The sequence below is a fragment of the Pseudomonas sp. ERMR1:02 genome (assembly GCF_002277815.1).
Lineage (GTDB): Bacteria > Pseudomonadota > Gammaproteobacteria > Pseudomonadales > Pseudomonadaceae > Aquipseudomonas.
In genome coordinates this window covers 1-57671 of record NZ_NKJI01000020.1, presented here as the reverse complement: position 1 = coordinate 57671, position 57671 = coordinate 1, and the positions used below count along the sequence as shown (strand labels likewise).

The following is a 57671-nucleotide window of genomic DNA, read 5'->3' as shown; positions in this document are numbered from 1 at the left end:
CAACAGGCGGGCGATGTACCAGCGCGGTCACTGCTACTGACTTCCCGCTCCATCATGTTCAGGGATTCGAACACCGACGTTGCGTCGTCGGCGAGCTGCGGATAATTCAGGCGGTGGGTGATGTCCAGCAGCGACCGACCGGTGTCCAGCGGCAGCATGCTAAAGATGTCGGTGGCTCGTGGGGTGAACCAGCGGATATGCATGTTGCGGTCGACGAACACCGTGGCGATATCGGTGGAGGCGATCAGGTTGGCGAGGTAATCGTTGATCTTGTCGGTTTCCTCGACCTTGGTTTGAGCTCGTAGTTAACGGTCAGCAACTCTTCGTTGATTGACTGCAACTCTTCCTTGCTGGTTTCGAGCTCTTCAGAGGCTGAACGCAGTTCCTCGTTAATGGCCTGCATTTCTTCATTTGAAGCTTTCAGCTCCTCACTTGAAATTTCCGAGTGCTCGATAGTCTCCTGAAGATGCAGTTTGGTGCGCTGCAACTCGTTTTCCAGGCTATCGAGCACCTGGTTCTCTGTCTGGAAGTTCAGGCCGTTGAGGGACGCGTCTGGATCAAAATGCGAAACCTCGAACACAATCAGGCGCACATCCTGCTCGGTCGCTTCGTCCTTGTACGGTTGAGCCATGATATCCACTAGGTAATCACCCGCGGGGTCTTGCACCCGTATCTTCCTGGACATGATTGCCTTACCGCTCTGCTGCGCCTGGAACAATGTAGTGCGCAGCTCCAACCGCAATTGCGGCATTACCAACGTCAGCAAGTTGCGGCTCATCTCGCCGGCTACATACCGCAGGAAGCGGCCCGCACCTTCATTCATGTGCAGGATGTCAGCATTGGCATCAACAATCATGCTCGGCGGCAAGCGGTGCTCAAGTGCGCGCTGATGAATATCGGCGTAAGCGATTTTGTGCTGCACTTGGGCCAGCGGAGGCGGGATCGACATATTGTACGAGTTGAAACCGACACGCGGCATGGTGGGCGCACGACGACCAACGCCTCCAGTCTTGGCGCGGAAAATACGGTTGCGCTTGTCCACAGGGGTGAACAGCTCAGGGCAGGCGTCAGCGGACTCGGAGGAGCCCATGAACAGGTAGCCACCGGACGCAGGGCGAAGTGGAACATCTGCAGGATCTCGCGCTGGATATCGCGCTCCAGATAGATGAGCAAGTTGCGGCAGACGATCAGGTCGATCTGAGAAAATGGCGGATCGGACAGCAGGCTGTGCTTGGCAAAGAGGATTTTTCGCGAATCTCCTTACGAACCTTATATTGCTGGGCGTCTTTAACGAAGTACTGGCGCAGCCGGGTCGGTGGCACATCGGTGAGGATGGCCTCGGGATATTGCCCGGCGCGCCCGGTGGCAATCGCTCGCTCGTCGATGTCGGTGGCGAACACCTGCACCTTGACGGGGTTGGTTTCGAGTTTCTGATGTTCGGTGCACAGGATGGCCAGGCTGTAGGCTTCTTCGCCTGTGGAACAGCCGGCAGACCAGATGCGCACTTCGTCACGCTTGGGCTTTTCCAGCCCACTGCCCATCAAAGCTGACAGGACGTGACGTTCCAGCGCCTCGAACGCTTCGCGGTCGCGAAAAAAGTTGGTCACGCCGATCAGCATATCGCCAAGCAGGTCGTTGGCCTCTTCGGATGGTTTCAAGGTAGTTGAAGTAAGCCGGCAGATCCGATTGCGCGGTCACTTGCATGCGACGTTCGATACGCCGCAGCACGGTGGCGCGCTTGTAATGCTTGAAGTCATGACCCGTACGGGTTCTCAGCAGCAGCAAGATATCCTGCAGGGTCTGCTCGGCAGCCAACCGCTCGCGCTCTGGAGCGTTGGCAGCCAATTGCATGTCGTGGGCGGGCGGCAGTTTATTTTTTGGGAATTGCGCCACAATTCAATCAACTTCAAGGGAATCTCGGCGACCGGCAGTACAACATCCACCAAATGCGTTGCAATGGCAGCCTGAGGCATGCCATCGAATTCGGCATCGGAGGGCGCCTGTACAATGGTTACCCCGCCCTGCTCCTTGATTCGCGACAGGCCTACCGCGCCATCACTGCCAGTGCCGGAGAGCACGATGCAGAACGCGTATTCCTTGTGCACGTCCGCCAGGTCCCGGAAGAACAAGTCGATGGCTATATGATTTCCCAGCGGTCTAGGGGTATTGATGACCCGCAAGTAACCATCATTCATGGATAATTGGCTGGCAGGCGATATCACATAAACATTATTTCTCTCGATGGCGCAGGTTTCGTTGACCTGGTGCACCGGCATCGGCGTAGAGTCCTGAATGATCTGGTCAGCCACGCTTTCGTGGTTGGGTGAAAGATGCAAAACAATGACGAACGCCATGCCACTATCGCCGGGCATTTGCTCGAAAAACGACTTGAGTGCACCTATGCCGCCAGCGGATGCACCGATTCCCACCACGGGAAAAGGAAGGTGGCTAGGTATCACGCCTTCGCGCTCGGGGAGCGAGGATGGGCGTTTCAAAGTCGTTTTCATCGTAGATTCTCGTACGGCACTGGCTGCGAACCACCCTTGCGAAAGTTATTCTTCAGTATAGGGCCGTCGGGATGCCTATGGGCGATATCAAAAATCGAAAACGCGCTCATTCGCTTTACTTATAAGGCAGGTCAAGCGGTGAGTAAGTTGCCGAGGAACGTTTCGGAAGCGGAGGAAAGTGCTCATTCAATAGAGAGAAATGATCCAGTGCCTCACGAAACAAGACCTCAGCTTTTGCGCGAAGCTGCAAATATTGGTGAAATTTTTCGCTGTCAAAGTCGGGTTGATCGAGCATGTCAAACGCGCAGCGACTGATTGCATTGGCTTCTTCGAATAGTCTTTGTTCTGGTCTATCGCAATGCAGCGACAGGCCATCAACTGGGCAGAAGAATATTGAGAATACATGGAGCGCTTCCTCGTCATAGCTCCTATTGATAGCAATGGCACAGGGGGAGCCGAACCTGGTGCCGGATTGTCGATAAGCTTTTAGCCTGCCGATGACCTTGTGACCGTCCGGATTCGAATTGATATCAAAAAATCACAGTCCCAGAGAAAGGGTACTGTTGAATCAAGCCCCGATAGAGTCGGGGCTTGATGAGAATCACACCACATCAGGATTTGCGTCCTCCACCACCGCTCATCCCATCATCCTTACCTCCCATTTCAGAGGACTTATTACGCTCATCGGCAACATTGGTGCTGCGGCCACTTCCTTGTCCGCCGCTGGTAGATTGATCGGACTTATTGGGTTGCTGCCCGCCTGAAGCCTGACCGCCTTTTTGACCTGGTTTAGAGGTATCTTCTTTATCCTCGGCGAATTCGCCGCCGCGATTACCCTGCCCACCGCCGGCCATGCGATCAGAACCCTGGGATTGTTGTCCACCCGAAGCCTGACCACCTTTTTTGCCTGCCTCAGAGGCTCGTTGTGGATCGTTGGCAAAGTTTCCACCCGATGCTTCTCCTCCTTTCTTGCCTGCTTCGGATGCCTTGTCCCGATCATTAGCAAAATTGCCTGGATTGTTGGTTCCTTTATTGTCCATTTCTCTTCACCTCTACATGGTTAGCACGAGCACTGGGCTCGTCTAATTCGGAGGACGTAGAAAATAGAAAGTTTGAAAGAATGCATCGAGCTTGCGACGAGCGGATTTTGATAATTGGTTCCGTGGAAAACATGGGCATTCGACTAGCGGCTTTTCCGCCCACCAATGGCACCTTACACCGGTTTTTTTCAGATCCAATGGGCGATATTTACTAGACTGAACAATTCATGAGCCCTCCACGCATCACCCTCAGGAGGTCAGTCGATGACTGAACACATCGTGCATTTTCACTGCCAAATCGACCAGGCAACGACTGAGCGCTTTAGGGATTGCTGTCTTGAGGCAATTGATCAAGGCGCCACGTCACTGCTCCTGAACCTCTCCACCTCTGGAGGTAGCACCAGTTTTGGCTTCACGCTGTACACCTTTCTGAAGTCATTGCCAGTACCGCTTTGTGCTATCAATGCCGGCAATATCGAGTCGATGGGGGTCATCATGTTTCTGGCAGCAGGTCGACGAATTACTTCACCACATGCCAGATTTTTGATTCATCCGATGAACTGGTACTTCAGCCAGAAATCGGTCGACCATCAACGGCTTCGAGAATACCTTTCCAGTCTCGACAATGACCTTGCGCGCTATGTACAAATCTTCACGGTGGAAACCGCTGACGCAGTGACTAAACTCGATATTTTCCACTGCCTGTCTGCGGAGGAAAAAGTCATCGCTGCACATGAGTCCTTGGCTTATGGCATTGCTCATGAAATGAAACAGATGGTGTTCGCCGATGATGTCAAACACTGGAAAGTCAGTGGGGGGTGATATGCGGTCAACCACCATTAAGAAGGAGCCGTGAGGACGCAATACAGCGTATCCGTGTTCTACTTCACCATTGCGGCTTCCGTTTCTTTCCTGTTTGGAATTCGCCTTCATGATCAGGAATACCGGCATGCGACTGTCAGACTTCATCACCAACAACGTTGAACCAATCTTGCAGGCCTGGGAAGATTTTGCCCGAACGATTGATACACCTGGCGCACCGCTGGATGCCGAAGCTCTACGTGATCATGCCGAACAAATGCTTCATGCCATCGTGCTCGATTTACGAACGAAACAATCGGCGCAAGAGCAGCTGGCGAAGGCACAGGGCAATGCCCCTGCGAGCGTTTCAGAAACGCCTGCAGAAACCCACGCGGTTACCCGACTTATGGCAGGTTTCACCATAGATCAAATGGTTTCCGAATATCGTGCCCTCAGAACAAGTGTCCTCAGTCAGTGGTCGAAACATGTCACTGGCACTCCACTTGAATTGGATGACATGACTCGATTTCATGAAGCGATTGACCAAGCGTTAGCAGAATCCATCGCTAGCTACTCGCGCGCAGTCGAGGCATCACGCAACATTTTTCTAGGTATTCTGGGCCATGATTTACGTACCCCGCTGGGCGCAATTTTGCTCGGCGCAGACGTGTTACGACGCTCGGAAGGGATTGGCACCAAGGCAACTAGAATCTCCTCCCAAATTTATACCAGCGTTAAGCGCGCTAGCCAGATTGTCGGTGACCTGTTGGATCTCACACGATGCCAAATGGGCCCGGGCATCCCAATAAAAAGAGAGCGCCTGGATTTGTTGCCTCTGTGCGAGCACATCACAGAGGAGATCCGGGCGTTTCATCCCAGTACCGATATTCTCTTCGAGAAAAAACGCCGGTAAGCGGTGAATTTGACGGTGCACGAATGGAGCAGGTGTTCTCTAATATCATTAGCAACGCGGTGCAACACGGCGATACCCAGCACCCTATCGTGGTGAAACTGGAAATTTCACAGGAGGCCGCTATTTCTCTGTCCATAACAGCGGGAAGCCTATCCCGACCGACGTCTTGCCTTTCATTTTTAATCCAATGGGTCGATTTTCCCAACACTCGATTGTCGACCGTGGGCCGAGTGAAGGATTAGGCCTTGGTCTATTCATCGCTTCAGAGATCGTTGCATCGCACGGTGGCGTCATTGAAGTGATTTCGAACCAAGGACACGGCACAACCTTTATTGTACGAGTACCTAAACTTGAGCTTTTTGAATGAGTATCTAAATTCTCAGCAAGTCTTCGCTTGAGATAGGGGTTCGAGCGCCTCCGTCGACGTCTGAACATGACTCTCATACTGCGAGTGACCGGATGTACTTGCGCGATGCGTATCCGCTGTTTCCCTCAGTAAATGATCAACCACTTGTGAGAGTGCTGCATGGACGCTCCGTCCGCTGCCTATGGCTTCGTCGAAGACATAACGTTGTCGCTCTGCACTGGAGCCCTCGCGGACAATTCGCCGAAGCTGAGAAAATACACTCTCTACACCCAGTGCTTGAGCGGTTTCCCCCAAGATCTGCTCTGCCATGAAAAGCCATTGTTCAATCGTAAATGGCCGGTCGAAACCTTCAACGAGGAACGCGGCGCAGACTCCAGACCTTTTTGCTCTCCAACGATTTTCCATGAGTATCCATCTGGATTTCTGCGAGTAGGCCGCGCCAGGACGACGTTGCTCGATAGCGTAGGCAATCATCAATCGGAAAAAAGAGGCAATGCTTAAAGCGTCATCTACACGCGGACATGCGTCCGTCATTCGCAATTCCAGGGTCGGGTACCTGGCAGAGGGCCTTACCCCCCACCAGCAGTCGCTTGGCGTTTTCATCGAGCCCGTTGAAATCAAAAACGCGACGTAGGCGTCATAGGCGCGTTGATTCTCAAGAAATTCCGGAACGCCCATCCGAGGCCATTCATCACAGGCTGTCTGGCGATAGCTCGCAAATCCGCTATCACCACCATCCCAAAATGGTGACGAGCTACTTAAGGCCAATAGTAAGGGTGTCCACGCGAGCACCTCGTTCATGACCTGAATGCGATCCACGTGATGGGGTATCTCCACGTGCACGTGCAGCCCTGATAGCAGACTCCGTCGAGCCACGCGCTGGTAATCTGTGAACAGCTGCTGAAAATGATTCTGCTCTGTGGCGTGTTGCATACGCCAGTCCGCCAAGGGATGACTGCCGGCGCAAAGCAAACCCAATCCAAAAGACTGAAGAGCGCGCTGCAATGTGCCACGCGCGTTAGCAAGATAATCCGCTGCTTGCGCAGGACTCATAAAAACAGGCGAAGCGACTTCGATCTGACTCTGGAACATCTCGTACGCAAAGCTTTGGCCCAATGCAGCTTTACACTTGTCACTGACCGCGCAGGGTAGCTTGCCTGGCATCTGTCGGGTGACAAGGTTAGTGATGAAATACTCTTCTTCTATACCGAACCTCAGCTGGTCGTTCATTGCTCCTCCGTGCGCGCTAAATAATGTTCGAATCAGCCGATAGAATCGACGTTTCGCACATCGTTTTACGAGGTTCAACGGTGTGGTAGTCCTCTCCCGCAACGGCACGCAAGTAAGCCTGATCCGCCTCGACTCTCAGGTCTCTCCACTCCTCCCAATCAACAATACCTCGACGATCCATCTCGTCCGCCTGGCGAAGCAGCTCCTCATGATAGGTATCTGGGCAGCTCATGCGCAGAGCCCTGTTCTCGAATGCGCGATGCCACGATTGCAGGGCAAGAAGTCTTCGCTCTTGAGCGGGCGTCAGCAGGTTTTTGAAAGAGTTCATGACTGCCTGATCGTGTAGGTATTTCTGAGTGGATAAGGCGGATTCACCACGCGTTCAAGAAAGCCGACCAGAGGCGCCGATTTCACGGATTTACTCGCTCCACTGTAGGAGCGAGCCGGCTCCGGGCGGCGTTCCGACGAAAAACGTTTGGGCAACGCGATCATTCAGACAGGGCGCGTTATCGTTGACGTCCATCGCGAGCAAGCATCGCTCCTACAGGGAAATGCGTTCATTTGAAATCAGGTCGGCGATTACGCGCTAGTACCGCTCCCGCGTCACTCACGCGTGGCCCGAACCTTTCCGCTGAAGACACTGAAGCCGTAGGTGTTGTAAATGAGCGTTACCGGAATCAGAACGGCGAAACCGACCAACATAAACTCCTGGCTGGTCGGACTGGAGGCGGCAGCCTGCAAGGTCAAATGTGGCGGAACAATCAGTGGATAGAGCGCCGCGATCATCAATCCAAACGCCAATACGAAAACGCCCAATGCAGCGAACAGTGGCAGTGAATGACGACGGCTTCGAAACCCCAGAACAAAGCCGGCCACAAGCACAATGAGCAGCGTCACTGCCGGCATCCACACCAGCCGATCTGAAAGCCGTTGCGCATATCGGCTGTCCAGTGTCGCTGTCCAGGCAACCAACACGATCAACAACACCAGCGTTACGAAAGCCAGCGCCTTCGCCTGAAGACTGGATCGCCGCTGGAGTTCGCCGTCCGTGCGCCAATAGAGCCAGCACGCCCCCAGCCATGTGTAGCCCACCACGAGCACGGCACCACAAAATAGCGGGAACACTTGCAGCCACTCCATGCCATTCCCGTTGTATTGCCCGGCTTCATCAGGTACGCCTTGTACAAGTGTGCCCAATACGATTCCCTGCGTTGCGCCAGCGAGCAGTGAACCGCACAGCAGCAACCCATCGACCGCGCGCTTGATTCCATCGCTGGGCGAGTAGTCACGGAACTCCAGTGCAACTGCTCGAAGAATCAACGCCAAAAACATCAGGATAAAAGGCAAATAAAGGGCAGGCAGCAGGATGGCGTAAGCCAACGGAAACAGCGCCAGCAGCCCGCCACCTCCCAGCACGAGCCATGTTTCATTGGCGTCCCAGATCGGCAAGATCGTCACCGCCATGGTACGGCGATGCTGACTACACCGAGTAATGCCCATCAGTACCCCAACGCCGAGATCAGTGCCATCGAGCAGTACATAGTTCATCACCGAGAACGCCAGGGCTCCGGCAGAGAGCAGAATTATCCAGTCAATGTCCAACATGGAGTCAACTCCTCATGACTTGCCTGTCTCATCCGCCAGCGTCGGCTGCGGCCCGGTCTCGTCCTTGTGTGGTGGCTCACGTAATATTCGCAGCAGCACCCCGAGGCCAACGCCGAATATCAGCAGGTAAAACACCAGGATCATCCAGGTTGATCCGAGCACCTGCTGTCGCGACACCGACGACAAACTTTCAGCTGTGCGCAGCACCCCGTAGACGGTAAAGGGTTGGCGACCCACTTCGGTCACGACCCAACCATTGACCATCGCGAGAAATCCAGCTGGGGCCATCAGCACACACCCTCGGAGCATCCAACGCGCTGTGTACAATCGCAGGCGCCATCGCAACACCAGACTGGTCAGCCCCTGCCCGATCATCAACAGGCCCAAACCGACCATGAAACGAAAAGCGAAAAACACCACCGGCACCGGCGGGATGTCCTCGGCAGGAAACTCATCAAGCGCGGCGATGGTGCCGCTCAGGTCGTGGCGCAGGTACAGCGAACCAACGCGCGGAATCGCCACTTCCCAATGATTGCGACGTTCGGCCATGTCGGGAATGGCAAACAAGCGCAGCGGTTCCCCCGCACCTTCAACGGGTCGCGTCCACGAGGCCTCGATGGCAGCGACCTTCTGTGGCTGAAACTTGAGGCTGTGCTGACCGTGAAGGTCACCCACCACGATTTGCAGGGGTGAGAAAACTGCAATCGTCCACAGCGCCATGGAAAACTGAAGGCGTGCTCGCGGGTTCTGTGGCGCCTTCAACAGTTGCCAGGCACTGAAACCGGCCACCAGGGTGGCCGAGCCGAGCAACGCGGCGAACGTCATATGGGCCAGCCGATACGGAAACGACGGGTTGAAAATGATCGCCCACCAATTCTCGGCAATGAGGCGGCCATCTGCGCCTATGACGTAACCGGCGGGAGTCTGCATCCAGGAATTGGCCGACAGAATCCAGAATGCACTGATCAACGAGCCGAGTGCTACCGCGCAGGTAGCGAAGAAATGAATACGGGGACCGACCTTCTTCAGGCCAAACAGCATGATGCCCAGGAAGCCAGCCTCCAGAAAAAAAGCGGCGAGTACTTCGTAAAACATTAACGGGCCCAGGATATCGCCAGCCTGGGTCGACAGCCGCGACCAGTTGAGCCCGAACTGGTACTCCAGAATCAGACCAGAAGCCGTGCCCACCGCCACGTTGAGGGCGAACACTTTAAGCCAGTAAAGGTAAACATCCAGATAGATTTTTTGGCCGCGCCATAGCCAGAGACCTTCCAGGACCATCAGAAAATTGGCCAACCCGAGGGTGAATGCGGCCAGCACAATATGAAAACTGATGGTGATCGCGAACTGCGCTCGTGCCGCCATCAGCGCTGAATCCAGCACATCCATCCTAGTGACCCCCATCGTTCGAATCGCCAGACTTTGACCTGATGCGTCATATCTTCACGAACCGGATATTCGCGGCTCTGGTAATCGGTCTGACGAGAGTTGTCGGTCATGGGGTGTCTATCCTCGCTCGCGGGCCAACGCGCGTGGATGAAAATGCGCAAGTAACTTTAATGAGGCAATAGACATAACAATTGTCCGAGAGGGTCATAGCCATTGACCCCCGCGGAACGCGTTCATTCCGTGAATCTCGTCGGCGGTGAATTCACCCACAGAGAATGGGAAATAAGCCCGGACATCAAGCTCAACTCCAACCTGCTGATCGGAATGGAACTAACGAAAAGGCCCAAGCCACTTATATCGACACTGTGATCGGGCACATCAGCAATCAATGACTATGCTTTGGCGTGTGCGCAAAGCGCGCTGACCCGAGATCCGGCGCACTGTTCTGTCAGCCATCACATGGAAAGCAGGCCTATGAAACCGATCCGTTCCCTTACCTGTATCGTTGCCCTTGCCTCGTTCCTGTCCACCGCCGGCTTTACCGCCCGTGCAGCCGATGTGCCATTAGGTAGTCATTCTATGGAAGGTCACGTCGTTTCGCGGGTAGTGGCCGTTGATCCGGCGAATTATCAGGTCACCATAGAAGGCCCCGATAAAAGTCCGGTGTCCATCCAACTCACGGACAAAGCCAAAGCCCTGCACAATTTGAAAGTCGGCGACACGGTCGATATTCACGTTATTCGCTCAGTCGCCTACGTGCTCGACACCGATGTCGACGGTGCGCCAGGCGTCAGCAACGAATCAATGACCATCCGCGCCAACAAGAACAATCCTAATCCGGGCGGCGAGGCGGTTCGCCGGGTCAAGGTCACTTCGAAGATCACTCACATTGACTTGAAAAAGCACGAAGTAACCTTGCTTCCGCCAGAAGGAGAAGTGACAGTCCTGAAGGTCGAGGACCCCAAGCTCCAGGCCCGAATGAAGAAGCTCCAGGTGGGTCAGACGATCAACGCCATTTACACCGAAGTAATGAATGTCAAAACCTCACGTTGACAATTCAGGCTGACAAGCACAGGCCTCGAATTGATGTGATATCGAAACCGAGGCCCATTCAAGCAATCCAAAGCTGACACTTGAATGGAGAGTACCGATAAACATTCAGGACGTTTCGCCATGACGGATTTATTTAACGCTATCGCACTTGGATTGTTGGCTTTGCTGCCATTGACCAACCCTCCTACGACCGTGGCGCTGTTTCTCGCCTTGAGCAAAGGGCTTAGTCAAAAGGAAAAAAACAAACAAGCATTTTGACATCATTCTATGTCTTTCTTGTTATGACGATTACCTATTACATCGGTGAGTTGGTCATGGATGCTTTTAATATTTCCATACCGGGCTTGCGTATGGCAGGTGGCGGGATTCTTATTATAATGGGTTTGAAGATGCTCTTTCCGCCGCCTCTTGCGCCCTCCTCTTCCAGCAACATAAAAGAACAAACCAGTTTTGCCTTCATCCCGTTAGCCATGCCCAGTACTGCTGGGCCAGGAACAATCGCGATGATTATAAGTTCCGCCGCGACTATTAAAAACAGTACGTTATTTCCAGCCTGGGTGTTATTGACAGCCCCTCCGTTAATTTTCTTGTTGACGTCCATTATTCTTTGGGCATGTTTACGCGGTTCAGGAATAATCATGAGACTGACAGGGCAGTCAGGGATTGATGCGATATCACGCCTGATGGGGTTCCTGCTCGTGTGCATGGGCGCTCAATTCGCTATCAATGGGTCGCTGGAAATAATACAAACCATCATCGACGCCAACTTCTCCCACCTTCGGTAATTCGAGACCAGGCCCCCTGCCGTCACATTGGTTTGCCAAGGGTCGTCCCAGTGCTGACCACTCGAAAAATGCTGCTTAATTCATAGCGACAAAATATGTTTGCTACCATGAGTAGATGGCATCGAGGTTGTCTGCGCTCGATTCCTGACATTGATCCAGTCATTCCAGACCTGCCTGACCACACGGGGGTGAGGCGATGCGTATTTCATTTTTTACGCGGTGTCGGCTGTACTGTTGCTAAGTGGATTTTCAGGCTTGGCGCAGCCGTTGGATGCGCCTGCAAATGCTGCCGCGACAGCGCCCGTGACGGCGGCTGTCGCGGGCAAAGATGCCGTGTTTACTCAGGAGCAGCTGGATCAAATGCTCGCTCCCATTGCGCTTTACCCGGACCCACTGCTGGCACAGGTACTGATGGCCACCACGTACCCGGGGGAAATCGCCGAGGCGGTAACCTGGTCGAAAGCGCATCCGGATGCCAAGGGCGATGATGCGGTCAAACAAGTGGCGAGCCAGACTTGGGATCCGAGCGTCCAGGCGCTGGTCGCCTTCCCGCAGGTCCTGGCAACGTTGGGACAGGATCCCGTATGGGTACAGCGCCTGGGCGATGCCTTCCTGGCGCAACCCGACGATGTCATGGTGGGCGTGCAACGCTTGCGTCGTCAGGCGCAAGCAGCCGGCAACCTCCAGAGCAACCAATATCAGAACGTGACGGTTCAGAACGTGACGGCACCGGCACCTAAAGCTTCCGCAGCTCCCGCAACTGCCCCTGCTCCTGCCAGCAGCTCCACCATCATCATTCAACCCTCCGATCCGCAGGTCGTGTACGTACCCAGTTATAACCCGACAACAACCTACGGCACCTGGCCCTATCCTGCGTCGCCGCCCATGTACTATCCACCGCCGCCAGCCTATTACCCCGGCTCGGCATTGATGGCCGGGCTGGCGTTTGGTACCGGTGTGGCTGTCGTCGCCTCGTTGTGGGGTAATTGTGACTGGGGCAATAACGATGTCGACATCGACGTCAACCGCTACAACAACATCAATCGCAACAACCAAATCACCAATAATCAGAACAAGTGGCAGCACAACGCCGCTCATCGTGATGGCGTTCCCTACCGTGACAACAGGAGCCGTGAACAGTACGGCCGTCAACTGAACGGTGCCAATCAGCGTGAGGCCTTTCGAGGTGACAATGCCCAACGAGCCCAGGCTCGAGAAAAAGCCCGTGGTTCCATGGACAGGGCCGGTATTGAACGACCCGCCACCACCAATCGCCAGGCCCGTGATCAAGCGCGCAAGGCGCAGTCCGGAGCCACGACCGGTAATCGGATGCAAGCAGGTGCGGACAGACCGAAGGCGTCTGACAGGAGCCAGGGCACTGCCAGAAACACTCGGGACAATCAGCAGCCCGGGAAACAGACCGCTCAGACCAATCAGCGCAGACCGGAGTCCTCGCAGGCGCGCCAGGGCACACAAACACGACCGTCCGCCAGTCCGGGCAGTGCCCGCAACAACGCCTTCGCCGGCGCGCGCTCACCGTCCCAGACCAACGCACAAGCCGACCGTGGTCGGGCCAGCCAGGCATCCGCCCTGCGCCCCAGTGCCGCGCGATCTGCCGGCCAGCAAATCAGCAGGCCGTCCAGTCCACCCATGCGACAAAGAGGGGGCCGTCGGTGAAAAACCATCTTCGAGTGAAGCCGCTCATGGACTTGCTCCCTCATGTCCTGGCGATCGCTGCCGGCTTGGCATGGTCATGCATTGCTACGGCACAGCAGGCATTTCCAACGCCCGAAAAGGCCGCTCAAGCGTTCGTCCAGGCACTGGGTACGGAACACGCCGACCAGGCACGCCTGACAGAGCTGTTGGGTGATGACTGGCGCAACTTCATCCCCCGAGGTGGCGTGCAGCGCAGTGATGTGGATGCGTTTTTGAAGCTCTACCGCGAGCAACACAGCATCGAAAAACCCAGCGACCGCAAGGCGGTCCTGTCAGTCGGCAGTGAGCATTGGACACTGCCGATCCCCATGATAAAAGCCGCGAACGGTTGGCGCTTCGACATCAAGGCCGGTAGCGCCGAAGTCCGCGCACGTCGAATTGGCAGCAACGAACTCGCCACGGTGCAATCGGTGTTGGCCTACCACGACGCCCAGATGGACTATGCGTCAGTGGATCGTGACGGTGACGGCGCACTCGAATATGCGCAAAAAATCTTCAGCACACCCGGTCAGCACGACGGGCTCTATTGGGCGGACGACGATAGCGGCCAAATCAGCCCGTTAGGTCCCCTGTTCGGCAAAACCAAAGCCGGTGACGATTGGCATGGCTACCACTTCCGCATCCTTGAGGGTCAAGGGCCCTCTGCACCTGGCGGCGCCTATAGCTACCTCATCGGTGACAAAATGAGCCGTGGCTTTGCACTGATCGCCTGGCCAGCAAAATACGACGACACCGGGGTGATGAGCTTCATGATCAGTCATGACGGACAAGTGTTTGAAAAAGACCTGGGACCTGACGGTGAAAAACTGGCGCAGTCGATGAAGCGTTTTGATCCGGATGACAGTTGGAAGGAGATGACCGTAGATCAGAAGCAGTGATATTTACCTCGCCTTTCTTCTCGACAGGCAGCAGTCGGCCGATTCTGTTGAAAAAGTAGCTCCCCTGGCCGACCTCCGGCAAAATCTCTTCATTGGCCGGAGGGGGATCACACAGCATGATGGGACAGTTATCGAGTGGGCAGGAGCGACTGTTTTACTCCTTCAACCTTGAAGATCACATCCCAGCCAATCACCTTCTGCGCAGCATTGATCGGTGTCTCGATCTGAGCGACCGGCGCCATTACCTCGCTGATTTCTATAGCCCGATTGGGCGCCCTTCAATTGATCCTGAACTGATGATCCGCATGCTGGTCGTGGGCTACTGCTATGGCATCCGCTCCGAGCGGCGGTTGTGCGAAGAGGCCCATTTGAACCTGGCGTATCGCTGGTTCTGCCGGTTGAGCCTTGAAGATGAAGTACCCAATCACTCGACGTTTTCCAAAAATCGACACGGCCGTTTTCGGGACAGTGATCTGTTTCGCTGGTTGTTCAATGAAGTGCTGCGTCGCTGCATGGACGCAGGTCTGGTCAAAGGCGAAGGCTTTGCCGTGGACGCCAGCATCATCAAAGCGGATGCCAGCCGGCAGCGCGGTGTACCGGGCGATGAACAGGTCAACTGGAGCGATCCGGCCCTGAGCACCCGCGCCGTGCGTGAGTATCTTGAGGCACTCGATGAAGAGGCTCTGGCCGAAACGCTACCGAAGCGCCTGTCGCTGACTGATCCTCAAGCCCGCTGGACCGCAGCTCCAGGTGGCCCAGCGTTCTACGCTTACTCCACGAATTATCTGATCGATACCGAGCACGGTGTCATCGTGGATGTGGAACCCACACCGGCTCATCGCACGGCCGAGGTCGAGAGCACCAAGATCATGATCGACCGGGTCGAGGCGCAGTTCGACATCAAGCCGGAACGCCTTATTGGCGACACCGCTTACGGAACCGCGCCGATGCTGGCCTGGATGGTGGAGGAAAAGACATCGAGCCGCATGTGCCGGTATGGGACAAAACGGAGCGCAAGAACGACAGTTTATCGAGCAACGATTTCCACTGGAATGAGGAAACTGAGGAATACCGCTGCCCAGCCGGCAATGCCTTGCGCAGCGAATGGCGCGCCTTCAAGAATTAGCGTTCGCACGTCACCAAAGCCAACACCATCATCTTCCGATCCCGGCAGACCGACTGCGTTTCCTGTCCGATGAAAGCCAAGTGCTGCCCGAACACTGCGTTCCGCAAGATCGCTCGCAGCGTCCATGAAGCCGCTCGTGATGTGGCTCGGCGCATTGCAGCAACGCCGGCGTATCAGCGCTCTCGCCACGAACGTAAAAAGGTCGAAATGTTGTTTGCCCACCTCAAGCGCATCCTGAAATTGGATCGCTTGCGACTACGTGGCATGAGTGGCGCGACCGATGAGTTCACGCTGGCCGCCGCGGTGCAGAACCTGCAACGGCTGGCCAAAGTTACATCTCAAGGGCCACCGGTCACGGGATAGGTGCGCCTGCACTAAGCAAAAACCCTCAAACTAACCCAATAACAGAGCAGCAAAGGTCAGCGAAGGGCCGAGAAACCACTCAATGTGGTGAGTAGGTTCTCCGGGGGTAGCCGTGCCTGAGTTCAGGCGAACTGAAAATCCGACTTTTTCAACAGAATCGGCCAATTGCAGCCCTTGACGACAGGCAGAAATCGGCCAATTGCAGCCTGTCGAGAAAAGTCGCTTTCGACCAAAAGCGGTCCTTACAGGCGCCGATTTACCTCTTAAAAAGGATTACTCTCTGCGCGCAAGTCATTTTGCTTGACTAAAGTACAGCTAGTCCCTTTAACGCTCGCGCGTAATCCAAGTGCTAATCTGATCTCAAGACAACATTCCTGTACTGGTTCCCTGCGCCATCCACGACACTTGGTGACGCACACAGTAGGAAGTTGACCATGGCAGATCTCAGCCATTCACCGACTTGGAAAAGTGTCAATTATAAGGATCACGGAGTCAAAATGTTAGATAAAAGCGACCAAATAGATAGCAATCAACCTTGGTACGCTCGACACGAAAAACTCGTTCAATGGATTACCTTGCTTTCAGTAGTTATCGGTACATCAATGCACTACATCCTAGTAGATAGGCCAGCAGTAAATATACAAGAAGAATCGCGCCAACTTACACTTCAATTAATCGAGGAAAGCAAGCGAAATCAGCGACTTCTTGAGAAAAAGCTTTTGGAGACACAAGCCAACACTTCCGCTCTTAGCGCGAACCTGGATCAAATAAAGTCTCAAATAAAACTTTCAAATGCGACAATAGAAAAAATCCAAGACCCTACACGAAAAATGACCGAAAGCCTTCAACTCGAGCGCCAAAGTTTAGAGCGAGTGATACTTATGGATGAGTTAGTCGACACGTTGGCTCCTAATCTACAAGTGAAAATGCTACCTGATGTTTCATGGCAGGATCGATATATATGGGCAAATTTTTCTCTTACAAACTCCGGAAAGCGAGCTATACGGGTGGCGCAACCGACACTGTCTGTTTCGCTAATACCTGTACAGAATTTCGGGCCTTCGAAACCACTCCAAAAATCTTCGAATTTGAAAAGTGAGATATGTTCTGTAGGCTTCATCAGCCCGGGAGAAACAATTACCTGCGCAATTTTCGTTCGATCCAGCACCTCACTCTCATCATCTTCAGGAATTTCGTATAGAGCTGAGTTTATCGCGAAAACTGATCTTCCAGAGGAGAGCGAGACATCTAAGAGAGTTCGGACTGCTTACAACGAGGATTATTTGAAACTGCGGATGACAAAGAGCATTACGTTCGACGGCGACATCCATCGTGAATGAACCATCCATAGTGACGGTCGATGTTTGCCGTCGCTATCCGACCCAAAGCTGCCGGTGTGAACTGGCAGAAACCGGCCAGAAGCAGCCGATCGAACCAGGGTAAGAAACTGGAGTCGATTTAGCTCCACAAACTCTATATTTCCGACCCTACGACGATCACCTGCAGTTAGAGGTGGTTGCTGCCGGTAGTGAGGACCGCAAAGCGGTCGACTGGCTGTAGAAACTAGATCCGCCTCGTTGCGCTGCCGGATCCCCTACTATGCTATCTGCTTAGCCCCTCTGCTAATGGAGCTAGTGCTATGGCCAATTTTCATGACTTTCTGATTGTTTGGAAAGGTTCGAATGGTAAGGTCAAAGGGATACTCTGCACTCTCTCTGAAGTTAATGACGACTATACTGTGGTAATAAGAGGAGGTAAGGAAGGGGTAATGAAACGTATAGCGATCCCTTTCATGCTATCTCAAGTCTCGAAGAGGCTAGTAATTAGGGGAAGCAGCGGCGAACCAAATATAACTAAAACCATCGTTTTACTCGCGCATGAATAGCTTGGCAACATATCTAACAAACTAAAGACCAACCCTTCGCGCCTATCCGCAGGGCGCGGAACTCAAATGTTGGTTAATGACTGTTTCGGGTCGTTCTCTACCGGTCGTTACCCGAATGAGCCGTCGCATAACTTATAAGTTATGCGACAGTTTTTTTCAAAGCCGTCACACCAGTATCCAAGCGCAAGGTCAATCGTAAAAAGTGAACTCCCTCATCTGAACGCTGCGTCCACGGCCATCCCTAAATTCATAAGTTCGTTAGTCATCATCAGCCATATGACCATATGAGGGGTGTATTGCCGCTTACCTCACGTAAATCCCCGGGACGGCTCCCGATTACTATGTATGGTTTGAGTAAGGCAGTAGCCGCGATTTCTGACTGCGCGAAAGAGATGCCTTCCTCCAGCGCTTTTCTTGAATTTTATTTGCAGTCTACTCAAACTCATCTGCAGGCCGCGATAGAGGTCTGGATTTCTCCCAATACTACTAATCAGCTCTGCTTTACTGATTACACGCTCCTCCTTGAGGAGCATGCTTTTTACAATTACGCTCTCGATATTTGTCAAGTGTATTTGATTGGCGCCATCGAACAGGATTCGATTATTTATATCGAGCTTCCAGCATTGAGGGTATTGAAGTGATATCTCTGCAAAGTTTGTCATGGTTTTTTGATTATAAAATTCATAAATGCAACAAAAAACAAATCGCAAAAAATATTACTTATTTTTGTCTTCCGCAATGTAGTTCCAGGAGCGTATTTTTTAAATGCCAGCTTTATTAGAGCGACTGCATAGCAGGTCGTGGGAAAAGAACTGCGTTATCGACCGCTCACTCATTGTCTCTTCTCCATTCGTGGGAAATGCGCAGACTTCTCCAAAGATCTTTCGCGCCCGTGAGAGCCAACAGCCAAATAGCTGGGCTTGCTGCGCAAGCTTGGGGAGGAGTTTATAGACGGGGCGTGCGCCAGCCTTTCATTTGGCGACAGCGCTTTTTCATTTCATGACAACCCATAACCTTTGATTGACCTGGCATTGCACTTAGCGTTGTTTGAGTCAGTTTTTGCGTGGTGGTCATGCCCCTCTCCAGACGTACCAATATGTCGTCAGTGGTGTGCAAATTCGCAGACAGGGTTTGAGAGTACTGAATCCTGAGGGTCAGCTTTGGGTCGACTGCTGCCCTTCGCGACAGGCACCAATCGGCCAGAAGCGGACATTGACCAAGGGCTGCTTCAGGTTCCCGTGTCGTAGATTGGATTACACATCGAACGCTATCTCGTGAGGTACCGTCACTTCGTAAATCTCTCTCCCCTACCCTCACCACAAGAAAAAACGCCATTGATTACGACGTTGAAAGGTCATGAAGGGCTTTCGGATTCACCGTCGTTCTCATCCAGGGGGATGATTGACGCGCGCATTCTCGTAGCCAGTTCATGAAAACCAGTAATCGCTTGGGAACAGTACCGAGCGGTGGGTGAACCAGATAATAATCGTAGTGGCCCGAGCGGCTGAATCCAGCGAAAGGCAGAACGAGCTCGCCGCAATCGACTCGCTTCTGCACAAGCTGCTGACGGCCAATCGCAATGCCGGCGTGGTTCATGGCTGCCGTCACACTTAAATCAGAGCGATCGAAGGTCAAGCTACGTTTGGGAAGTGCCGCGAGCAGGTTGTGTTGCTCTGCCCAAAGCGTCCACTCAGCATCATAGGCCGCATGGTCCCAGGCCAGGGAGTCATGCAAGGTTGTGCAGTACCTTAAGTTGTCCGGGTTCTCTTCCAACTGATGGCGTCGCGCATAGTCAGGACTGCACACGGGGGCCAGCCGCTCTCGCATAAACCGATAGCTCGTCAGCCCTGGAAACTCGCCATTGGCATAGTACAGGGCCAGGTCAATTTTACGGGTTCGAAAATCGACATTGTCGTTGCCTGTCCGCAGATCCAGTGACACCAAAGGATAACGCTCAATAAAGTCAGCCAGCCTCGGAACCAGCCAGCATTGGGCGATGGACGGCCTTACATAGAGCGCGATCGAGCCGGCAATTTCCGCCTGTGACGATTGCTCAAGTGCCTCGGACAATTCTCCCATCGTATTCTGGAGTATTTCGAAAATACGCTCGCCTTCGTCGGTCAGGCTGACCTGCCGGGTCAGGCGCTGGAACAGTTTCATGGCTAACGCGGTTTCCAGCCGACTTATCCGGTGGCTCACGGCGCTTGCAGTCAAGCACAGTTCCTGCGCCGCACGGGCGAAGCTCAGATGACGAGCGGCAACCAAAAAGGTGTGAAGGTTCGCGAACTGGCTGCTGTTGAGCCTGGAGCTGATACGAGGAGGAAGGTTGAGCACGACAGTTTTCCCTCAAACCCAAAAGCCGCTTTGCGTTGTACGCATTTCCAACGGTCAAACGTACCGAATGCGGCAAGACGTTCATCTTGCCACATTCGGTTTACGCTTAAATCAGCGAGAGCTCTGTCGAGATCAGGCAATTGCGGTCCATTCAGGCCCGATCAACCTTTGGCGAGCAATTCACGGCCCTTGGCCAGATAAGCGTCCATCTCGTCGCCAGGCACCATATTGCCGCCCGTTGCCCAAACCAGATGGGTGGCTTGCGTCATGGCCTGGCTGTCCAGGCCCATGCGAGCCAGGTAGCTTTGCTGGTCGGCCTGAACCCTGGCTATGCCGGGCACGCCGGCGAGCGCAGATGGCTCAAGACGCACACCTTCGCTGCGCTCCATCAGGGCCAGCAAACTGTACATTTCCTCGTCACTGACCGTGTAGAAACCATCAAGCAAGCGCTGCATGGCCTTGCCGACAAAACCTGACGCGCGTCCGACGGCGAGGCCATCGGCAGCCGTCACGTTGTCAATGCCGAAGTCTTGCACACTCACTTCGTCGTGCAGACCGGTATAGACGCCCAGCATCATGCATGGCGAGTGTGTGGGCTCGGCGAAGATGCAATGGACAGCGTCGCCGAAGGCCAGCTTCAGGCCGAAGGCCACGCCGCCAGGCGCGCCACCCACCCCGCAGGGCAGATAAACAAACAATGGATGTTGCGCATCCACGGTGATGTCAGCCGCTGCCAATTGCTTTTTCAGGCGCTCGGCAGCCACCGAGTAGCCCAGGAACAAGTTGACCGAGTTCTCATCGTCCACAAAATGGCAGGCTGGATCGGACTCCGCTTGTTGGCGGCCTTGCGCAACGGCCACGCTGTAATCGGAGGAGTACTCAATAACGGTAACGCCGTGTGAGCGTAACTTGTCTTTCTTCCATTGCCGCGCATCCGCCGACATATGCACGGTCACCTGGAAACCCAACGCCGCCCCCATGATGCCGATGGACATGCCAAGGTTGCCGGTCGAGCCAACGGCTATTTTGTATTGACCGAAAAAGGCACGCGCTTTATCGCTGTCCAGCACGGCGTAGTCGTCGTCAAGCGTCAACAGATTCGCGGCCAACGCCAGGTCTTCGGCATGCTTGAGCACTTCATAGATACCACCGCGCGCCTTGATGGAGCCCGAAATCGGGAGGTGGCTGTCCCGCTTGAGCCACAGCGCCCCTTCCAACGCCAGACCGTAGCGCTCGCCAAGCAACTGCTGCAAGTGAGGCACGGGCACAATATCCGATTCGATAATGCCGCCACTGCATTGCGTTTCCGGAAACGCCCGCCGCAGGTAAGAAGCAAAACGCGTCAGTCGCGCGCTGGCATCGGCGACGTCTTCAGCCGTCAACCCCACATCGCCAATCGATTCCGCGACCGGCGCCACGGCAGGGTTAAACCAGGTGGTTTCTTGCAGCGCGACCAGATCGCGAATCAACGGATAACTGGCGTACCAGCTTTCAAGGGGTCTTCCCAAAATCATGACGTGGTCCCTTTAAATAATCAGGATGAAAATACGGGTGAGATCAAACAAATTGCGCCAGCAGCAGGGTCAGCCCCAGCGCGATCAATGAAGCCAGTACGGTGGCCGAGGTGAACTTCTTCAACGCTTCGGCTAGCGAGACCCCCAGATACTCCTTGACCACCCAGAAAGCGGAGTCCGTCACATGGGTCCAGCCTATGGCGCCGGCACCGATGGCAATGCAGATAATTTCCTTACTCACGGTTGGATGAGCGCTTAGCATCGGCATCACCATGCCGGCGGCGCTCATCATTGCCACCGTCGCTGAACCGACGGCGAAGTGCATCAACCCTGCCACCAACCATGCCAGGACGATGGGATTCATATTCAATTGCGTCAACGAGCCAGAGAGTGCGTTACCCACGCCACTGTCAACCAGGATGCCGTTGAATGCCCCCCCGGCACCGATAATCAGCAGAATACTGGCCAGCGGAGGAAAGCTCTTCTGAGTGTGCGCGAGCAAGTCAGGCATTGATAAGCCGCGGCGCAAACCCAGCGCCCAGTAAGCGAAGACCACCGCAATGGACAGTGCGATCAGCGGCGTCCCCAGGAACGAAACGATGCTGAAGAGCCCGGAGTCATGGGGCAATCCGGCCGCAAAGCTTTTGCCGACCATCAGCAGAAGTGGCAACAGGATGGTCAGCAGCGTCAAGCCAAGGCCTGGCAAGTCCCGGGTCGCGCTGTCATCGCAATGCTCGTCCAGAAAAGCTTCTTGAGTGTCAGGCGCTTCACTCTTGCAGACCAGTTTGATCCACAGCGGCCCGGCAATGATGGCAGTAGGTAGCGCGATAATGAGGCCATACACAATCACCTTGCCGACATCGGCGCCCAGCAGCCCGGTGATGGCCATAGCGGCAGGGTGCGGGGGCAACATGCAATGAACCGCCATTAGCGACACGGCCAAAGGCACGCCCAGGTACAGAAGGTTGATCCGGGTCTCTTTGGCGACCACATAGATCAGGGGAATCAGCAGAACGAATCCAACCTCGAAGAACACAGGTATTCCCGCGATAAACCCGACAAGCATCATGGCCCATGAGGCACGCTCTTTACCCAGGGCGCTCAATAGCGTCTGGGCGATGCGCTCCGCGCCACCGGACTCTTCAAGCATCTTGCCGAGTATGCCGCCAAGGCCAATGATCGTTGCCAGGAACCCAAGTGTTCCACCGACACCTTTTTCATATGAAGAGGCTATTTGCGCCAGCGGCATGCCTGAACCGATGCCTACCACGAAGCTCGCTGCGGTCAAGGCCAGGAAGGCGTGGACACGCACTTTGACGATTAGAAAAACAATCAGAATGATGGCGCAGAACAACACCAGCAATAGAGTGGGACCACTGTGCATACAATCTCCTGAAAGAGCTTTTATTGTTGAAATGAGTGATCGGGGTCACTCAGCTTTTCGGCATTAGAGAGCGCCACACAGAGACCTGACAAAGGATGGATTTTCAAGGGATGGATGACATGAAGTCATCTATGGTGAGTGCATAGAGTGAATTGATGAAAGTTCGAGCCGGCGGCTCCATCACGCATCAAGCCAGGCATCACCCTTTACCCATTCTTTACCTGTCCTTACACCTCATTTTCCAGCGGTGCGGTTACGCTGCTAGCCAACTTGATCTGGACGAGTTTGTGAATCGAATGAACTTTCAACCTCGGTACTGGCTAGCGGTGGGCACCTTAGTGGGCAGTCTGGGATTGATCTCTGGTTGTGCGGGCGATCCGCCAAACCCACGGATCAAATTTACCGAGCGGGTCAATGAACACCTGGCCACCGCCTATCAACCGGCTCACAACGAAACATCTGGCTGGGACGCTATGTGGCAACTCGATCAGCATTCGGTTGATGTGGTGTGGTTGGCACCGGCTACCCATGCGCGCTTGCCGCTGATTATTTACTTGCCGGGATTGGGTGAGTCGGCCTCGGGCGGCGTGGTGTGGCGCAACGCTTGGGCACAAGCCGGTTATGCGGTGCTGTCTGTTCAAGGGCACGCCTACGATAAGTCGATTTTTTCGTCGAAGCAGGCGTTGGATGGCGACTTCCGTGCAGTGGCAAGCAGTCACTACACTGCCGCCGCCTTGCGCGACAGGTTGTCTACTTTGCAGGAAGTCCTGACCGAAGTTCGGACACGGGCCGCGAAAGGAGACGCGCAACTGGCTGCCATCGACTGGAACCAGGTCGTGGTGGCCGGCTTTGATCTCGGGGCGCAGACCGCTGAGGCTTTGGCCGGGGCGCTGGAACCTGGCGCTACGTCGGGCGTCGCGATTCAGCCCAAAGCCGTGTTGCTGCTCAGCCCTTATGCGGACGCCGACGCCCGCAGAGAAGTGTTCGCCCAGATGTCGGCGCCCGTGCTGTCGATGACCGGTCAGGAAGATGAAGATCCGTTCAACTGGGTCAGTTCCTACCGCCAGCGACAAGTGTTGGGCGAGTCGGTGACGGTGGCTGGCAGCGTTCAGCTGGAGCTGGACAAAGCGACGCACAAGACCTTGTCCGGTACCGAGTTGTTCAACCGGCCGGGGAAAAAGGCCGACAAGGGCAGCGATGCGTCCGGCGGTGCCTCCAAAGGCAGAGGGCACAAGCACGGCGCAAAATCCGGCGGCGGTTTCCATGGTCCGATGGGCGAGCCTGCCCCGGATCCCAAGCAAGTTGCTGCGATTCAGGCAATTGGTGTGGCGTTTCTGGATAGCCGCATCAGACACAATTCCGCAGCCACTGAATGGTTGCAGAAAGGCGCGCCAGGTTGGCTGGGTGGTGCGGGGCACTTGAAGTAGTTTTGGGCGGGGCAAACTGCTGTCGCCGGTGGCCTGTATCGAACCGTGCGTGGGTGGTGTGAGAGGAGACCCACTGTAGTTTCTTCTCAAGCATATGCTCCTCGTCCACAGTGACTCCTCAGCATCACCACTCAACGGTTTTTTTTGGTTTGCCACCCCTTGGTTTTGGTGAACTGAGTCGTCCCTGATTTCGTCGACGATGGATGACCGTAATTGGTCGATTGTGAGCCTTCGTGAGAGGCTGCTTTCGGCAAAAATCAGTCAATCCCTATTAAGCCGGCCCCCGTTTACCCAGCAGCAGTCCGTTCACTAAGTACGACCACAATTCTTTTTCTGCGCTTCTCCATCCCCCCCGTCAAGAGCGGGTGCAAATCTACAAAGCAGGAGCAGTATTCAGACCGGGCACGCACACGATTGCTCGCACGAGCGACGCCCTCCATATCGCGTAACTCTGGCTGTATACGACCCATGAAATAGATCGAGGTGGCGTCATGAAAAATTACAAGGCCCGCGTGGCGGTGATCACCTCTATATCTACTCGCATCCCCAGGCCAGGAACTACGCGCGCGAGCGTTTCGACGCAATCGTTGAGCAACGCAACCCGCCCGATCCTTACGCAGGCAAACCCGAACTGCGTGAACAGTTGATCGAGTCGTTGCGCGCCTGACTTCCCTGGACCGACATCCATCTCTGCGATGGGAGTCCTTCTCTACAAGGATCGATAAACCATGAAACCCTTCACCGCGTCTTGCCACGCCTTTCGCCGTTTCCTGCTGATGTTCGAGGTGCATTGATGGACTTTCTGCAAAGTTTTTCCCTGACGGGTAAGACCGTGTTGGTCACCGGTGCCTCCAGCGGCATTGGCGCCCATCTCGCCCGCGTAGCGGCTAACGCCGGTGCGCGAGTGGTACTGGCCGCGCGTCGCCTGGAGCGTCTTGAACAATTGTCCAGCGACATCCAGCAGGGCGGTGGCCAAGCCCTGGCAGTGAGCCTGGACGTCACCGACCGAGCCAGCGTGGAGGCCGCCTTTGATGCCGCCGAAGCGGCGTTCGGCGTGGTCGATGTCGTGCTCAACAATGCCGGGATCGGCAACAGTCAGCCAGTGCTGGAAATCAGTGAGGAAGATTGGAGCCACATGCTATCCACCAACCTCGATGGCGTCTGGCGCGTGGCCCAGTGCGCAGCCCAGCGCATGGCCAAGGACGCAAGAGGCGGCAGCATTGTCAATATCGCCTCGATGCTCGGTTTGCGCGTGATAACCGGTGGCAGCCATTACTGTGCAGCCAAAGCCGGTGTGGTGCAGCTGACCAAGTCGCTGGCATTGGAATTGGCACGCCACAAAATTCGCGTCAACGCCATCGCTCCGGGCTGTTTCAAGACGGAGATTAACGACGACTTTATGGATAGCGAAAAAGGACAGGCCTATATCCGTGGTGCAGTGCCTATGGGTCGCTTGGGACAGTTGAGCGAACTGGAAGGCCCTTTTCTGCTTCTCGCCAGTGACGCTGGCAGCTACATGAGCGGTGCGGTGCTGTCGGTAGACGGGGCGCAACTGGTCAGCAGCCTGTAAGTAAAAAAAAGCGGGCTGACCGTTGGAAGCTGGATCAGCCTCGCCTTTGATAAACCCGGGCGCAAAGTCCCATCGCGACAGGCAGAAATCAGCCGAATAGTTGCAACCCATGAATGTCTCCCTTGGGTCGATCTCTGCCGGTCATAGTTTCATTGGTAACTTCGTTAGCTGATGTCATAACTGAACCAATCTCAATTATTTTGGCTAGCGCCCCCATGCACCCATTTCAGGTCGCCCCCCAAGAGGTAACCTTCCACATTTTCTATGGAAAGGGCTTCGAGCAGCACCTGCTCCAGGATGGCAAAAAAACATTTAATGTGAGCCTGTTTCAATGCCTGAGGCCGGGTCACCAGATAGACTTCCATATCTGGAAGTTGAAGATCCGGGAACAACTCGATCAGGTCCTTCGCCAGAATACGGGGCAGTACGGCCACACCCATTCCTCGCCTAACCGATTCAAGCTGAACCGCGAACGAGTTCACGCTGATCTGCGCGCGTTCCAGACCCGCGGCCTTTGCCGCACGCATTTGCGGCAACATGTCCAGCGGAGGAAGCAAGGCAATATTGACCGCAGTGGCCGGAGTCACCCCTGGGTACCGTTTCAGATAACCTGCATCGGCGAAGACACCGTAAGCGAGCCAGCCTATTGGTCGATAAATCAGCGACGGTTCGCCTAGATGAGCTGTGCGTACAGCAATGTCTGCCACGCCGCGGACGATCTTGTGAAAGTCGGCTGTTGCCATCAACTCCACCGAGCAACGCGGGTGAAGAGAGGTGAAGCGACTCGCAGCCTCCAGCACGCAAGACGAAAATCCCTCTCCTGCACTGACCAGGACACTGCCAAATAGCTCTGTGTGTAGCCCGGACATGCCAGCAACGGTTTGACGCCTCAAGCCCGCCTCCGCCGCTAGGGCAACTTCCACGAGGGATTGGCCGCGTGAGGTCAACCAGCATCCTTCAACGCCCCGCTCGACGAGTAGCTCGCCCAGGGCGCTCTCAAGTTGGGTCAACCGGCGGGACACAGTAGACGCCGCAATACCCAGCATCTGGCCAGCTTGAAGAAAGCTGCCACGCCGCGAGACTGCCAACAACAGACGAAGATCGTCCCAATTTGCTTGCAACGCCATGCTTCATATCCTCCCTGGTCTGCATATGTGCAAATCCATTATGCAGTAGTCGCTGTTTTTCGGGAGAGGCCTCAAAGGTATATCTACAAGCCCTCGAAGACGAATGGAATGGAATGGAATGGACTGTATGACTACTGGCCCCAACGACTATGCGGAACGCGCCGCCAGTGCCTTCAATCGCCGTGATGTGGAGGCGATGCTTGCGCTGGTTTGCGAAGACTTCATCTACCTCGATAGCATGGGGATACAAACCGGTCGCGAAGCCATGCGAAAACGAGAGATCGCATTGCTCGAAGCGCTCCCCGATGCCCAAGTGATTTTCAGCCCATTCGCCGTCGGTAACGATCGTTTGGCGCTGACTGCCTTCCTGACCGGCACATTCGCCGCACCCTTGGTGCTGCCAGGCCGGGTGATTCCACCTCATGGGCGCCATATTACCGCGTACTACGCCGCACACTTCACCTTCAGAGACGGGCTGGCCATCCGTGAAGAGGCCTTCTTCGACAGTGCGGTGCTGATGCCGCTAGCCTATCCAGCTGAGGGTTGAGCCATGCACAGCGCATTCGTTACTGGCGCAACCGGCTTGTTGGGCAACAACCTGGTGCGTGAATTGGTCGCTCGTGGTTACGCGGTCAAAGCCCTGGTCCGTTCAAGAGCCAAAGGTGAACAGCAGTTCAACAATTTGCCGGACGTGGAACTGGTCGTTGGGGACATGGCCGATGTCGACGCATTCGCAGCGTCGCTGCAAGGCTGCGATACGGTGTTTCACACCGCGGCGTTCTTTCGCGACAACTACAAGGGCGGCAGCCACTGGAAGGAACTCGAAAAGATTAATGTGTCTGGTACGCGGCGCCTGCTAAACCAGTCCTACCGCGCCGGTATACGACGGTTCATCCATACGTCTTCCATTGCCGTGCTCGACGGCGCACCTGGCACGTCCATCGATGAGACATGTCTGCGGGCCGACGCCGATGCGGATGACTACTACCGTAGCAAGATTCTCGCCGACCGTGTCGTCTTGTCGTTCCTGGAGGTCCATCCCGAGATGCATGCCTGCATGGTCCTGCCTGGCTGGATGTGGGGCCCAGCCGACCTGGGCCCCACATCCTCGGGACAGTTGGTTAACGATGTCGTGCTCGGCAAACTGCCCGGACTGATCCCCGGTAGTTTCTCCGTTGTCGATGCCCGCGATGTGGCATTGGCGCAGATTGCCGCAGCCAAACATGGGCGGCGAGGTGAGCGCTATCTCGCGGCGGGCCGGCATATGACAATGCGTGAGCTGGTGCCTATGCTTGGACGTATAGCAGGCGTCAAGACACCCGTTCGACAACTACCGCTCCCCTTTCTATACACCTTGGCGGCTGTGCAGGAGATGTATGCGCGTATTACCAGCAAGCCCATTCTGCTGAGCATGGCCACGTTGCGCCTGTTGGTACGAGAGAAGGACCGCACCTGTTTCAACCACAGCAAGAGTGAAAAAGAGCTTGGCCTGAGTTTCCGGCCACTAGAGCTGACAATCACCGACACGGTGGCGTGGTACCGCGATCACGATTGGTTTGAGAATCAAACCTTAAGTTCCCGGAACCGCACTTCTTCCACATTGACCGCACACCTGAACAAGGACGTAAACATACAGTGAGTAGGGAAATAATCCTGATGCGTCACGGCCAGCCAAAACTGGTCGCAACCGACAAAATTTCAGCGCTCGATATGAAAGACTGGATCGAGCAATACAACCGGTCCGAAATTACCAACCAACCAGTCCCGGATGCCAGCATGCAGCTCGCCGCAACCGCCAAGGTGATTGTCTCAAGCAGCGCGCCTCGTGCGCTGACCTCCGTCCTGGCTCTTGGCCTGAAGCCCGCCCTTGTCGACGCGCTTTTCTGTGAAGCGCAACTGCCTTATGGTCACTGGAAACTGCCACGGCTATCGCCGTTTACCTGGGCATTTATCCTTCGAGTCTTATGGTTGTGCGGTTACTCACGCAGCGTCGAATCCGACGAAACTGCGAGGATGCGCGCCAGCACGGCAGCCCGACGACTTCAGTCCCTTGCCAACGAAGGACCGGTTCTGCTGCTCGGTCATGGCTTTATGAATCGAATGATCGCCAAACAACTGGTGGCCGATGGATGGGTTCGCCAAAAACGTAACGGCAGCCAGTATTGGAGTGCGACGGTGTATCAATATAGCGGTGTTTAAAAGTGCCATCTGGCGCGGAGATTAAACGAAGGGAAAGTTCAGGTTGGTCGTTCATTTGTAGAGACCTCTTTGGGACGCGAAAACCACGTTTTTCTACTCGCTCGGCCCCGTACAAAGGTGGGGGTTGGAGTGTAGGTTGGCGGTTTGTCTCGCTGGACAGATACCTATTGCTGCTGGTGGCGACAGGCAGAAAACGGCCAGAAGCGGACATGGGGGTAGAAATATGCAACCTATTTAGGATGTCCAGCCCTCAGTACCTATCGGGGCATCACCCAAAACCTGGCTCGACGCATCAAAAAAATTTGAACCGCTTTTAGACGCGCTCGCCTAATGATCAGCTAGTGGGTAATCCCACAGGCAATTTGCCAATACCGGCATACTCCGAGAGGTGGTCAACGTGGCTAAAGACGAGAAGAAAAGCAAAGGTGAAGCTTCGAACGTCAACAAGGAATTGAAAGACAAAAAGGCATCACCGGCAAAGAAATCAGCTGCGGCCTCGGCTCTTTCGAAATCTTCCGATAAGAAAGACAAGAAAAAAGATGCCGAACCAAAGAAATCTGCAAAAAAAGCTGATAGCAAGCCAGAAAAGGCTAAGAAATCAGAGAAGGCAGAAAAGCCGGCGAAAAAGAAATAGTGACATCTGCTATCTGCTAGGGCTTTACGCCCTAGCTTCCTCAGGCCGTGTTGCCTCATGAACACAGCCGATATTGGATTTCACGAGGGTATACAGCCTGATAGCACATCCTCTCTACGACTAACGATCGCTTCCGGCCAAAGCAGTCGTTTGGGAGGGAATAATAAATCTGAGAATCATCTGGCCTGCCTCGCCTATGTTTTTCACCAGCCTGCTAATGGGCTTGCACGACCTTGGGCAAGCCCATTAGCAAGCATCAGCGATCAATTCCGCTCGGATTGCAGCAGACGTGGCTTGAACATGCCCTTGGCGATCATCAGCACGGGCTCTTCATCCCCGAATTGCTGGCAGAGGAATTCGCGTATCGCTTCGGCGGTTCGCCTGGCGCTGGTCACCACGAAAAAATGCCCCTCCCCCTGTAGGACGCGCAGTTCGGCACGGCGAATGGTGCTGCGCAGGATGTGCGCGTTGTACAGCCGCACCAGGGGATCGCGTTCGCCGGTGAGGATCAGCGTGCGCTGGCGCAGACGGAACAACCGCAGCAAGCTGGTCCAGCCGACCAAGGCGGTGAGCTGGTAGTAATAGGTTCGCGGGTTGGCCGTGAGCATGCCGTTCACCACACCGAAGCGCAGCAGCGTCCCTATCGAGTTGCGCGAGCCTTCTTGCTTGCGCAGTTTGGCGCCTTCGCTCCTGCCAAAAAAATCCAGTATGTCGGCGGGCTTCACCAGCATCGCCGGGCCGGCCGAGGTCGCCGCGAGGATCAGCCGGCGCACCATCCTCGGGTAACGCAGGGTGAATTCTTGCGCCAATGCACCGCCCCAACTCACGCCGAACACATCGACCTGGTCGAATCCCAATTGCTTGAGCATCTCGGCGATCAGGTCGGCATGGCGCGGCAGACGCATCGGCCAGCGGGGCGTTTGCGATTTGCCGACCCCGGGCACGTCCAACGTAATGGTCGTGTAGCCCGCTAGTTCATAGCGCAGGGGATCGAAAGTACGTATCAAACCACCCAGGCCGTTGAGCAAGAGCAGCGGTGAGCCTTGACCACGGATCGAAACGTTCAACTGCAAGTTTTTAATGGTTAATGTGTGTGTTGTCATGGTTTCACCCCTTGGCCTACCCGCTGCCAAGACAGCGTCTTGGCGTGCATAATCCCCGGCAACTTAGACCCGGAAAAATATCGCTGAGCTCCTAACTTGTATGAGCATGCCGTGCATTCGATAGTGCAAGCAAAGGCCGAGTGGCGACCTACACTCCACAGTACCCCGCCCACACGGAGCTGCCTCTATGGAAATGCACGAAGCCTATTAAGTGATCGAGGTGTTTGGCGCACAGGAAGCCAATACCGCCATTCAAAAAGACGGCTGGAAACTGCTGGCGATCACTTCCGCCACCAGCCCACAGGCACCGACATTCATTACCATCTGCTACGTTTTGGGCAAGCGCAAACCGGTCAGCGAATCCAGTATTAATTAGGCACATCACGCGCCTGGGCACGGGACATTACTCAGGTAAATACGTCCTAACCGCGTGATGCAACAAATCGGTTGTCCACGGCTTACTCAGAAACATTGCGTTAGTCGGTAGCCCGTCGAGTACTGACCTATGACCGGAGGTGACGATAACCGGCAGGTCTGGCCAACGCGCCCAAATCATTTTTGCCAATTCCAGTCCATTCATACTGCCCGGCATGAAGATATCGGTTATCACTAGAACTATGGAAGCCGGGCCTTCCAGAATGGGGATAGCTTCATCGGCCGTGGCGCATTCCGTCACACTGACACCCAGCAGCGAAATCGCGTCAGCCATCAGAGAACGCATTATTTCATCATCTTCTACGACCAACACTGATGGTGACATGGGCATAGCTCCCCTTTGTCTCACTTAGTGGTATCGACGATAGTATGCGTTCCAAACAACTGACCAACGGTCAGTGGTCGGTTGCCGATTTTTGGCGTTCCGCTAATCTGGTTTTATCGACTGAATTTGTCTGACTGGTAACGTCATAATCAGGACGCTAGTAGGGTTTTCCATGCGACTTTCAGATTTCATCCTCAAAAACCTTGAGCCTATTTTGCAAGCATGGGAAGAATTTGCCAGGTCTGTGGATACCCCGCTGCCTCCTCTGGATCAACCAGGTTTGAGGAACCACGCTGAGTATATTTTGCGGACTGTTGCCCTGGATATGCTTAGCTCTCAAACCTCTCAAGAGCAGATCGATAAGTCCCTCGGACTCGGCCCTGTAAAAAAGGAAGAATCAGCCGCACAAAGTCACGCCATTACACGCCTGGTGGCAGGTTTCACGATGGACCAAATGGTCTCCGAATACCGCGCCCTCAGGTCGAGTGTCCTCAGGCTATGGTTAGCCCAAGGATACGCAGGGGAAGACCATCAAATTTTGGACATGATTCGCTTCAACGAGGCCATCGATCAGGCGCTTGTCGAGTCGATAGCAGCGTATGGGCGAGCGGTGGAAACCACTCGAAAAACAGTCTTGGGCGTGTTAGGCCACGACCTTCGCACACCCTTGGGTGCCGTGACGCTCGGCGCGGATTTGTTGAGACAAACTGAAGAACTGGGCGCCCGCGGAAAAAAAATAATTTCGCAGATTTCTACAAGTGTTCAAAACGCAAACCAGATAGTGAACGACCTGCTTGACCTGGCGCGCTGTAACTTGGGCACTGGTATCCCGGTGCGACCGGAAAACACTGACCTGACTCCTGTGTGCAGGGCAGTCGTTGAAGAACTCACGATCGCCCATCCCAGAGCGCAAATCGTATTCACCGATACGGAATCGGTAGCGGGCCTGTACGACCCATCACGCATGGCACAAGTTTTCTCGAATCTTGTTGGTAACGCGGTGCGACACGGAAACGCACATCTTCCAATTTATGTATCGTTGGACGGGGATGGCACCACTGCGCGCTTTTGCGTGCAAAATTACGGAAAGCCTATTCCTCCCAGCGAACTGCCTTCTCTGTTCAATCCAGAAGGTCGTTATTCCAAGTATTCTGAGGGAGCGCAAGGAGCATCGTCTGGTCTCGGGCTGGGATTATTCATAGCCGCTCAGATCGTAGAGGGCCATGGTGGGACAATAGAGGTCGAGTCGACGCTGGAGCAGGGCACGATTTTTCGTGTGATTTTACCGGTGTTCAAATAGATGAGAGCCAGGGTGGACAGCTGCTGTTCATTTTTTACGCACAAAGCGCGCGCATTACTTTTTCCAGCGCTAGGTGCCTTCGCCTACACCCGCAACAGATTGCGCGTAGAAAACCGTTGCCTTCTCGATGAGCGCTCTTCGTTCTTCAGGGCTGATAATTCCGTCTTCTTCAAAATCATCCGCCAGCCGCAGCAGCGCCTCATACTGCTCTTCGGCGTCCATCCGAATTTCGGGTTGGTTGAACAATCTTTCCCACGCCGTCAATGCTTGGCTTTTACGATGGTCGTTCATGACAAAGGCCACTGAAGTGTATGCCTTGATAGATACCTGCAGATTCTGTGAAGTTCGAAGAAGAGGATAATCGGTAAAGGAGGTGTTTAAGAGGTGATTACTTTTCATCTATGCCTTTGTGCAGTGCCGCCTCGGTTGCCACACGACGAGCGCGCCCAACTCCCCAAGCGAGGGCCCGAGTCATTGATTCGCCAGGGCGGCAATCACAGATTTCTTCAAAAATGTGCATGCCGCTGGTTGCGTAAACTCCGATGAACATTTGAGTGCTACCCGCGCTGGAAAGCCTTACTTGTACATCTATGGTCGTTCCATCATCGAGCGTTTCATCATGCGTTCTGCAGTGCAGCGCCGGATCTGCCCATGCCCAATATCGTTCGCCCCGTTGTCTCATGCGCGCCTCTACATTTTTGTTCGTCGCTTGAATATAGCTGCGCGAACACTCTTTAGCCGGCCGCCCATTGATCGCTACCACCGTTACTGACGAAGGTTTGCAGTGCAGCTATCTCGACCAAGCAGGCGCTGCAATCAGCACGCGCCCACATCGACGCGGCGAACGATGCCGTTGGTTGCGCGATTTGCTTGACCGTCGCGCCTCTGAAAAGCCGAGCCTCGATGCTTAAACCCTCCCCGCCGGCAACTGGGGGCAACGCAAGAGCCGGATCATTGCCGCCGCCGCTAATGCTGCCAGTGTTCGAACGCGCCCAAGAGCTGGTGAACGGCATTCGCTATGTCGTCGCGCAACATGACCCGGACGATAGTTTTGAACATCCAGCCATCACCCGAGCCCGGTGGGAACTGCCAAGCTAAACGGCTTGAACCCACAGGCGTACCTGACCTACGTGCTTGAGCACGTTGCCGAGCACCCGATCAATCGGGTGAGCGAGTTGCTGCCATGGAACATTTCTTTGAACCACACTGAACACTGCGAGGCCACCTGATCCATGGTTAAAACTGTCCGTTTACCGGCGGCGAGCGAGGAGAGAGCTTTAAACGTCTTCTCGCGAACAATAAAAAGGCCAGCGCTAAGCGTTGGCCTTTTTCTCATCTTTGCAGGTTGTTCTGGGTGTAGGGTCTCAAAACAGAGACCCATTCATAAGAAGCAAAATTGAACCTAGCTACCAATCTGGTGGCTTACCGCATTTTCTTGCTGGTTAAGCCGCTTTTGCTCCTGCTTGGTGATGTGCCCGCCATTCTTGCTAGCCATGCTCCGTTCTTCCTGACGAATCTGGTGGTCTTCCTTATGCAGATTGGCCGCCTGTGCCTTGGTAATTTCACCCTCTTTGACTTCGTTATGGATACGCTTGTTCTGGTTGGCCAGACGACTATTTACTTCAGCTCGACGTGGGTGATCTTTTTTCCACTGGCCATCAGCAGCCATTGCATTACCGGCAACCATACCAACAACGGCGGACAACAAAATAGCAACAAGCGTCTTAGACATGTTTGATTCCTACTGAGTGCTTTAAGGGCTGGCCCGGTTGATTTGATCAGCACCGCCGGCCATGTTGTTACTGAATCTTCCATGTGTCGTAGACCCGATTCAGTTCCGACAGTTCACTATTCCCGATAAGAAGCCAGAAGGTGTAAACCCTATTCAGGACGAGTCAGTACCACGATCTTCGATGTGCCACCGAGAAAAGCGAAACAGCGGGCGTCACAGGGTGTCGATGCATTGCAGGTCGAGTTTGCCGAACATGGTGGTCTCCTGGATCGACAGATGCAGTACCACGTAGAAGATGCTCTACATCGCAATGAAGCCCCAGAACATAGCGATCACAACCAGTTGTGCCGGACACTGCATAAGCGGCCGAGCCGGCCAGCACAGGGACCGCTAACATGCCGGTGCCAATGATGCCCCCACTGAACAACCAAAAAGCGAACTCCCCCGCAATCGGTCGCAAGGCACTGGCCGCCTGGGAGGATGATTGAATGTCTGTGACACCATGCATATTGAGTGTGACGGCCGTGGTCAACATGATAAAAAAAGCAATGATGTTAGAGAATCCCATGCCCACGATCGTATCCGCTTGAATGCGGCTAAAGCTGCTTCGTGCCTGGTCGGGCGCATCAATCAGTGGCCGGGCATCGGGGGCGGCGGCCATGTCTTCAACTTCCTGCGATGCCTGCCAGAAAAAAAGATAGGGCTGATGGTGGTGCCAAAAATGGCCACCAGCATTGTTATGTATTCCGGCTTCCTTTCGCCGGGGTGTAAACGTTGGCAGCAATATCCAGTCCATCAAGTTTGTAGGTGACCAAGATGGCCGGCCCGGTCTTTTCCAACAGAGCGCAAACGCCATTGGATGCGACGTCAATGTCGTAAGGCCCGGTATTGGGCGTCATCGACTGAAAGAACTGCTCCAATGCCGCCTGCCCACGAGGAAACTGGCTGCCCTTGAAGCTTTCGGGCCACAGGCCGATGCGGAATTGGTTGAACCACAGTTGCTCGTTCGGCACCGGTTTGATCGTCGTTTCAACCAGGCTGCGTCCCGCATCGCCACGGCGCGGCTGGTCGATCAGGTACGTGGAGAATCCTCGCCGCAGGAGAATGTTCTGGAACCCTTTACGGCCGTCGGCCTTTCATCCATTAATCGATAAACCGCGCCAATCACATCGCACTAATACCAGATTCACATAAGTTCGATGAATAAAACGAAAAAATCGCCTCTTGCAGAGGTGGCAGCGTTGGGTCGGGTACTGACATTCTTGACAGGAAGCAATCGGCCACTAGCGCACCTTCGCAAATCTCCTACAATCGATGACGTGGCATTTTGAATTCGGGTTCTTACCGGTTTTTGCTCGGCGGATATTCGAGCATGGAGCCGCAATTTTAGGAGTACCGCCATGCAGGAGCGTCTGATGTCTGTCCCGTTCTACGAGGACACGGTAGTTCTGGTAGGTCGGGATATTGATCCGTTCGTTGCTATGAAGCCGATCGTCACAAATATGGGACTGGACTGGAAAACGCAGCTCCAAAAACTGGGGGAGAGATTTAACTCCGTCATGGTTGAAATAACCACAACTGGAGGGGATGGCAAGCAATTCGGGTTGACCTGCCTCCCCCTGCGCAAGCTTCCGGCCTGGCTCTACTCAATCAGCCAGAACGACGTAAAACCTGAATTTCGCGCCAAGATCATTCGTTATCAGGAAGAATGCGACGACGTGTTGTGGGACCATTGGACCAAGGACAGCACTTCTCGCTCTGAATCGCCAAATGTTGCTCAACTTATAGCGCTCTCACGCCACCGGGTTGCACTGCTCAGAGAATTGAGTCGTACCTGCGACAACGCCATCCGCACCGCGATCCATGAGCAACTTGCGCTCGCCTCCCACCAGTTAGGATTGTCAGTCCCCGACCTGACCAGCATTGGCGCCAGGACACCGGCACCCGCCGACATATTGATCGAGTTCTGGAGTGCGCTTGAGATCCTTGACCGCAAGGGTGTGCCCTACAACCACTGCACCCCATCGAAGGGTTTTCTCTACTTGCAGCTTCCCCACCTCGCACAACTTTTCAAAAAACACAACATTCAGCTCAAGTTCACACGCGAACTACGCCAAGCGATGAAAGAATCAAAGCAGCCACGTTATGTGAGTAACACGACTCAACACAGCGTAATGGAACGTATCTCATTGAAATGCTGGGTATTCGAGAAGCCCCTTCGCCGCGAGCAGGAGGTTTTTCAAGCCATCCAGAAAGATTCAGTCAGGCGTAACACAGCCTGACTAAACGTACAGCAGCCGAACGACCCGGCGACCTGCTCAATAGTGTCAGGCGGCGCTGCCAGGGACATTTGTTCCCGTGCCCGACGGCAGGAACGGTCGAATTTCGTCGATTTCCGCGGCGCTAATGCGTAACTCCGAGGCTGCAATCAGCCCGTCTACTTGTGCGGGACGGCGGGTACCGACAATGGCGCCCGTCACTACCGGTTTGCGAAGAACCCAGGCGATCGCGACCGCAGCAGCGCTCACGCCGTGCCTTTCTCCGATGCGTGCCATGACGTCAACCAATGCCAGGTTGGCACTCAAACGGGGCTCCTGGAAGTCAGCGCTTCGGGTCTTGCGCCAATCGTCTTCGGGCAGTTGCGAGATGCGTTGGCGCGTCATGCTGCCGGAAAGTAGCCCCGATTGAAGCGTGGAATAGGCAAGGACACCCATCCCCGCCTGCTCACAGAATGACAGGACGTCCTTCTCGATGTCCCGCATCAAGGCGGAGTACCGGCATTGGCCAGGTTAGACAATCGCAGGCGTTTTCACTCACCCTGGGTAGTCTGGACGCTCAAGCCAGCAATTCGATGATCCACCGGGCCTGCCGGGCGATCTCCTGCACCTTCTCATCGGGCACGGCCTGCCGCGCCCGGGCAAAGTGGGTCAGGGTCTGCTGCTTGTGACGCAGAATGCGCTGCCACTTGCCCAGGAACGCCGGGCTGCGTGTCTGCATCTGCAGCGGGCCGAAGTACAACTGCTCAACGGTGTACATCACCGGTCCGGCTCGCTCGGCGACGATAATTTCGTAGTCGAAGCGGTTTTCCCGCAGCACTTCCTCGCAGAGGATGCGGTAACCATTTTCCATCAGCCATTGGCGCAGTGGCTGCTCGCCGCCGTTGGGCTGCAGAATCAGGCGTTCCTGGCCGCTCAGACGCGCCTTGCCGCTGTCGAGGATGTCGCGAATCGTCTCGCCGCCCATGCCGCAGATGCTGATCGCCGTGATCCCGTCTCCCTGCTCTATCGCCGCCAGGCCATTGGCCAGGCGCACAGTGATCCGCAGGTCTTGGCCGTTCTCGCGCACGGTGCGTTCGGCGGAGCGGAACGGCGTCAATGCCACCTCACCGGCCACCGCCGCCGCGATGGCGCCACGACGCATCAACGCCACCGGCAGGTAGCCGTGATCCGAGCCGATATCGGCCAAGCGCGCACCTGCTGGCACATGCGCTGCCACGCGCTCCAGGCGCATGGACAATGTCTGTTCGTTCAACTGCAGCCCCTTTCACCACGAACGTCCGGCACCTATGGCCGGATCGGGGCGTAATTCTGTCGAGCAACGCCGTGCATTTCAAATTTATATGACCAGGGCCATGGCTCGTGATCGGGTCGAAGTGGGTACGCGTCCCCTATAGGAGCCGGCTTGCTGGCGAAGACGCAAGTCCAGTCAACACCGCAGTGCCTGATACACCGCCATCGCCAGCAAGCCGGCTCCTACAGATACGCGTGTTTTCCAATACCTTGCGTAGGGGCCGATTTCGCTTCTGCTTTGGCTCCTGCTCTGCTCATTACCTTAACAGGGGGATTGTCCCCAAAATTGGCGCTTCTTCCCCCAAGCGTGCGTTTTCCTTCGTGCTGACGAATGCCAGAAACATTCAATTTTCTGCGTATCAAGCACTAAACAGTACGGTTACCGGTTGCCTTGCCAACGTCATGTACACGTTGGACTTTTTGGCATAGAGAATGCTGAGTATTGATCAAGACTCAATGTGTAGTTCGCGCTGCTAAAACTGAAACAGCAGCATGCATAGGACGCTTCCCATGCAAACAATTTCAGTTTTTTTCCGACGCCTGCATTGGCGGACAGCCGACTCAATCGCGCCGACAACACCACACAACCTCCTGCGGTGGTTCTCGCTCATCAGCTTCATCCTGATCAGCGCGATAGCTATCGGGCTGGGTACAGTGGCGACCCGCTTCCTGGTCATGGAAAGCCTGGAGCGAGACGCCCTTTTGTCAGCGCAGTTTATCCAGACCATCGCCAACGTTGAGATACGTCACCACCAGTTGACCGGGATGCGGATGGGTGACGTTTTGGCAACCACCCAATATGGAATGCTGTCGCAAGAAATGGCGCAAAAAAGGCACCGTGCCCGCGCCGAGTTCCTTGACCACCTTTCGCAGCTCCCGGACTCACTCCTGATTAACATCTACTCCCCTCTTCGGACAGTGATGTGGTCGACCAATGCGCAGCTTATCGGGCAAAAACTTCTGAACGACGCGGCACTTGAAGCGGCATTCAGCTCCAAAGAACGGGTTTCCACCCAATACAGCAATGCTGATAAGCGCCGTCCCGAACAGCTTTTTTGCTCGCTCCCAAAATGTTCTTCATCGAGAGCTACATCCCCCTGGTAGATGATCGGGGAATACTCTGGCAGTAGTGGAAATTTACAAGGAACCGGCCGATCTAATTGAGCGCCTCAATCGTGGCCACTGGATAATCTGGCTGTCTACCGCACTGTGCGGTCTGCTCCTTTACTTCGGGCTGTACTGGATTGTTCGACGGGCATCAATTCAGCTGGCATCACAGGAGGCCCAGCTCGTCGCCAACAAAACCTATATTGGCCTGGTCGAGATGTCGACGGCAGTCGCCCATAGTGTCCGTAATCCCCTGGCCTGTATCCGCTCCAGCGCAGAACTGGCGAACGAGACCGACGGCCAACCCGCCAGGAAGAATATCGACGATATTGTCAACCAAGTGGATCGGATGTCGCAGTGGGTGCACGAATTGCTGCTGTGCTTGAGGCCGCTCCGTGGAGAGGCAGAACAGCTGGAACCCATGATTGTGGTACAGGCAACACTGGCCGGCTTCAGCGCACAACTGACTCGAACAAGAATCCAGGTCGAGTTCAAAAATGAGCCCACCTCCCGGATAATCAGTAACCCACTTTTACTTTCTCAAATTCTCAATAGCGTCATTGCCAACGCTATGGAGGCAATGCTGGGAGGGGGAAAATTAACCATCCAGGCCCATGTGGATGAAACCCGTCAGTGGCTGCATCTCATCATTAGTGACACCGGGGATGGAACTTCACGGCAACAAGAAATGATGGCTTTCAAAACCTTTACACCACCAGGCAAGGCAAGCTAGGTATAGGGCTGATCATGGTGAAGCAGATCATGGAAAGTTTTGGTGGAGAAGCCAGCCTGAATCACCACGTACAACAGGGAACATCCGTGCGCTTGAGTTTCAGGGTTGTGGAAAGAGGTGCGAGCCTGGCGCGGAGCACGCCGAATTTTCGCGCCTCGTGACAAGACTCGCTCTGCAATCATGACCAATCAATCTGGCGCGAATCATGCTTGATTCAACTGCATGAAGTCGGTACTGACTATGCGGATGACACCTTGGAAGCGAACCGCCTCAGTGACTACCCCGATAATCGATAGCTTACGGATCAAATGTCGAGGTCAAGCATGACAAGCGCATCTACAGAGCAGGTCAGCCCTAAAACGCTGAAAAAAGTCATTGTGGCCGCCGGCATCGGCAATTTCGTCGAGTGGTTCGACTTCGCCGTCTATGGCTTTTTAGCCACGACCATCGCCCAGCAATTTTTCCCAGCGGCGATGCAAGTGCCGCACTGCTCAAGACCTTTGCGGTTTTCGCCGTGGCCTTTGCGTTTCGCCCACTTGGCGGGATTTTCTTCGGCATGCTGGGCGACAGGATCGGCCGCAAGCGAACCCTTGCGATGACGATTTTGCTGATGGCCGCAGCGACGACCCTGATCGGTTTGCTGCCCACTTATGCCGCGATCGGGGTCATGGCGCCGATTCTTCTTTCCCTGATTCGTTGCGCCCAAGGCTTTTCCGCCGGCGGAGAATACGCAGGTGCCTGTGCCTACCTGATGGAGCACGCACCGAGTGATAAACGCGCCTGGTACGGCAGCTTCATTCCGGTGTCGACATTTTCCGCCTTCGCCGCCGCTGCAGTGGTTGCCTACGCACTCGAGGCGTCACTCTCGGCCCAAGCGATGGGAAGTTGGGGCTGGCGCTTGCCGTTCCTGATTGCCGCGCCGCTGGGCCTGGTGGGTCTGTACCTGCGCTGGAAGCTGGATGAGACGCCGGCTTTCCGTGCGGTGACCAAGGAACATGCAGTCGCTCATTCGCCACTCAAAGAGACGTTGCGCAATCATGGTGCGGCAATCTGCTGTCTGGGCGCCTTTGTGTCACTGACGGCGCTCTCGTTTTATATGTTCACCACCTACTTCGCGACCTACCTGCAAGTTGCGGGCGGCCTGAGTCGCGCAACGGCGTTGCTGGTGTCACTGATTGCATTGATATTCGCCGCGGCGATCTGCCCGCTGGCCGGGTTGTATTCGGACAAGGTCGGACGCCGAAGGACGATGGTGACGGCTTGCGCTTTGTTGATTGTGGCGGTGTATCCGTCGTTCCTGATGGCCAGTTCCGGCTCGTTCGCAGCGTCCATCGTCGCGTCATGCTCTTGGCGATTGGCGCGGTATTGTGTGGGGTGGTCACTGCGGCCCTGCTCTCGGAAACCTTCCCTACCCGAACTCGCTACACCGCATCGGCTATCACCTACAACATGGCGTACACCATCTTCGGTGGTACCGCACCGCTGGTGGCTACGTGGCTGATCACCACCACCGGCAGCAACCTGTCGCCGGCGTTCTATCTGATGATGGTTGCAGTATTGGGGCTGGCGGGTGGTTTGGCATTACCGGAGACGTCAAGGATTTCCCTGCATGACGTGCAGCCGGAGGAAAAAAGCGCAGGCGTGCGCGTCGACGCCTGATCACCAGCACTACGAAATCACGCGCCCTCTCATTGATCCACTACGGTGGGCGTCGCGGCCGTACCTGCCAGGAGGCCGCCGTCGATGTTGAACTCACTGCCGGTCATGTACGACGCGTCATCCGAGGCAAGTAGCAGTGCCACGGCTGCAACTTCTTCGGGCATCCCGAACCGCCGCAGTGGAGTATCTCGAACCAGTGCGGCCATTCGCTCTTCACGATCGGGCCGCTGCCCAGCATTGGCTCCCACATGGGTGTGAGAATGGCCGCTGGATGAATCGAGTTGCACCGGACTTTGAGACCTTGCCCGGCACAGTAGAGCGCCACCGTCTTTGTGTGATTACGCACCGCGCCTTTGGACGACGCATAGGCCGCAGCTCCCGGAATGCCGACCAGGCCTGATCGAGAGGAGATGTTGATAATGGAGCCTGATCCGAGACGCCGCATGGCGCGAATGGCGTACTTGCAACCAAGGAATACACCATCGAGATTGGTTTGATGAACTGCGTGCCAGTCCTCCAGACGCGCATGCTCCGGGTCGTGCTGCACGGCGCCGTGCTCAAATCCGGTGATGCCTGCGTTGTTCACCAGGACGTCCAGCCTGCCGCGCTCCTTCAGGACTTGCGACGTGACTCGCTGCCAGTCTTCTTCGCGTCGCACATCAAGGTGCAGATAGTTGGCGTGATCACCGAGTGAATTTGCAACGCTTGTGCCGAGCTCGTCGTTGATATCAGTGACGTAGACAAAGCAACCCTCCTGCGTGAAGAGTCGCGCAATCGCTGCGCCAATCCTTGGGCGGCCCCGGTAATGATTGCAGTTTTGGTGGTGAGTTTATTGGCCATAAGTGATGCAACGAGTCCCTTGATTTGATACGCACGTAGGGTGAAGCAATGAGTCTCAAAAAGCAGGTGCCGGCCCCCTACCGGAGTTGGCTGGCAAATCGATCCCGAGTATAGACTGCCCCCGCGAAACACCAGCGAGCGAAGAAATGGCGCGTCCACGCAATGCTCCCTCCTTCGCTGACTCGACCAGACCGTTGTTGCGGGCCCGGAAGTCGAGTACCCGTAGGGGCCGGCTTGCCAACGAAGACTGACTTCCAGTCAAAAAATTACCGCCTGACCCACCGCTTTCGCTGGCAAGTGTTGGCCGCAGACTTTGCGTTCACAGAAAATCAAAACTGTAGGAGCGAGCCTGCTCGCGAAAAACCCGAGGCGACGAGGTGAATCAGGCCTCCCGCGTCATCGTTGACCACCATCGCGAGCAGGCTCGCTCCTACAAGGGGTCTGTGTTGGCCGCAGGCTTTGCGTTCACCGAAAATCAAAACTGTAGGAGCGAGCCTGCTCGCGAAAAACCCGAGGCGACGAGGTGAATCAGGCCCCCCGCGTCATCGTTGACCACCATCGCGAGCAGGCTCGCTCCTACAAGGGGTCTGTGTTGGCCGCGTTTTGCGTTCACTGAAGATCAAACTGTAGGAGCGAGCCTGCTCGCGAAAAACCCGAGGGCGACGAGGTGAATCAGGGCCCCCGCGTCATCGTTCACCACCATCGCGAGCAGGCTCGCTCCTACAAGGGGTCTGTGTTGGCCGCAGGCTTTGCGTTCACCGAAAATCAAAACTGTAGGAGCGAGCCTGCTCGCGAAGAACCCGAGGGCGACGAGGTGAATCAGGCCTCCCGCGTCATCGTTGACCACCATCGCGAGCAGGCTCGCTCCTACAAGGGGTCTGTGTTGGCCGCAGGCTTTGCGTTCACTGAAGATCAAAACTGTAGGAGCGAGCCTGCTCGCGAAAAACCCGAGGGTGACGAGGTGAATCAGGGCCCCGCGTCATCGTTGACCACCATCGGGAGCGCGGAACCCTCAAAACTCGAAACGGCTCAATGCTGTATGCAGGTCAAATGGAAGGTAACGCGATTGCCGATCACGCATGACCTTGATCATCGCGATCTCGGGATCACTGGAAAACACCAGCCGACCAGCACTGGCCACGAGGTGGTCGAGTAGCCGTTCTTTCTCGCCAACAAGAACTTCCGGATTGCGATCGTTGGCTGTCGTGACATCCAGGCTTAGCCAATGAGTACCCGGAATCAAATCGCCTGCAAACACTACCGGCCCGCCCGGCATGGCGATTTCCGGTATCAATTGCCCTGGCGTGTAACCATCGCTGTAGTGGAACTGCCAACCGTCGCCAAGCTCTTCACAGCGGGCGCCATCGACCAGCACCAGCCGACCACTGCTTTCAAGCCTGTGCACGATCTGCCGGACGAACAAGGCGCGATCATGGGGATGGTTGTGACGAGCTCGGGACCACTGACGCTCGCCGGTAATGTAATGCGCGCCGGGAAACAGCAAGCGCGGCGTATTGCCGTCATCCACCGCAGCACAGAGTTCGGGGTGAGTTGCGCATGTAGGTGCGTGAGCACCACCGCACTGATGTCGCCTTCCGTCAGACCATGTTGCGCCAGACTGTCCAGCAGGCCCGGGGATGTTTCTGGCAGCTACAGGTCCGTCGCAATGGCGCAAGCAACGCACCGGCGCCGGCCAGAACCAGGATATTCCTGCCTCCTTGCTGTACCAACAGCCCGCGCGAGGCCAGATCCACCAGGTTGTCCTGGTCAGGCTTGAGCCAGTCCGCCCACAGCTGCCGCGGCGTATTGCCGAACATCACACCACCATCAAGTTTGCGACTTCTACCGGCCAGAGTGGATATACAACGGTTCACAACAGTTACCTCTTAGAATTCACGCCATTGCGCATAGCGTGCGGCGGACACCTTTCATCAGGTCTACAGGTTAATCCTCCATCACCTCCTCGCACCCCACCCGAGTGGAGTGGGTCACAACGTCCAGCGGGCAGCAGAAACGCATGCTGTCAAAAGCCGCACGCTAGGCTTGCCAGGGCGCCGAGCTGTCAACGTCGAAGGCGTATCTGACAATGGCCTCGGTACAGACACCCGCATCAAGTCGTCCCTCATGAACCAGCGCCGTCAGCGCGCTCAAGACGATTTGATGCCGATCCACTTCGAAGAAACTGCGCAGCCTGTTGCGGGTATCGCTGCGTCCGAAACCGTCGGTGCCGAGCACGGTGTAACGGCCATCCAGATAGCTGGCGATCAACTGCGGCAAGGCGCGAACGTAATCGGTGCAGGCAATGATCGGTGCCCGATCGTTTAGCGATGCCTGGACATGGCTGTGTCGCGCCGGTTGTTGTGGATGCAGGCGATTCCAGCGCTCGACTTCACGGGCATCACGGGCCAGCTCGGTGAAACTGGTGACGCTCCACACCTGGCTGTCGATGTTCCAGTCGCTGGCCAGCAACTCGGCGGCGGCAATCACTTCGCGCAAAATGGCACCGGAACCCAGCAACTGGACACGGCCGCGGGCATCCTTGACTTCATGTCGGGCAAACAGATACATGCCCTTGATGATCGCCTGTTCGACACCTTCAGGAAGGTTGGGCTGAGCGTAACTCTCGTTCATCAGCGTCACGTAATAAAACTCGTCCACCTGACGCTCCAGCATCTGGCGCATGCCGTGATCGAGAATCACCGCGAATTCGCCGGCGAATGCCGGGTCGTAGGCGCGGCAATTGGGCACCATCGCTGCCATAAGGTGGCTGTTGCCGTCCTGGTGTTGTAGACCTTCGCCGCCCAGCGTCGTGCGCCCTGCGGTGGCGCCGAGCAGGAAGCCGCGGGCCCGTTGATCCGCCGCCGCCCAGATCAGGTCGCCGATGCGCTGGAAGCCGAACATCGAGTAGTAGATATAGAAAGGCAGCATGGCCAGGCCATGCACCGAGTAACTGGTCGCAGCGGCCACCCAGGAACTGATCGCCCCGGCCTCGCTGATACCCTCCTCCAGAATCTGACCGTCCAGGGCTTCCCGATAGCTCAGGATCGAACCGATATCTTCCGGCTCATAACGCTGGCCGACGCTGGAGTAGATACCGATTTGCTTGAACAGGCTGGCCATGCCGAACGTGCGCGCTTCATCCGCCACGATTGGCACGATGCGCGGTCCCAGTTGTTTGTCGCGCAGCAAACCACTGAGCAGCCGGACGAAGGCCATGGTGGTGGACATTTCCTTGCCTTGGGCGGCAATGGCAAACGCGCCATAGCTGTTTACATCGGGTACCGCCAGTGGCTCGCAGGCGCAAGTTCGTGCAGGCATATACCCGCCCAAAGCCCGGCGACGTTCGTGCAGATAGCGCATTTCAGCGCTGTTGTCGTCAGGCTTGAAGAAGCTCAATGAGGCGGCTTGTTCATCGGTCAATGGCAGGTTGAAACGGTTGCGGAATGCGATCAACGCCTCCTTATCGAGCTTCTTCTGCTGATGCACGGTCATCTTGCCCTGACCGGCGTCGCCCATGCCGAAACCCTTCTTGGTCTGCGCCAGAATGACCGTGGGCTTGTTGCCTTCGAGCAGTGCGCTTTGATAGGCGGCGAAGATCTTCACCACGTCATGACCACCGCGCTTGAGGCGGTCGATCTGATCGTCGGTCAGATCCTGGGCCAAGCGCGACAATGCCTCGTTCTGGCCGAAGAACTGCTCGCGATTGAAGCGCCCGTCTTTGGCCGCGAACGTCTGGAACTGGCCATCGACAGTGCTGGACAACGCCTTGACCAGCGCGCCATCGGTATCGCGCGCAAACAAGCCGTCCCAATCTGAACCCCAGACCAGTTTGATCACGTTCCAGCCGGCCCCGCCGAACAGCGCCTCCAGTTCGTCGATGATGCGGCCGTTGCCACGCACCGGCCCGTCCAGCCGTTGCAGGTTGCAGTTGACCACCCACACCAGATTATCCAGCCCTTCGCGCGCAGCCAGGGTCAGCGCCGACATGCTTTCCGGCTCATCCATTTCGCCGTCACCGAACACGCCCCATACGGTCCGGCCCGTGGTGTCTTGCAAGCCTCGATGATGCAGATAGCGCATGAAACGTGCCTGGTAGATCGAACTGATCGGACCGATGCCCATGGAGCCGGTCGGAAACTGCCAGAAGTCCGGCATCAACCACGGGTGCGGATAACTCGACAAGCCCCGTGCGCCATTGACGCGAGCGCCGATTTCCTGCCGATAGTGCTGCAAATCCTGCTCGTCGAGGCGCCCTTCGAGAAAGGCCCGGGCATAGACACCCGGCGCCGAGTGCGGTTGATAGAACACCAGATCACCGCCGCTGCTTTCGGTTCGTGCCTTGAAGAAGTGGTTGAAGCCCACTTCGAACAAATCGGCAGCGCTGGCATAACTGGCAATGTGTCCACCCAATTCGCCATAGGCGAAATTCGCCCTGGCGACCATCGCCAACGCGTTCCAGCGCATGATCGAGGCCAGACGTTCTTCGATGGCCAGGTCCCCCGGAAACAGCGGCTGGCGCTCAACGCTGATGGTATTGATGTAAGGCGTGCCATGGCTGGGCCGCCAACCGAGGTCTGATTCGCTTGCCACAGCCACCAGCATGTCGAGGATCTGTTTGGCCCGGGCCGAGCCGCCATGGGCAATGACCGATAGCAAGGCATCACGCCATTCAGCGATTTCCTGGATGTTTTGTGCTGTCTGGTCCGGTGATTGGGCATGAGTCTCCGAGGGGTTCATGGGCAACTCCTGCAAGTGTCAAGTGACGCTTCATAATAACGACTGCAGTTTGAGTAACGTCAACGCGTTGCCCATCGCGGCACTGCTGGCCGTGTTGTCAAAAATGCACCACGTCGTTTGTCCATCGACACGGCCAGTCTGAAGCTTGAACGCCAGGTCTTTCAGCCAAGCCAACTCATAGGCACTGTAGTAGATGCGCGGTGAACCGTGCAGCCGCCAGTACTGCAATCCAGCCCATCCACGCGGGGACATATCGGTGCTGATGCGCGACGGATCTACCGCCACTTGTGCAATACGATGCTGCACCAGCAGTGATTGAGCACCCACCCAGGACTCATGCCGTGGTTCCAGCACCACATGGCCGGAAAAGCGGCTTCTCAGCGCTGTGAAAAATGCCACCGCAACCGATTCATCAAACACCAAAGACGGCGGTAATTGCACCAGAAGACAACCCAGGCGATCCTCCAACCCTGAACACTGAGCCACAAATTCATCCAGCGCCTGGTTGCACTGCTGCAAGCGAAGTACGTGGGTTATCTGCTTCGGCATTTTTACACTGAAGCGAAAGCCCGATGGTACAGAGGCTGCCCAACGTGCGTAGGTCTGCTGGCGATGAGGGCGATGAAACGAACTGTTGATTTCAACGCCAGTGAGTTGCGACGCATAGCGCTGCAAATGAGTGCCTTGGGCGGCGAAAGCGGCCGAATGCTCGCGATTCAGACTCCAGCCTGCGCATCCGATGAAAATTGGCTGACGGTTCAATTGCTGCCCCCGGACAAACTCATTATCAATATGGGTGCGAGGGTGAAACTGCGGTTCCTTTTTTCATTTGCTACAACCGATCAGTGGTTCGCGGCAAATTTAATGAACCCTGCCGATGAGTGCCCGCCTAACTGAAGGACTCCGGATCCTCAGCGGACCGGATACTTGAGCCTGACGCCCCGCAGGAGCTGGCTTGAACTGGTCGCAGATGTGCGGGAGGTGTTGGTCCAGACGCGGAACTAATATACGAATCGCGCAAGCATCCGCTCAAAGCAAGTTCCGGAGGCCGATCATGACCGTATCGCAAGCTGTACAAACCCTGCTGCTGGAGCGCAACGATTGGGTCCCCAACAACCCGAGCCTGCCGGTATTGATTTACCCGAAGGCCATCGCCGTACAGGGTCATGATACGGCTGCGCTGTTCGAGAAGACCTTCAGCGCCAATGGCTGGCCGCCGCAGTGGCGTGACGGCGTGTACAGCTATCATCACTATCACACCGAAGGCCATGAAGTGCTGGGCATCGCCAGCGGCCATGCGCGTTTGCTGCTGGGTGGCCCTAATGGTCATGTGCTGGAAGTCGGCCCGGGCGATGTGTTGCTGCTGCCCGCTGGCACCGGTCACTGCAAGCTGAGCGCCAGCGACGATTTTCTGGTAGTCGGCGCTTACCCGCCGGGCCAGCGTCCCGATATCCGCCGCGAGGCGCCGAATCCGGCGCAATTGGCCAACATCGCCAAACTGCCATTTCCCGATCAGGACCCGGTGCAAGGTGCCGATGGCGCGGTACGCCAATTCTGGACATTGGATGGCGTCTATTGACTGACAGATTGCGCAAGCTAGAAAAAGCTACGCCGCTGTACATCAGCGTCGCGACCGAAATCGACCAGTTGTAACCCCCTCCTGTAGGAGCGAGCTCGCTCGCGATGGTCCCAAAGGCACCGCGTTTATCCAGATCGAGCGCGTCATCATTGACGTCCATCGCGAGCAGGCTCGCTCCTACAAATGCCGGAGCTACAGACGAAAATTAGAAAGCCCGCACAAGGCGGGCTCTAGTGGGTTAAGTAGGTGGCCAGTGCTGGTCTCTGGCTTACGAGGTTTATCAGGACTCTCACAGTGACAGCAATGCGCTGTCCTGCTTCACACGGCATAAGGGCTGGATCTCAGCGCGGAGATCTTTCTAACCGTGTACCCTTCGGAACGCGCCCCACGCGTCCTCGCTATCCGCTTGCGCATCAGTCTGCGTTTTCACCTACAAGTTCAAGATTAGCAAAGCTCTCAGGGTATGGGACGGTGTTTTTAGACCGATTTCATACTTCGATCAGCGCCGCAGGATGGAAAAATGCTAAATGGCACGGCCCGGACAATGCCTATTCCTGTAGGAGCGAGGCTTGCCCGCGAAGAGGCCATCACATACAACATTGATGTTGGCTGACACGCCGCCTTCGCGGGCAAGCCTCGCTCCTACAGGTTTAAAGAAAATCAAAAACGTCTCTCACAACGTCCGCTGGCTATTGCCAATGCCCTTGGCAATATCAATCCCCCAATCCATCGCCGCCTCCATGTCCAGCATGTGCGGTTTCGGATCGTGATTCTCATCAATGACCGTGCCGTCCGGCCGGTAGACGCCGATAAACATCCCCAACGAGCCGTCTTTCAATATCTCGGCTTTGACCCTGATGCTGCATCCGTTCGACAGCGTCTCCTTGTGCTCCTCATGACGCTCTGTCATCGCGGTATTCCTCCCATTGCTGGTTTTTGACCCTATTGGCCATGCTAGCTCAGGCCATCGAAATAGCGCTGTTTGACGAGACAAAAGGCATGCGCTGACAGCGGCGTAATGCCACCTATACTACAAGCCACCGCCCCCCAAGGGTCTGCACGTCCAACAATAACAAGCAGAGGTGGAACATGGTCTGGCAGCAAATCTACGATCCGTTCAACAACCCGGTCATTTCAACCCTCATGGCTGCCGTACCCGTAGTAGTGATGCTGGCTTCACTGGCGTTTTTCCATGTCAAGGCGCACCTGGCGGCATTGCTTGCCCTTACCTCGGCACTGGTGATCGCCATCTTCGCTTTCGGCATGCCCGCCAACATGGCCGGTTCCGCGGCGCTGTACGGTGCCGCCAACGGTCTGTTGCCGATCGGCTGGATCGTGCTGAACATCATCTTCCTGCACCGGCTGACCACCGAAAACGGCTCGTTCAAAGTGCTGCAAGACTCCCTGGCGCGGATCACTGACGACCGTCGCCTGCAACTGCTGCTGATTGCCTTCTGCTTCGGTGCCTTCTTCGAGGGCGCCGCCGGCTTCGGTACGCCGGTGGCGGTGACCGGGGCGATTTTGATCGGGCTGGGTTTTTCACCGCTGGCTGCCTCGGGGCTGGCGCTGATCGCCAATACCGCGCCCGTGGCGTTCGGCGCGCTGGGCACGCCGATCATCACCCTGGCCAAAGTCACTGGGCTGGATGAAATGGAGCTGTCGATGATGGTCGGCCGGCAACTGCCGTTCTTCTCGTTGATCGTGCCGTTCTGGTTGATCTGGGCCTTCGCCGGTTGGCGCAAGATGCTGGAAATCTGGCCGCCGATCCTCGTCGCCGGAGTCAGCTTTGCCGTACCCCAGTTCCTCGTTTCCAACTATCACGGGCCCATGCTGGTAGACGTGATCGCCGCACTGATTTCCATGGCCTGCCTGACGCTGTTCCTGAAGGTCTGGAAACCGGCCACCGTGCACACCTCCGCCGCGCTGACCGGGCGGGTCGACAACTCGAAAATCGATGACGAGCACGCCAGCAAACCCCAACCGACCGCAGCCTTTGCCAGCGACTCGAAAAACGCTGTGATGCGGGCGTGGATGCCGTGGATCATCCTCACCGTCTTCGTGTTCGCCTGGGGCACCCAGGGTTTCAAAAACATGTTCGACACCCGCCCGGCGATCGATCCGGCCACCCATTCGGCCAAGCTCGATCCTCAGGGCAAACCGCTGCTGGAAGCCAACCCGGTGTTCGCGCCGATCCTGACCTTCTCCACCATTCACCAGCAGATCGAAAAGGTCCCACCGGTAGTGCCTGCACCTAAAACCGAAGATGCGATCTACAAATTCACCTGGTTCACCGCCACCGGCAGCGGCATCCTGCTGGCCGCGATTGTCGGCGGATTGCTGATGGGCTACTCCATCCCACAACTGATTCACCAGTACCTGCGAACCCTGTGGGTGGTGCGCTATTCGCTGATCACCATCACCGCGATGCTCGCTCTGGGCTTTCTCACGCGCTATTCGGGACTGGACGCGACCATGGGCCTGGCCTTTGCCGCGACGGGGATTTTCTATCCGATGTTCGGCACCCTGCTCGGCTGGCTCGGCGTGGCCCTGACCGGCTCGGACACGGCCTCCAACGTACTGTTCGGCGGGCTGCAACGGGTCACCTCCGAGCAACTGGGGCTCAACCCGGTGTTGATGGCCGCCGCCAACAGCTCCGGCGGGGTCATGGGCAAAATGGTCGATGCCCAATCCATCGTGGTCGCCTCCACCGCTACCCGCTGGTACGGCCATGAAGGGGAAATCCTGCGCTACGTGTTCTTCCACTCGATTGTGTTGGCGATTCTGGTCGGTGGGTTGGTGACGTTGCAGGCTTATGTGGCGCCGTTTAGTCATATGGTGGTGGGTGGGCATTGATTGACTTGGCCTGGCTTGCTCACGCGTGGCATTCAAGGGCGGATATGGATTGGGTGAATATCCATTCCTGCGGTAACGCCGACTTAGGGTTTCGCCCTTACGGCGAGTCCCTTTTCCAAACGCCGAAAAGGAACCAAAAGGCTTTGCCCCACCACTCGGTGCCTCGCTTGGGCTCGGCATGCCCTCACTCCGGCATTGCTCCGTGGGTCGCCGCGCTGGGCCATCCATGGCCCAGCGCGGCTAAACCGGCGTCCTGCCGGTTTAGCCACGGAGCAATGCCTGCGTTCGGCCAGCGTGGTTTAACGGGGCGCATGGATCAAAAACAAAGCGAGGCGGCCTGACAGCCGACCTGATTTCGAATGAACGCGTTCCTCTGTAGGAGCGATGCTTGCTCGCGATGGACGTCAACGATAACTCGACCTGTCTGAATGAACGCGTTGTCTGGACGTTTTTCGCGAGCAGGCTCGCTCCTACAGTGGAACGAGTCATCCACGCAATCAGGTCGGCTGTCAGGCCGCCTCGCGTTGCTTTTGCTTTTGATCTTCTTGCCCCCTCGAGAGGCCGAGCGCAGGTTCTGCGCAGTGGGTAACCCGGCATGGATGCCGGGTTAGCCGCGCTGGGCCAAGGATGGCCCATCGCGGCGGGCCCACGGAGCAGGACCGGAGCGAGGGCATGCCGAGCCACAGCGAGGCACCGAACGACAGGGGCAAGAGCCCTTGGTTACTTGGGGCTGTTCCAAGTGACTCGCTGTAAAAGCGAAACCGCCAGCGACGTAACCGAAGAAACGGATATGTACACCGCGCCCGGGCTTCCATGAACGGAGTATCGTAAAGCGACTATGAACATTCTCTACGATGAACGCGTCGACGGCGTGCTGCCTGACGTGAACAAGGCCAGGTTATTGCAGGCCCTGCAAACGCAATTGCCCGACCTGGAAATCCTGCATCAGCAGGAAGAACTAAAGCCGTACGAATGCGATGGCCTCTCGGCGTACCGCACCACGCCGATGCTGGTGGTGCTGCCGCGCGATCTCGCGCAGGTTCAGGGCGTACTCAAGCTTTGTCATGAAAAGAAGGTTCCGGTGGTCGCCCGCGGTGCCGGCACCGGTTTGTCCGGCGGCGCCTTGCCCCTGGAAAAAGGCGTGCTGCTGGTGATGGCGCGCTTCAATCAGATTCTGCACATCGACCCGGCCGCCCGCACCGCACGGGTCCAGCCGGGGGTGCGTAACCTGGCGATTTCCCAGGCCGCCGCGCAGTACGGCCTTTATTACGCGCCGGACCCCTCGTCGCAAATCGCCTGCTCCATCGGCGGCAACGTCGCGGAAAATGCCGGTGGTGTGCATTGCCTCAAGTACGGCCTGACCGTGCACAACGTGCTGAAAGTCGAAATCTTCACCGTCGACGGCGAATGCCTCAGCCTGGGATCCAACGCGCTCGACTCGCCGGGCCTGGATCTGCTGGCCTTGTTCACCGGTTCCGAAGGCATGCTCGGGGTAATCACCGAAGTGACGGTCAAACTGCTGCCCAAACCGCAGTCCGCCAAGGTACTGCTGGCAGCGTTCGATTCCGTGGAAAAGGCCGGCCGTGCCGTCGGCGACATCATTGCCGCCGGCATCATCCCTGGAGGCCTTGAGATGATGGACAACCTGGCCATCCGCGCCGCTGAAGACTTTATCCACGCCGGCTACCCGGTCGACGCCGAGGCGATTCTGTTGTGTGAACTCGACGGCGTCGAAGCCGACGTCCACGACGATTGCACTCGCGTGCGCACGGTGCTGGAGCAGGCCGGCGCCACCGAGGTGCGCCTGGCCAAAGACGAGGCCGAGCGTGTGCGTTTCTGGGCCGGGCGCAAGAACGCTTTTCCGGCGGTGGGCCGTCTCTCCCCTGACTATTACTGCATGGACGGTACGATCCCCCGCCGTGAGTTGCCCGGTGTCTTGAAAGCCATCGCTGAACTGTCCGCCGAGTACAACCTGCGGGTGGCCAACGTGTTCCACGCCGGTGACGGCAACATGCATCCGCTGATTCTGTTCGACGCCAACACCCCCGGTGAACTGGAGCGTGCCGAAAACCTCGGCGGCAGGATTCTGGAGCTGTGTGTGAAGGTCGGCGGCAGCATCACTGGGGAACACGGCGTGGGCCGCGAAAAGATCAATCAGATGTGCGCGCAGTTCAACAGCGACGAGCTGACCCTGTTCCATGCGGTCAAGGCAGCGTTCGACCCCAGCGGCCTGCTCAACCCCGGCAAGAACATCCCGACCCTGCACCGCTGCGCCGAATTCGGTGCCATGCACGTGCATGCCGGGCAGTTGCCCTTCCCTGATCTGGAGCGTTTCTGATGCACGGCACAGGCGATATCGACGACAGCAACGTGCTGCTGGAGCAGGTCAGCCGGGCGCTGGAAAGCGCCACGCCGCTACGCATTCAAGGCTCCAACAGCAAGGCCTTTCTCGGGCGCATCGTTGCCGGTGAAATACTCGACACCCGCTCCCACCGCGGCATCGTCAGCTACGACCCACCGAGCTTGTGATCACCGTGCGCTCTGGCACCGCGCTGGCCGAACTGATGCAGGTGCTCGACGACGCGCAACAGATGCTGGCTTGCGAACCGCCCGCTTTCGGCGACGGCGCCACCGTCGGCGGCATGATTGCCTGCGGGCTGTCGGGGCCCCGGCGCCCGTGGTCGGGTTCGGTCCGGGATTTCGTTTTAGGCACCCGGGTGATCACCGGTCTTGGCAAACATCTGCGCTTTGGCGGCGAGGTGATGAAGAATGTCGCCGGTTACGACCTGTCGCGCCTGATGGCCGGCAGCTACGGCACCCTGGGCCTGATCACCGAGGTCTCGCTCAAGGTACTGCCCAAGCCCCGGCAGTGCCTGAGCATCAGCCTGGACATGAACAGTGAGCGCGCCCTACAGAATCTGGCGCAATGGGGCCAGCAACCCTTGCCGATCAGTGCCGCATGCCATGACGGGGAACAACTGCACCTGCGGCTCGAGGGCGGCGAAGGCTCGGTCGCGGCGGCCCATGACCGTTTGGGCGGCGAGCTGCTGGACAGCGCGTACTGGGCCGATCTCAACGAGCATCGCTTGGCTTTCTTCGATGAGGACCAGCCGCTTTGGCGTCTGTCGTTGCCGAACAACACGCCGAAACTGTCCCTGCCGGGCCGTCAGTTGATCGACTGGGGCGGCGCCCAGCGCTGGCTCAAATCCGACGCCCAAGACACCTTCATTCGTAAAGTGGTCGATGAGGTCGGCGGGCATGTGACTGCTACAGCCATGGTCTGATCGACAGCCCGTTCCAGCCGTTGCCTGCGGCCCTGATGCGCTACCACCAGAGCCTTAAACAGCAACTTGATCCCCGGGCATTTTCAACCCCGGTCGCTTGTACGCGGAGCTTTGAACCATGCAGACCAACCTGAGCGAAAGCGCCCGCCGACTGCCCCGCGCCGAAGAGGCCGACAGCATCCTGCGCACTTGTGTGCACTGCGGTTTCTGCAACGCCACTTGCCCGACCTATCAATTGCTTGGCGATGAACTCGATGGCCCACGCGGACGCATCTACCTGATCAAACAGGTGCTGGAAGGCAACGAGGTCACGCGAAAGACCCAACAACACCTGGATCGCTGTCTATCGTGCCGTAACTGCGAAACCACCTGCCCGTCGGGCGTCGACTATCACAACCTGCTGGACATCGGCCGCGCGGTGGTCGATGCGGCGGTACCGCGCCCGCTCGGCCAACGCCTGCTGCGCGAAGGGTTGCGCACGGTGGTGCCCCACCCGGATCTGTTCAAAGCCTTGGTCAACGGCGGTCAGGTGTTCCGGGCGCTACTGCCTGATGCTCTGCAAAGCAAATTGCCGCGTAGCGCAACGCTGAGTAAACCGCGCCCCGCCACGCGCCATGCGCGACAGGTGCTGATGCTTGAGGGGTGCGTGCAGCCGGGTTTGTCGCCCAATACCAACGTGGCCGCGGCAAGGGTGCTGGATCGACTCGGGATCAGCGTCATCCCGAGCCGCGAGGCCGGGTGCTGCGGCGCTGTGGATTATCACCTGGACGCCCAGGCTGCCGGTCTTGATCGCGCCCGCCATAACATCGACGCATGGTGGCCTATGATCGAAAAAGGCGCCGAGGCCATCGTGCAGACCGCCAGCGGTTGCGGCGCCTTCATCAAAGACTACGGCCACCTGCTCAATAGCGATCCGGCCTATGCCGATAAGGCCAGAACGGTCAGTGCGCTGGCCAGGGACCTGGTCGAGGTGTTGCGTGACGAGCCGCTGGAAAAACTCGGCATACACAGTGCCCGGCGCCTGGCCTTCCATTGTCCCTGCACCTGCAGCACGCGCAGAAACTCGGTGGCGCGGTCGAGGCGCTACTCGAACGACTGGGTTTCAACCTGACCTTCGTGCCCGACAGCCATCTGTGCTGCGGCTCGGCGGGCACCTACTCGCTGACCCAGCCTGAATTGTCGCGACAACTGCGCGACAACAAAATGAATGCACTGGAAAGCGGCTACCCTGAAGTCATTGTCACGGCCAATATCGGCTGTCAGTCCCACCTTGACGGCGCGGGCCGTACGCCGGTGCGGCACTGGATCGAACTGGTCGAAGCCGCTTTGCCTTGACCGGCTTTCTTGATCAAAACCTGGAGATCACTCATGAAGAGCAAAGCCGTGCTGAGCCAGACCGAAGTCGGGCGGATTCTCGCTGCGGCGCGAACCGAAGCACAGAACAACCAATGGCCGGTGACGATTGTGGTGGTCGATGACGGCGGCCACCCCCTGGCCCTCGAACGCCTCGACGGCGCTGCGCCCATCAGCGCCTACATCGCCACGGAAAAAGCCCGCACTTCGGCCCTGGGCCGCCGCGAATCCAAAGGTTATGAAGAAATGGTCAATGGCGGACGCACGGCCTTTTTGTCGGCGCCGTTGCTGACTTCGCTCGAAGGTGGTGTGCCGATCATCGTCGATGGCCAGGTGATCGGCGCGGTTGGCGTATCCGGGGTCAAGGCCGAGCAGGATGCGCAGGTGGCGAAAGCCGGGGCGCAGTGCCTGAAATAAACACAAATCCCCTGTAGGAGCGAGCCTGCTCGCGAAGAACCTGAGAGCGCCGCTGGGTATCAGGCTCACAGCGTTATCGTTGACGACCATCGCGAGCGAGCTCGCTCCTACAAGGACCGCGTTACACCAGCTCAAGAGGAAGCGCACAGATGCCCCGTCTCACTGCAAAAGACTTTTCATGGATAGGCCAATGTCATCACATAGTGACCGGATTCAATTGTGACACCGTTGCTGTCGGCCAGCGCGTACTGGCGTTTTGACCCGTCTTCGCTTTCGGCGATCATTTGATGTGGGCCGTCGAGCCTTCGATTGAACGCACCGGCTCAACGCTGCGTGCGCTGATGAGCTGGTCAGCCGCCATGCCAGGACAGCCCTGCAAGGCGATGTCTTTACCAGAGGTGGAAACCCGACAAGGAACTTCCACGATAGCGCCCTGGAAGGAAACGAGGCCCTGTGATGCGACACAGGTTCCGCTCAGGCCAGTCAACAGGCCCATTGCGATGCAAATACGTAAACCAGTCATCTTCAAACTCCTTTGAAAAAGCTCATGTCTTCGAATCTGTAGCGGCGGGAACACGAAAACCTGTAGCAGCTGGCGAAGCCTGCGTTCGGCTGCGCAGCAGTCGTAAATTCTGATGACGCGGTCCTTCAGGATTGCCGCGTGTTCAGATCTCACGACTGCTGCGCACCGAACGCAGGCTTCGCCAGCTGCTACATGGCGGCGTGGTTACTTCGGTTGTGCCACCGTGCGCAAATAAGGCTTGAGGGTCTTGAAGCCGTCCGGATATTCTTCTTCGC

General features: G+C 56.4%; 44 protein-coding genes and 12 pseudogenes (1 of these 56 running past the window's edge). 29 read left to right on the top strand and 27 right to left on the bottom strand.

Annotated elements, in window-relative coordinates; genetic code table 11:
- Together CES87_RS26240 and CES87_RS33645 are read right to left on the bottom strand one after the other, a co-directional pair.
- Positions 1-2507: pseudogene (locus CES87_RS26240) on the bottom strand (CheR family methyltransferase); it reaches 1620 nt to the left of the window's first position.
- A gap of 878 nt (positions 2508-3385) precedes the next feature.
- Positions 3386-3547 (bottom strand): annotated as a pseudogene (locus CES87_RS33645) (general stress protein); the annotation flags it as partial.
- 264 nt (positions 3548-3811) lie between these two features.
- On the opposite strand from CES87_RS33645, the gene CES87_RS26230 reads away from it, so the two are divergent.
- Positions 3812-4369, top strand: coding sequence for an ATP-dependent Clp protease proteolytic subunit (locus tag CES87_RS26230; RefSeq protein ID WP_128608394.1), 558 nt, complete (start codon positions 3812-3814; stop codon positions 4367-4369).
- Positions 4370-4496: 127 nt separating this feature from the next.
- Positions 4497-5628, top strand: a pseudogene (locus CES87_RS26225) (ATP-binding protein).
- Positions 5629-5640: 12 nt separating this feature from the next.
- Here the strand turns inward: CES87_RS26225 and CES87_RS26220 are convergent.
- From CES87_RS26220 to CES87_RS33640, 5 genes are all read right to left on the bottom strand, one after another.
- Positions 5641-6858, bottom strand: coding sequence for a carboxylate-amine ligase (locus tag CES87_RS26220; RefSeq protein WP_128608393.1), 1218 nt, complete (start codon positions 6856-6858; stop codon positions 5641-5643).
- Between the two features lie 16 nt (positions 6859-6874).
- A complete protein-coding gene (locus CES87_RS26215) occupies positions 6875-7186 on the bottom strand; it encodes a hypothetical protein (RefSeq protein WP_128608392.1) in 312 nt (103 codons plus the stop codon).
- 275 nt (positions 7187-7461) lie between these two features.
- Positions 7462-8463 (bottom strand): cytochrome d ubiquinol oxidase subunit II, encoded by a 1002-nt coding sequence (gene cydB, locus CES87_RS26210; protein WP_128608391.1) that lies wholly within the window; start codon positions 8461-8463, stop codon positions 7462-7464.
- 12 nt (positions 8464-8475) lie between these two features.
- A complete protein-coding gene (locus tag CES87_RS26205; protein WP_128608390.1) occupies positions 8476-9852 on the bottom strand; it encodes a cytochrome ubiquinol oxidase subunit I in 1377 nt (458 codons plus the stop codon).
- Positions 9828-9962 (bottom strand): hypothetical protein, encoded by a 135-nt coding sequence (locus tag CES87_RS33640; RefSeq protein ID WP_256591089.1) that lies wholly within the window; start codon positions 9960-9962, stop codon positions 9828-9830. Before CES87_RS33640 ends, CES87_RS26205 begins: the two co-directional genes overlap by 25 nt.
- A 364-nt stretch (positions 9963-10326) precedes the next feature.
- On the opposite strand from CES87_RS33640, the gene CES87_RS26200 reads away from it, so the two are divergent.
- The 8 genes and pseudogenes from CES87_RS26200 to CES87_RS32440 all read left to right on the top strand — a co-directional run bounded on the left by CES87_RS26200 (position 10327) and on the right by CES87_RS32440 (position 18299).
- The gene (locus CES87_RS26200; protein ID WP_128608389.1) at positions 10327-10905 is read left to right on the top strand and encodes a hypothetical protein; all 579 of its coding nucleotides are present in this window, start codon (positions 10327-10329) and stop codon (positions 10903-10905) included.
- Positions 10906-11025: 120 nt separating this feature from the next.
- A complete protein-coding gene (locus tag CES87_RS34095) occupies positions 11026-11163 on the top strand; it encodes a hypothetical protein (protein WP_305880257.1) in 138 nt (45 codons plus the stop codon).
- A 23-nt stretch (positions 11164-11186) separates the two neighbouring features.
- Positions 11187-11690 (top strand): MarC family NAAT transporter, encoded by a 504-nt coding sequence (locus CES87_RS26195; RefSeq protein ID WP_305880256.1) that lies wholly within the window; start codon positions 11187-11189, stop codon positions 11688-11690.
- 207 nt (positions 11691-11897) lie between these two features.
- The gene (locus CES87_RS26190) at positions 11898-13367 is read left to right on the top strand and encodes a DUF3300 domain-containing protein (protein ID WP_128608388.1); all 1470 of its coding nucleotides are present in this window, start codon (positions 11898-11900) and stop codon (positions 13365-13367) included.
- Between the two features lie 26 nt (positions 13368-13393).
- A complete protein-coding gene (locus CES87_RS26185) occupies positions 13394-14284 on the top strand; it encodes a DUF2950 domain-containing protein (RefSeq protein WP_128608387.1) in 891 nt (296 codons plus the stop codon).
- Positions 14285-14400: 116 nt separating this feature from the next.
- Positions 14401-15773: pseudogene (locus tag CES87_RS26180) on the top strand (transposase).
- A gap of 434 nt (positions 15774-16207) precedes the next feature.
- On the top strand, positions 16208-17113 hold the full coding sequence (locus tag CES87_RS26175; protein WP_128608386.1) for a hypothetical protein: 906 nt from the start codon (positions 16208-16210) through the stop codon (positions 17111-17113).
- 841 nt (positions 17114-17954) lie between these two features.
- Positions 17955-18299, top strand: coding sequence for a hypothetical protein (locus tag CES87_RS32440; protein ID WP_178081484.1), 345 nt, complete (start codon positions 17955-17957; stop codon positions 18297-18299).
- Between the two features lie 697 nt (positions 18300-18996).
- Here the strand turns inward: CES87_RS32440 and dsdC are convergent.
- From dsdC to CES87_RS26155, 3 genes are all read right to left on the bottom strand, one after another.
- Entirely contained in the window at positions 18997-19992 is a 996-nt protein-coding gene (gene dsdC, locus CES87_RS26165) for a DNA-binding transcriptional regulator DsdC (protein WP_128608384.1), read from the bottom strand.
- Positions 19993-20153: 161 nt separating this feature from the next.
- Entirely contained in the window at positions 20154-21506 is a 1353-nt protein-coding gene (gene dsdA / locus CES87_RS26160; protein ID WP_128608383.1) for a D-serine ammonia-lyase, read from the bottom strand.
- A gap of 43 nt (positions 21507-21549) precedes the next feature.
- On the bottom strand, positions 21550-22890 hold the full coding sequence (locus CES87_RS26155; RefSeq protein WP_128608382.1) for a gluconate:H+ symporter: 1341 nt from the start codon (positions 22888-22890) through the stop codon (positions 21550-21552).
- A gap of 296 nt (positions 22891-23186) precedes the next feature.
- Here CES87_RS26155 and CES87_RS26150 point away from each other — a divergent pair, with 296 nt between their 5' ends.
- Both CES87_RS26150 and CES87_RS26145 read left to right on the top strand, forming a co-directional pair.
- Positions 23187-24317, top strand: a complete 1131-nt coding sequence (locus CES87_RS26150; RefSeq protein WP_128608381.1) for an alpha/beta hydrolase — start codon at positions 23187-23189, stop codon at positions 24315-24317.
- A gap of 793 nt (positions 24318-25110) precedes the next feature.
- Positions 25111-25887, top strand: coding sequence for an SDR family NAD(P)-dependent oxidoreductase (locus CES87_RS26145; RefSeq protein ID WP_128608380.1), 777 nt, complete (start codon positions 25111-25113; stop codon positions 25885-25887).
- A 191-nt stretch (positions 25888-26078) separates the two neighbouring features.
- Here CES87_RS26145 and CES87_RS26140 read toward each other — a convergent pair whose 3' ends face one another.
- Complete coding sequence (locus CES87_RS26140) at positions 26079-27014, bottom strand: LysR family transcriptional regulator (protein WP_128608379.1); 936 nt, start codon at positions 27012-27014, stop codon at positions 26079-26081.
- Between the two features lie 127 nt (positions 27015-27141).
- Here CES87_RS26140 and CES87_RS26135 point away from each other — a divergent pair, with 127 nt between their 5' ends.
- From CES87_RS26135 to CES87_RS26120, 4 genes are all read left to right on the top strand, one after another.
- Positions 27142-27561 (top strand): ester cyclase, encoded by a 420-nt coding sequence (locus CES87_RS26135; RefSeq protein WP_008154664.1) that lies wholly within the window; start codon positions 27142-27144, stop codon positions 27559-27561.
- Between the two features lie 3 nt (positions 27562-27564).
- Positions 27565-28653: an SDR family oxidoreductase gene (locus CES87_RS26130; protein ID WP_128608378.1), complete on the top strand. Its 1089-nt coding sequence runs from the start codon at positions 27565-27567 to the stop codon at positions 28651-28653.
- 17 nt (positions 28654-28670) lie between these two features.
- Positions 28671-29213 (top strand): histidine phosphatase family protein, encoded by a 543-nt coding sequence (locus CES87_RS26125; RefSeq protein WP_128608377.1) that lies wholly within the window; start codon positions 28671-28673, stop codon positions 29211-29213.
- 388 nt (positions 29214-29601) lie between these two features.
- Positions 29602-29847, top strand: coding sequence for a hypothetical protein (locus CES87_RS26120; protein WP_128608376.1), 246 nt, complete (start codon positions 29602-29604; stop codon positions 29845-29847).
- Positions 29848-30110: 263 nt separating this feature from the next.
- On the opposite strand, the gene CES87_RS26115 is transcribed toward CES87_RS26120, so the two are convergent.
- Positions 30111-30950, bottom strand: a complete 840-nt coding sequence (locus tag CES87_RS26115) for an alpha/beta fold hydrolase (protein ID WP_128608375.1) — start codon at positions 30948-30950, stop codon at positions 30111-30113.
- Positions 30951-31161: 211 nt separating this feature from the next.
- On the opposite strand from CES87_RS26115, the gene CES87_RS32435 reads away from it, so the two are divergent.
- Positions 31162-31326 (top strand): hypothetical protein, encoded by a 165-nt coding sequence (locus CES87_RS32435; protein ID WP_178081483.1) that lies wholly within the window; start codon positions 31162-31164, stop codon positions 31324-31326.
- 27 nt (positions 31327-31353) lie between these two features.
- Here the strand turns inward: CES87_RS32435 and CES87_RS26110 are convergent, their stop codons facing one another.
- Positions 31354-31710, bottom strand: coding sequence for a response regulator (locus tag CES87_RS26110; RefSeq protein WP_128608374.1), 357 nt, complete (start codon positions 31708-31710; stop codon positions 31354-31356).
- Between the two features lie 172 nt (positions 31711-31882).
- Here CES87_RS26110 and CES87_RS26105 point away from each other — a divergent pair, with 172 nt between their 5' ends.
- Complete coding sequence (locus CES87_RS26105) at positions 31883-33010, top strand: sensor histidine kinase (protein WP_128608373.1); 1128 nt, start codon at positions 31883-31885, stop codon at positions 33008-33010.
- Between the two features lie 69 nt (positions 33011-33079).
- On the opposite strand, the gene CES87_RS26100 is transcribed toward CES87_RS26105, so the two are convergent.
- From CES87_RS26100 to CES87_RS26090, 3 genes are all read right to left on the bottom strand, one after another.
- A complete protein-coding gene (locus tag CES87_RS26100; RefSeq protein ID WP_128608372.1) occupies positions 33080-33301 on the bottom strand; it encodes a hypothetical protein in 222 nt (73 codons plus the stop codon).
- A gap of 97 nt (positions 33302-33398) precedes the next feature.
- On the bottom strand, positions 33399-33692 hold the full coding sequence (locus CES87_RS33635) for a hypothetical protein (RefSeq protein WP_128608371.1): 294 nt from the start codon (positions 33690-33692) through the stop codon (positions 33399-33401).
- Positions 33693-33744: 52 nt separating this feature from the next.
- Positions 33745-34023 carry a hypothetical protein gene (locus CES87_RS26090; protein ID WP_128608370.1) on the bottom strand — a complete coding sequence of 93 codons (279 nt, stop codon included), beginning with the start codon at positions 34021-34023 and terminating at the stop codon, positions 33745-33747.
- A gap of 60 nt (positions 34024-34083) precedes the next feature.
- On the opposite strand from CES87_RS26090, the pseudogene CES87_RS26085 reads away from it, so the two are divergent.
- Positions 34084-34239: pseudogene (locus CES87_RS26085) on the top strand (transposase domain-containing protein); the annotation flags it as partial.
- 173 nt (positions 34240-34412) lie between these two features.
- Here CES87_RS26085 and CES87_RS26080 read toward each other — a convergent pair.
- From CES87_RS26080 to CES87_RS26070, 3 genes and pseudogenes are all read right to left on the bottom strand, one after another.
- Entirely contained in the window at positions 34413-34742 is a 330-nt protein-coding gene (locus CES87_RS26080) for a hypothetical protein (protein WP_128608369.1), read from the bottom strand.
- 163 nt (positions 34743-34905) lie between these two features.
- Positions 34906-35403 (bottom strand): divalent metal cation transporter, encoded by a 498-nt coding sequence (locus tag CES87_RS26075; RefSeq protein WP_256591088.1) that lies wholly within the window; start codon positions 35401-35403, stop codon positions 34906-34908.
- Between the two features lie 130 nt (positions 35404-35533).
- Positions 35534-35875, bottom strand: a pseudogene (locus tag CES87_RS26070) (alpha/beta hydrolase); the annotation flags it as partial.
- 267 nt (positions 35876-36142) lie between these two features.
- Between CES87_RS26070 and CES87_RS26065 the strand changes: the two are divergent.
- Complete coding sequence (locus tag CES87_RS26065; protein WP_128608368.1) at positions 36143-37024, top strand: phage antirepressor N-terminal domain-containing protein; 882 nt, start codon at positions 36143-36145, stop codon at positions 37022-37024.
- 45 nt (positions 37025-37069) lie between these two features.
- Here CES87_RS26065 and CES87_RS26060 read toward each other — a convergent pair.
- Together CES87_RS26060 and CES87_RS26055 are read right to left on the bottom strand one after the other, a co-directional pair.
- Positions 37070-37516 (bottom strand): annotated as a pseudogene (locus CES87_RS26060) (aldo/keto reductase); the annotation flags it as partial.
- Between the two features lie 61 nt (positions 37517-37577).
- Complete coding sequence (locus CES87_RS26055; protein WP_128608367.1) at positions 37578-38273, bottom strand: tRNA (adenine(22)-N(1))-methyltransferase TrmK; 696 nt, start codon at positions 38271-38273, stop codon at positions 37578-37580.
- Positions 38274-38821: 548 nt separating this feature from the next.
- Here CES87_RS26055 and CES87_RS34570 point away from each other — a divergent pair.
- From CES87_RS34570 to CES87_RS26045, 3 genes and pseudogenes are all read left to right on the top strand, one after another.
- Entirely contained in the window at positions 38822-39415 is a 594-nt protein-coding gene (locus tag CES87_RS34570; protein WP_322784202.1) for a hypothetical protein, read from the top strand.
- 25 nt (positions 39416-39440) lie between these two features.
- The gene (locus tag CES87_RS34565; protein ID WP_322784201.1) at positions 39441-40151 is read left to right on the top strand and encodes a HAMP domain-containing sensor histidine kinase; all 711 of its coding nucleotides are present in this window, start codon (positions 39441-39443) and stop codon (positions 40149-40151) included.
- A 323-nt stretch (positions 40152-40474) separates the two neighbouring features.
- Positions 40475-41810: pseudogene (locus CES87_RS26045) on the top strand (MFS transporter).
- A 29-nt stretch (positions 41811-41839) separates the two neighbouring features.
- Here CES87_RS26045 and CES87_RS34560 read toward each other — a convergent pair.
- The 4 genes and pseudogenes from CES87_RS34560 to CES87_RS26015 form a co-directional block, all read right to left on the bottom strand.
- A pseudogene (locus tag CES87_RS34560) lies at positions 41840-42650 on the bottom strand (SDR family oxidoreductase).
- 1012 nt (positions 42651-43662) lie between these two features.
- Positions 43663-44467: pseudogene (locus tag CES87_RS26025) on the bottom strand (MBL fold metallo-hydrolase).
- 220 nt (positions 44468-44687) lie between these two features.
- Positions 44688-47387: an alpha-ketoglutarate dehydrogenase gene (gene mdeB, locus CES87_RS26020; protein ID WP_128608366.1), complete on the bottom strand. Its 2700-nt coding sequence runs from the start codon at positions 47385-47387 to the stop codon at positions 44688-44690.
- Positions 47388-47417: 30 nt separating this feature from the next.
- A complete protein-coding gene (locus tag CES87_RS26015) occupies positions 47418-48149 on the bottom strand; it encodes a DUF72 domain-containing protein (protein ID WP_128608365.1) in 732 nt (243 codons plus the stop codon).
- A 292-nt stretch (positions 48150-48441) separates the two neighbouring features.
- Here CES87_RS26015 and CES87_RS26010 point away from each other — a divergent pair, with 292 nt between their 5' ends.
- On the top strand, positions 48442-48966 hold the full coding sequence (locus tag CES87_RS26010) for a cupin (RefSeq protein ID WP_128608364.1): 525 nt from the start codon (positions 48442-48444) through the stop codon (positions 48964-48966).
- 673 nt (positions 48967-49639) lie between these two features.
- Here the strand turns inward: CES87_RS26010 and CES87_RS26005 are convergent.
- Positions 49640-49876, bottom strand: a complete 237-nt coding sequence (locus CES87_RS26005) for a hypothetical protein (protein WP_128608363.1) — start codon at positions 49874-49876, stop codon at positions 49640-49642.
- Between the two features lie 179 nt (positions 49877-50055).
- Between CES87_RS26005 and CES87_RS26000 the strand changes: the two genes are divergently transcribed.
- The 5 genes and pseudogenes from CES87_RS26000 (at position 50056) to CES87_RS25975 (ending at position 56873) form a co-directional block, all read left to right on the top strand.
- The gene (locus CES87_RS26000) at positions 50056-51819 is read left to right on the top strand and encodes an L-lactate permease (RefSeq protein WP_128608362.1); all 1764 of its coding nucleotides are present in this window, start codon (positions 50056-50058) and stop codon (positions 51817-51819) included.
- 838 nt (positions 51820-52657) lie between these two features.
- The gene (gene glcD / locus CES87_RS25990; RefSeq protein ID WP_128608361.1) at positions 52658-54157 is read left to right on the top strand and encodes a glycolate oxidase subunit GlcD; all 1500 of its coding nucleotides are present in this window, start codon (positions 52658-52660) and stop codon (positions 54155-54157) included.
- A pseudogene (gene glcE, locus CES87_RS25985) lies at positions 54157-55218 on the top strand (glycolate oxidase subunit GlcE). The gene glcD and the pseudogene glcE overlap by 1 nt, the downstream one beginning before the upstream one ends.
- Positions 55219-55221: 3 nt before the next feature.
- Positions 55222-56438 (top strand): annotated as a pseudogene (gene glcF, locus CES87_RS25980) (glycolate oxidase subunit GlcF).
- Positions 56439-56471: 33 nt separating this feature from the next.
- Entirely contained in the window at positions 56472-56873 is a 402-nt protein-coding gene (locus tag CES87_RS25975; RefSeq protein ID WP_128608360.1) for a heme-binding protein, read from the top strand.
- Positions 56874-57153: 280 nt separating this feature from the next.
- Here CES87_RS25975 and CES87_RS25970 read toward each other — a convergent pair whose 3' ends face one another.
- A complete protein-coding gene (locus CES87_RS25970; protein WP_128608359.1) occupies positions 57154-57396 on the bottom strand; it encodes a hypothetical protein in 243 nt (80 codons plus the stop codon).
- Positions 57397-57671 lie beyond the last annotated feature (275 nt).

What these genes read in the sequence shown, in the direction of transcription:
- CES87_RS26230 (WP_128608394.1), top strand. Translation starts at nt 3,812, where the DNA reads ATGACTGAACACATCGTGCATTTTCACTGCCAAATCGACCAGGCAACG.
- CES87_RS26220 (WP_128608393.1), bottom strand. Translation starts at nt 6,858, where the DNA reads ATGAACGACCAGCTGAGGTTCGGTATAGAAGAAGAGTATTTCATCACT.
- CES87_RS26215 (WP_128608392.1), bottom strand. Translation starts at nt 7,186, where the DNA reads ATGAACTCTTTCAAAAACCTGCTGACGCCCGCTCAAGAGCGAAGACTT.
- cydB (WP_128608391.1), bottom strand. Translation starts at nt 8,463, where the DNA reads ATGTTGGACATTGACTGGATAATTCTGCTCTCTGCCGGAGCCCTGGCG.
- CES87_RS26205 (WP_128608390.1), bottom strand. Translation starts at nt 9,852, where the DNA reads ATGGATGTGCTGGATTCAGCGCTGATGGCGGCACGAGCGCAGTTCGCG.
- CES87_RS33640 (WP_256591089.1), bottom strand. Translation starts at nt 9,962, where the DNA reads ATGACCGACAACTCTCGTCAGACCGATTACCAGAGCCGCGAATATCCG.
- CES87_RS26200 (WP_128608389.1), top strand. Translation starts at nt 10,327, where the DNA reads ATGAAACCGATCCGTTCCCTTACCTGTATCGTTGCCCTTGCCTCGTTC.
- CES87_RS34095 (WP_305880257.1), top strand. Translation starts at nt 11,026, where the DNA reads ATGACGGATTTATTTAACGCTATCGCACTTGGATTGTTGGCTTTGCTG.
- CES87_RS26195 (WP_305880256.1), top strand. Translation starts at nt 11,187, where the DNA reads ATGACGATTACCTATTACATCGGTGAGTTGGTCATGGATGCTTTTAAT.
- CES87_RS26185 (WP_128608387.1), top strand. Translation starts at nt 13,394, where the DNA reads ATGGACTTGCTCCCTCATGTCCTGGCGATCGCTGCCGGCTTGGCATGG.
- CES87_RS26175 (WP_128608386.1), top strand. Translation starts at nt 16,208, where the DNA reads ATGGCAGATCTCAGCCATTCACCGACTTGGAAAAGTGTCAATTATAAG.
- dsdA (WP_128608383.1), bottom strand. Translation starts at nt 21,506, where the DNA reads ATGATTTTGGGAAGACCCCTTGAAAGCTGGTACGCCAGTTATCCGTTG.
- CES87_RS26155 (WP_128608382.1), bottom strand. Translation starts at nt 22,890, where the DNA reads ATGCACAGTGGTCCCACTCTATTGCTGGTGTTGTTCTGCGCCATCATT.
- CES87_RS26150 (WP_128608381.1), top strand. Translation starts at nt 23,187, where the DNA reads ATGAACTTTCAACCTCGGTACTGGCTAGCGGTGGGCACCTTAGTGGGC.
- CES87_RS26145 (WP_128608380.1), top strand. Translation starts at nt 25,111, where the DNA reads ATGGACTTTCTGCAAAGTTTTTCCCTGACGGGTAAGACCGTGTTGGTC.
- CES87_RS26140 (WP_128608379.1), bottom strand. Translation starts at nt 27,014, where the DNA reads ATGGCGTTGCAAGCAAATTGGGACGATCTTCGTCTGTTGTTGGCAGTC.
- CES87_RS26135 (WP_008154664.1), top strand. Translation starts at nt 27,142, where the DNA reads ATGACTACTGGCCCCAACGACTATGCGGAACGCGCCGCCAGTGCCTTC.
- CES87_RS26130 (WP_128608378.1), top strand. Translation starts at nt 27,565, where the DNA reads ATGCACAGCGCATTCGTTACTGGCGCAACCGGCTTGTTGGGCAACAAC.
- CES87_RS26125 (WP_128608377.1), top strand. Translation starts at nt 28,671, where the DNA reads ATGCGTCACGGCCAGCCAAAACTGGTCGCAACCGACAAAATTTCAGCG.
- CES87_RS26115 (WP_128608375.1), bottom strand. Translation starts at nt 30,950, where the DNA reads ATGACAACACACACATTAACCATTAAAAACTTGCAGTTGAACGTTTCG.
- CES87_RS26110 (WP_128608374.1), bottom strand. Translation starts at nt 31,710, where the DNA reads ATGTCACCATCAGTGTTGGTCGTAGAAGATGATGAAATAATGCGTTCT.
- CES87_RS26105 (WP_128608373.1), top strand. Translation starts at nt 31,883, where the DNA reads ATGCGACTTTCAGATTTCATCCTCAAAAACCTTGAGCCTATTTTGCAA.
- CES87_RS26100 (WP_128608372.1), bottom strand. Translation starts at nt 33,301, where the DNA reads ATGAACGACCATCGTAAAAGCCAAGCATTGACGGCGTGGGAAAGATTG.
- CES87_RS33635 (WP_128608371.1), bottom strand. Translation starts at nt 33,692, where the DNA reads ATGAGACAACGGGGCGAACGATATTGGGCATGGGCAGATCCGGCGCTG.
- CES87_RS26090 (WP_128608370.1), bottom strand. Translation starts at nt 34,023, where the DNA reads ATGCCGTTCACCAGCTCTTGGGCGCGTTCGAACACTGGCAGCATTAGC.
- CES87_RS26080 (WP_128608369.1), bottom strand. Translation starts at nt 34,742, where the DNA reads ATGTCTAAGACGCTTGTTGCTATTTTGTTGTCCGCCGTTGTTGGTATG.
- CES87_RS26075 (WP_256591088.1), bottom strand. Translation starts at nt 35,403, where the DNA reads ATGGCCGCCGCCCCCGATGCCCGGCCACTGATTGATGCGCCCGACCAG.
- CES87_RS26065 (WP_128608368.1), top strand. Translation starts at nt 36,143, where the DNA reads ATGCAGGAGCGTCTGATGTCTGTCCCGTTCTACGAGGACACGGTAGTT.
- CES87_RS34570 (WP_322784202.1), top strand. Translation starts at nt 38,822, where the DNA reads ATGCAAACAATTTCAGTTTTTTTCCGACGCCTGCATTGGCGGACAGCC.
- mdeB (WP_128608366.1), bottom strand. Translation starts at nt 47,387, where the DNA reads ATGAACCCCTCGGAGACTCATGCCCAATCACCGGACCAGACAGCACAA.
- CES87_RS26010 (WP_128608364.1), top strand. Translation starts at nt 48,442, where the DNA reads ATGACCGTATCGCAAGCTGTACAAACCCTGCTGCTGGAGCGCAACGAT.
- CES87_RS26005 (WP_128608363.1), bottom strand. Translation starts at nt 49,876, where the DNA reads ATGACAGAGCGTCATGAGGAGCACAAGGAGACGCTGTCGAACGGATGC.
- CES87_RS26000 (WP_128608362.1), top strand. Translation starts at nt 50,056, where the DNA reads ATGGTCTGGCAGCAAATCTACGATCCGTTCAACAACCCGGTCATTTCA.
- glcD (WP_128608361.1), top strand. Translation starts at nt 52,658, where the DNA reads ATGAACATTCTCTACGATGAACGCGTCGACGGCGTGCTGCCTGACGTG.
- CES87_RS25975 (WP_128608360.1), top strand. Translation starts at nt 56,472, where the DNA reads ATGAAGAGCAAAGCCGTGCTGAGCCAGACCGAAGTCGGGCGGATTCTC.
- CES87_RS25970 (WP_128608359.1), bottom strand. Translation starts at nt 57,396, where the DNA reads ATGACTGGTTTACGTATTTGCATCGCAATGGGCCTGTTGACTGGCCTG.